This window comes from Allobrachymonas sp. (genome assembly GCF_041912815.1).
GTDB lineage: Bacteria > Pseudomonadota > Gammaproteobacteria > Burkholderiales > Burkholderiaceae_C > Brachymonas.
Genome location: NZ_JAYRLV010000008.1, coordinates 1 through 57671 on the forward strand (window position 1 = coordinate 1; position 57671 = coordinate 57671).

Here is a 57671-nt window from a genome sequence, read left to right on the forward strand (position 1 = left end):
CAGAAAGCCCTGCGGCATGAAACGCCCGTTCAGGCTCTCAAGCGATGGCAGGGGTCACATCCCACGTTGTTTGAAAAGAACGTACGCAATCATCCGGGACCTGACATCTAGGTCATGAGTGCAGCATGAAACCCACCGAATGATACTACTTAGTAAGTAAGTACATATAAGAAATGCACTTTTATTACCAACATGTACCTGGCAATAAAAGAAATTGCTTCTCATTCAATGTCTAAGGCGACGTATGACCGTGCTGCCCGAACTGTGACGGTCTATCCGCCTATGCAGCCTGGATGCGGGATTCCCTGACCTCGACTTGGTGAATAGCCGAACTGCACTCCCCCGCAGCATTTGACATTCCGGTAGCCCTGCCGGAGGCCTTCGCAGGCTCTACACTTGCTGATTCGATCCCTTCGTTTTCCTCTTTCCTGTCCAGACGAGTCTTCCATGCAGTCCACCGGCCTTGTGCGCACCGTGTTTTTCGTGTCCGACAGCACCGGCACCACTGCCGAAACCTTCGGCAATTCCATCCTGGCCCAGTTCGATCTCACGATCAAGCGGGTCCGCAAGCCCTTTGTCAACGACCTGCAGAAGGCCGAGGAGCTGATCGACGAGATCAACCGCATCTCGGCCAATGGGGCAGACCGTCCCATCGTGTTTTCCACGCTGGTCAATCTGGAAATCGGCCGCGTCATCAACGAGAAGGCCCATGCGCTCGTGCTGGACATGATCGCGATGTTCCTCAATCCACTCGAAAAGGAGCTGGGGATCAAGTCACACCACCGGGTGGGCCGCTACTCCGACATCAGCCAGAACAAGGCCTATGCCGACCGGATCGAAGCCATCAACTACAGCCTGTCGCACGACGACGGCCAGACCAACCGCGATCTGGCGCAGTCGGATGTGATCCTGATTGGTGTGAGTCGCAGCGGCAAGACGCCCACCTCGCTGTATCTGGCCATGCAGCATGGGCTCAAGGTATCGAACTACCCGCTCATTCCCGAGGACTTCGAGCGCATGCAGCTGCCTCCGGCTCTGGTGCCCTACAAGCACAAGCTGTTCGGACTCACCATTGATCCCGCCCGCCTGAGCCAGATCCGCAACGAACGCCGGCCGCATTCCCATTACGCCAGCCTGGAGAACTGCCGCAAGGAAGTGGCAGCTGCTGAATCGATGATGCGACGCTCGGACGTGCGCTGGCTCTCAACCACCCACAAGTCCATCGAGGAAATCTCGGCCACGATCCTGCAGGAGATCAAGCCCGAGAAGCTGAACTGACCCCATGTAGTGTCGGCGCCAGCGTCGACCCAGTCAGGCAGATGGTGTCACGGACAGGAGCCCCGACGCCCGGCCGAGCAGCCGGCCTGGCACCGTCTCCTGCAGTGCGTTCCTCCCCGACAGGCTTCAGGCGTTGATCACCATGTCGTCTGCATAGTCCTTGCGCAGATTCACGCTGCTGCGTTCGCCCACGGCTGCAAAGTTGCGCGACAGCCAGCGCTTGGCCTGACGACGGCCATGCTCGAAGAGCTGCTCGATCATGCCTGCATCCGTGGAGACCCGGCTGGCTGCAGACATGTCCTTGAGCATGTCGCCCCCGTCGATGCGGTGCATGCGTACCTGCTTGAAGTCAGGCTCATGCAGCTTGCCCTCTTCGATGAGGCGGTTGATGAGGCCGATCACCTGCATCTGGGACAACAGGTTGGAGTTGAAACCGATCTCGTTGATGCGGTCGCTGATCTCGGACTGTGTCGTGGGCACCCCTTCGCGGACGAGCGGATTGATCTGCACCAGCAGGATATCGGGCGTATCGCACAGGGAAATCAGCGGCGTGAGCGGCGGATTGGCTACATATCCCCCATCCCAGTACGCCTTGCCATGGATCTCGACCGCCTGGAAAATCTGCGGCAGACAGGCCGAAGCCATGACGGCCTGCAGAGTGACCTCCTTGCCGGTGAAGATTTCGGCCTTGCCCGAATTGACGTGCGTGGCTGAAATGAACAGCGGATGCCCCTTGAGCGCAGCGATGGCATCGAAATCGATTTCCCGCTTGAGCATGCTGCGCAGCGGGTTGAGGTCGAGCGGATTGAGGTTGTAGGGCGAGGTCCACTGCCTCAGCACCGTGCTGGCAATGCGCATCGGGTTGGGCAGGAGCGAGTAATACGGCAGCATGCTCGCCAGGTTCTCGTTGAGCGAATTGAGAGTGCCGGCCGCCATCACGCCATGCCAGATCGACGAGAGCTTGTCGCGAGCCAGGGCATAGCCATCACCACCGTCGCGCTGTGCAAGCGCCAGCCCGTGTGCCACGGCCACCGTGTTGACAGCCCCGGCACTGGCACCGCTGATGCCGTTGATGTCGAGTCTTCCGTCTTCGAGAAGCGCGTCGAGCACACCCCAGGTGAAAGCCCCGTGCGAGCCCCCACCCTGCAGGGCCAGATTGACGCGCTTGCGTGACGCAGGAGCAGGCAATGCCGCCTGCGCAGGTGCCGCCGGCATGGTTCCGGACTTGGTATTCTGGCTGTGGTTCATGAACATTGCTCCTGAAGTGCGCCCATGTGGTCATGGGCATTCCATTTATGCTGCAGTGCAGCATCGAGGCCATATGGTAAGCGAATCGACAGGTTGCTGTCCGTGACATGGTGTGACGGGACAGGCAAATTTATACTTCAGGCGTGACGCATTTCCGTTTTGACAGAGGGAATGTGCCGTCTGCCCTGTCGTGTCCGTCCGACAGAAAGAGCCAGATTCTCGAATCCCAATTCCATGATGACAATACGGTCTTCAGACACTCCCACCTCCTCCGATGCACGCATGCGCATTGACAAATGGCTATGGGCCGCGCGCTTTTTCAAGACACGAACCCTGGCCGTCGACGAGATCCAGAAGGGACGCGTGCAGGTCAACGGAATCGACTGCAAGCCTGCCCGCGAGATCCGGGTCGGGGACCGCATTGCCATGCGGCAGGGCCAGATGCCCCGCACGGTGGTGGTGGAAGGTCTGTCACCCCAACGGGGACCGGCACCGGTGGCGCAGCAGCTGTACCGGGAAACCGAAGAAAGCCTGGCGCTGCGCCAGTCGATTGCCGAACGCAACCGCATGGCCCCCGAACCGGCTCAGGCCATTGCGCACGGCCGCCCCACCAAGCGCGACCGCCGCCTGCTCGAACAGGCACGCGAGGACTCCGGCGACTGGGGCTCGCGCTGGAGCGCCAGCCTGCCGGACTGACGCCGAGGGTGCTCCACCATGTCCGCCAAGCCCCTGTCGCCTCCCCTGGCCCGCTCCCTGCAGGACCTGCGCCACCTCAAGCAGGCTCTGGCCCAGGCACGTGCCGACGAACAGGCCCGCCTGCGCGCTGCCCGGGAACTGGCCGAGAAAACCGAAACCGCACGCTATGTGTTTGCACATGCCGTGGGCAAGGTCCGTCCATTGGCCGGGGCCCATCAGTCACGGGTGATGCTGGCGCCTGCCCCGGTGCTGCCTCGCCCCCTGCAGCGCGAGCGCGACCAGGAAGCCGTGCTGCGCGAAGCATTGAGCGACGCGTTCGATTTCAGCACCCTGCTCGAAACAGACGAAAGCCTGAGCTACCGGCAGCCCGGCATCGGGATGGATGTGGTGCGCAAGTTGCGGCAGGGGCACTGGAGCATCCAGCACCAGCTCGATCTGCATGGCCTGCGGCGCGACGATGCACGCGAGGCGCTGGGGTGCTACGTGCGTGAATGCCAGCGCCGTGGTCTGCGCTGCGTGCGGGTCATCACTGGCAAGGGACTGGGCTCGCCAGGCAAGACCCCCATTCTCAAGAACAAGGTGTATGGCTGGCTGATCCAGAAGAAGGAAGTGCTGGCCTTCGTGCAGGCCCGCCCCACCGAAGGCGGTGCGGGTGCCCTCGTGGTGCTGCTCGCACCGGCTTCGCGCGGCCGGCGTGCCTGAGGTGCTCTTTCTGCACCACCGCTGCCCAGGTCCGATTCAGCGGTTGCGCATCCAGTCCGCAGTCTGCATGAAGCTCTGGTTGAGTCGCTCGATCAGAGCGTCTGGCACGCCCTCTTCGGACATCGCCTGGTCCATGCAGGCCACCCACTGGTCCCGCTCCTTGATGCCGATGGAAAAGGGCATGTGGCGCGCCTTGAGCCGAGGATGGCCGAAGCGCTCGACAAAGTGATCGGGCCCCCCTGTCCATCCGCAAAGGAACCAGAACAGATGCTGCCGGGCGCGATCGAGCTCCGGGCCGTGGGCCGCGCGCAATTCGGTGTAGACAGGTTCAAGATCCATCAGATCGTAGAAGCGATCCACCATGCGCTGAATGCCGGGCTCGCCGCCCAGCAGATCGAACACCGTCACCTGCTTGTCCTGCACTTCCTCCTGCCCGGCGGAACCGTGCGGAGCGGTGGTGGACGAGGTGGAACGTTCTGGGGACATGGAATCGGTCATGGCTGCAGCTCTCCTTGCACGCGAGGATACAAAATACAAAATGATAAACTATTCTGCCGTCATCGCGCGCAGGGTCTGAACCACCGGCTGCCGGAGCAGCTCCCGCAAACTCCACCACCCTGCCAGCCAGGCCAGCAGGGCCCCGGCGAACGCCCCTGCCGGGACAATCCACCAGGCAGGAAGCCATGCAAAATCGAAGACCTGCCGTGCCAGCACCCAGGCCAGTCCCAGCGCCACCAGCCCTGCCAGGCTGCCAGCCACGGCCCCCACGAGCAGAAGCTCTGCAGCCTGCATGCGGGCCAGCAGGCCAGAACCGGCTCCCAGTGCCCGCATGAGCGCAAGGTCGCGCGCCCTGCTCTCCCGCGTGGCGTTGAGCGTGGCGAACAGCACGACCAGACCGGCCACCAACCCAAACGAAAACAGCAGCTCCACCGCCCCGATGACCTGATTGAGCACCTGCTGGATCTGCGTGATGGCACTGGTCATGTCGATCTGGGTCACATTGGGAAAGGTCTGCAGCACACGCCGATCGAGACTTGCGCCCCTGCTGTCATTCGGTGGGCTGCGGTAGGCCGTGATCCAGGTGACGCCTACCTCATCGCCGAGGCCGGCCACCGGGTACATGGCAAAGAAATTCACATGCATGGAGCTCCAGTCCACCTTGCGCACCGAGGTGACAGTGCTCTCGCGCAGCACCCCTCCCATGTCGAAGCGCAGGCGATCGCCCACATGCAGGCCCAGCGTCTTCATGATGCCGGCCTCCATGCTGATGGCCCGGGGATCTCCACTGCGCCAGCTGCCCTGCTCGACCGGCGAATACGACGGCGGCTGCACACTGAAGCTCAGGTTGAACTCCCGATCCACCAGACGGCGGGCCTGCTCGTCCTGGTAGCTGTCAGGCTGGATATCCCGACCATTGACGGCCACGAGCCGGCCTCGCACCATGGGATACCAGTCATAGCGCCGCACTCCGGCCTCCTGCAGCAGCGTCTGGAAGGCATGGGCCTGGTCAGGCAGGATGTTGATGACGAACCGGTTGGGCGCGTCGACGGGAGATGCCTGACGCCAGCTCTGCACCAGGTCGGTCCGCAGCAGAAACAGCAGCAGGAGTGCCAGCATGCCCACGGCCAGACTGCCGATCTGCACGGCCGCCACGAGAGGGCGTGCTGTGAGCTGCCGTATCGCCAGCACCAGCCAGCGCGGCCACATTCCGCCCTGTCGTCCCTGGGTGATGGCTCGCAGCAGGGCCAGCATGAGCCGGGCCAGCGCCAGAAACACCACGGTCGCCAGAGCGAAGCCCCCGACAGCGATGCTGCCGAGCCTGAGATCGTGGCTGGCAGCCAGCAGCAGCCCGGCGAATCCCGCCAGCCCCGCCACAATGGTCACGACCGCACCGACCCGCAGGGGCATGGCCTCGCGCCGAATCACCCGCATGGGCGGTGTGCCGGCCAGCTGCAGCACGGGCGGCAGCCCGAAGGTCGCCAGCAGCAGCATGCCCACGCCCAGTCCAAATCCCACGGGCTGCAGGCCCGGCTGGGGCAATCCTCCCTGCACCAGTCCGCCGAGCAGTTCGACGAACCCGTAGTGCGCCCCATAACCCACCGCGAGGCCCACCAGACTGCCCGCGAGCCCCAGAAGCAGGAATTCGATGGCATAGGCCCAGGCGATGGTGCGCTGTCCCATGCCCAGCACGCGCAGCAGGGCGCAGTCATCCAGATGCCGGGAAGCAAATCCACGCGCTGCGAGGGCCACGGCCACGGCACTGAGAAAGGCCGCCAGCAGCGCCACCAGATTCAGGAAGCTCTCTGCCCGACCCAGCGTCTTCTGCATCTGGGGGTTGCCGGCATCCAGGGTGTCGATCGTGAGGCCCCGCACATGCAGTCGCTGCACCTCGGTGCGCGCCCACTGCAGATACCGCTGCACAGCGGCAGGGGTGCCCGTCATGGCCAGCCGGTAATGCACCCGGCTGGCAGGCTGCACCAGACCGGTCGCCGGCAGGTCGGACAGATTCATCAGCACACGGGGGGCAAAGTTGACCAGACTGTTGCCCCGGTCTGGTTCCTGTACCAGCACCTTGGCAATGCGAAAACTCCCATCGCCCAGCAGCAGCGTCTGCCCCACATGCAGCCCAAGGGTATCGAGCAGCGCATTCTCCACCCACACTTCGCCCGGTGCAGGAGGGCCGCGCAGCGACTGTTGCCCCGCCGGATCGATTCCCCCCTGGTCAGCCACCCGCACGAGCCCCCGCAGCGGATAGCCTGCGGCTACAGCCTTGAGCATGACCAGTCTGCCCTCTCCCCCCTGCCCCTGGGCACTGCGAGCCATGGTGGGAAAGGTCTGGGTGCTGGTCGTGGTGAGCCCCAGCGAGGCCGCCCTGACGGTGAATTCGACCGGGGTGGGAAGATCGCTGCTCAGCACGATGTCTCCCCCCAGCAGCTGAGCGGCATCGCGCTCCAGCCCTCCCTGCAGCCGTGCCGAGAAAAAGGCCACTGCCGACAGTGCAGCCACCGCCAGCATCACGGCAAAGCCGAGCAGGCGCAGTTCCCCTGCGCGCACATCGCGCCACAGCATGCGCCATCCGAGTTTCCAGGAAGAAATCACCGCCGCCGTCCCCTGTTGCAAGACCCCTCGCTCATGTCCGGATCATACTGGGTGCCCCCTGCCATCGCTGCCCAGGGGACTCTGGAAACTGCCGTGCACAGGTGCTGCACAGGAGTCCCCTGCAGATCAGGCTTTCCCCGGAAGCGCAACGGACAGGACCTGCCACCCCTGCCAGCATCCCCCGGGAGGCACAGTGATCTCGCCATCGATGTGTGCTGCTTCCACACACACGAACTGCGCATATCCGTTGGGCGGCAGATCGGCCAACGCAGCTCCCAGCACCGGGCCGGGATTCCAGACCACGGACTCCGTCATGGAAGGCGACTGGTGAATGTCGAGCACAGCGGCCGGCTCCTGCAGGCGCCATGCAGCCGGAGCCGGATAGACGCGGTCCACCTCCTGGCCAAAGACGATGTCTCCCTGCTGAACCGGATGCGCCGGGTCTGCTCCGGCCACCGCGTCCCAGTAGCGGACGCCATCGGCGCCCTGCAGACGCAGCGCTGCCAGATCCTGCACGGCCAGATAGCTGTGCAGGGCCGTGGTGAAAGCCCAGGATGCGCTTCCCGTGTTGTGCACGGACAGGGTCACGGATAATGCCCCCGGCTGCAGAACGACATCGAGCTCCAGCCTGAACGGATGGTTCCAGACCACTTCTCCCGCATCGTCGCAGAGCCAGTGCGCAGTCACATCCTCCTGCGTCAGCACCAGCCGGGCTGTGCCAGTGCCCTGGGCAGCTACCCGCCAGCGGCACATGCGCGCAAACCCATGCTTGGCCAGGGGGCCCCGCCGGTTGAACTGTGGCCAGCACACCGGAATGCCTCCGCGAATGGAGGCGCTGCCATCCCACAGGGCTCGGGGACTCAGATACAGCCGCTCGCGTCCATCGGCTGCGTGCCAGGACACCACCTGTCCTCCGAGCAGCGACACAATGGCCTGGCTGCCGTCCTCCGCCTGCAGGTGCACGATCCCCGTCGGAGAGGCTGCTGCAGGAAAAGCCGTCGGCTGCGTCATGCTCGGTCCATCAATCAGTCAGTCAGCCGGCTGGCCCAGCTCGTCGGCCCGCACCTGAGCGGCGGCAAAGTCCAGATCTCCGCTGTAGATGGCACGGCCCGCAATGACGCCGATGACGCCCTCATCCTCCACCTCGCAGAGGTGCTCGATGTCGTCCATGTTGCTCAGCCCCCCGGAGGCAATCACCGGGATGCTGGAAGCCTGTGCCAGCCGCACCGTGGCCTCGATGTTGATGCCGCTGAGCATGCCGTCACGGCCGATGTCGGTGTAGATGATGCTTTCGACGCCCAGATCCTCGTACTTGCGTGCCAGCGTGGTCACCTCATGGCCGGTGAGCTTGCTCCAGCCGTCGGTGGCCACCTTGCCATCCTTGGCGTCGAGCCCCACGATGATGTGCCCCCCGAAGGCGCTGCAGGCATCAGCCAGAAAGCCCGGGTTCTTGACGGCGGCCGTGCCGATGATGACGTAGCGCAGGCCCGCGTCGATGTAACGCTCGATGGTGTCGAGATCACGGATGCCCCCGCCGAGCTGCACCGGAATCTCGCCGTCGATCTCCTGCAGGATCTCCTTGACCACGCCCAGATTGCGGGGCTTGCCCGCAAAGGCGCCGTTGAGATCCACCAGATGCAGGCGGCGTGCACCCTGTTCGAGCCAGTGCAGTGCCTGCTCCACGGGGTCGGTGTTGAACGTGGTGACGCGGTTCATGTCGCCCTGTTGAAGGCGCACGCATTGACCGTCCTTGAGGTCGATGGCTGGAATCAGCAGCATGGCAATGGATCTCGAAAATCAGAGGGAGGGATGGAAAAAGACGGCAGCCCGGAGCATGCAGCAGGAATCAGGGCTTCCACGAAAGGAAATTGCGATACAGCGCCAAACCCCAGTCCGCACTCTTTTCGGGGTGGAACTGCGTGGCGAAGATATTGTCCCGTGCGATGGCAGCCGTGTAACGAGCGCCATAGTCCGCTTCACCGACGCTGTGCGCGGCATCGAGCGGCTGCGCGTAGTAGCTGTGCAGGAAGTAGAACCAGCTCTGGTCCGGAATGCCCGCCCACACCGGATGCGAACGGGTGATGGAAACCTGGTTCCACCCCATCTGCGGCACCTTGAAGCGGCTGCCGTCGGGCTGCAGGCGCCCTTCGAGGTGAAAGCGCCGCACCTGCCCCGGAATGAGGTCGAGCGAGGGGGTATCCCCTTCTTCGCTGCGGGTCAGCAGCATCTGCATGCCCACACACACACCAAACAGCGGCTTGCTGGCAGCGGCTTCCAGCACCGCCTCCATCATGCCGCTGCCGGCAAGGTGGCGCATGCAGTCGCGCATGGCACCCTGTCCGGGCAGCACCACCCGCTCGGCCGAACGGATGGTGTCAGGATCGTGGGCAATGACCACCTCATGCTGGTCGGAGGCCACATGCACGAGCGCCTGCGCCACCGAGCGCAGATTGCCCATTCCGTAATCGACGACGGCCACACGGGATTTGGACATCAGAGGCTGCCTTTCGTGGAGGGAATCATGCCGGCGGCACGGGGATCAAGCTCCAGGGCCATGCGCAGGGCACGGCCAAAGGCCTTGAACACCGTTTCACACTGGTGGTGCGCGTTGACTCCACGCAGATTGTCGATGTGCAGTGTGACGCCCGCATGGTTGACAAAGCCCTGGAAGAACTCATACACCAGCTGTGTGTCGAGGGCTCCGATGGCCCCCGCCGTGAACGGCACCTCGAAGGTGAGCCCCGGCCGGCCGGAAAAATCCACCACCACCCTGCTCAGGGCTTCGTCGAGCGGCACATAGGCATGGCCATAACGGCGGATGCCCTTCTTGTCGCCCACGGCAAGACGCACGGCCTGGCCGAGGGTGATGCCGATGTCTTCGACCGTATGGTGGCCGTCGATGTGCAGATCGCCACGGCACTGGATGTCGAGGTCGATCAGTCCGTGACGGGCAATCTGGTCCAGCATGTGGTCCAGAAAGCCGATGCCGCTGTGCAGGCTGGCCTGGCCGCTGCCGTCCAGGTTGAGAGAGACCGAAATGTCGGTTTCGGCAGTGGTACGCGATACCTCGGCGATGCGGGCAACTATGGTCATGGCTTCGATGGTTCCGATTCAGCCCTTGCGGCATGTCCGCGCGCGGATACCCCGAAGACCGAAAGACTTCCGGCAAGGTCGCGCATGCGGGCTGACAAAGGCGCATTGTAGAAAAATTATCGCATTGCCTCTCCCCATGAACCGACTTGTTCCTGGGATTTTCTGCAGCGCCCCCCATGGAGCCGTTCCGCTGCACGCCCCGGCATGCATCGGAGCGATGCCTGAGGCACAATTGACAGCTCCCGCCCTTTCCTGCCCCATGCCCGGCAGAGGAGTGCTGCCAGCCGATGGAATGCGCCTGCTGCGCGACGCACCCCGGCCTCACGACAGCAGGGAGGCCGCATTTTTCCTGCGATCTGCGCCCCGCAGCCAGATCGACATGCCTTTCCGAAAGCCGCGTCATGAGCAATCGCTACTGGAGTCCCCTGGTCCGCACTCTGAGTCCCTATGTCCCGGGCGAACAGCCCAAGCTGGACAACCTGGTCAAACTCAACACCAACGAGAACCCCTACGGTCCTTCCCCCCTGGCGCTGGCCGCCATTCGCGACGCCGCCGCAGACAGCCTGCGCCTGTATCCCGACCCGAATGCCGACCTGCTCCGCTCGGCGCTGGCACAGCGCTTTGGGCTCACGCCGGCCCAGGTCTTTGTGGGCAACGGCTCGGACGAGGTGCTGGCCCATGTGTTCATGGCCCTGCTGAAGCACGACCTCCCGCTGTGGATGCCCGACATCAGCTACAGCTTCTACCCCACCTACTGTGGCCTGTATGGCATCGCCAGCCGCCTGATTCCGCTGGCCGATGACTTCTCGATCCGCGCCGACGACTATCTGCCCCGCGACGGCGAGCGCGCCGGCGGCATCGTGTTTGCCAACCCCAATGCCCCCACAGGCCGCCCGCTGCCGCTGGCCGAGGTGGAGCGCATCGTGGCCGGCAACCCGGATGCGGTGGTGGTGATCGACGAGGCCTATGTCGATTTCGGGGGCGAGAGCGCCGTCACGCTCATCGACCGCTACCCCAATGTGCTCGTGGTGCACACCTACAGCAAGAGCCGCTCGCTGGCCGGCCTGCGCGTAGGCTATGCGCTGGGGGATGCCGGACTCATCGAGGGCATCGAGCGCATCAAGAACAGCTTCAACTCCTACCCGCTCGACCGGCTGGCCCTGGCCGGTGCCGTGGCATCCCTGCAGGACGAAACCCACTTCCAGAGCTGCTGCCAGCGGATCATCGCCTCCCGCGAGCGTCTTGTGGCCGGACTGAAAGCCCTGGGCTTCGAGGTTCTGCCTTCGGCAGCCAACTTCATCTTCGCCCGCCACGCGGACCATGAAGGTGCCGAGCTGGCCGCCGCGCTGCGCACGCGTGCCATCATCGTGCGTCAATTCCAGAAGCCGCGCATTCATGCGTTCCTGCGCATCTCGATCGGCACCGATGCACAGTGCGAAACGCTGCTGGCCGCCCTGCGCGAGATCATGGACACCCGCCCCTGAACCCATGCCCCATGCCGGCCTTTCCGTATGTGCCCACGGAAAGGCACGGTGTTTACAAAATGAAACATGCATGCTGGGAACCAAGCCCCGATCATCTGAATCTACCGAAACAGATAACGTCGCTTTTCAAGGAGACCTTTCCATGCAAATGAAATTCGCACTTGCCCTTGCTGCCGTGGGCGCCTCTCTGGCTTTCGGCAGTCAGGCTCAGACACCTGCTGCCGCGACGGGAGCTGCTCCCGCCAGCGCTTCTGTACCTCCCTGGGGTCCTGGCATGGGCCGTGGCCCCATGATGGAAGGACGTCGCGGAGGTCCACGCCATGCGCCTCTGACAGCAGAACAGCGCAAGGCCCTGTTTGCCGAGCGCATGCAGCATGAAGCTGAAGCGCTCAAGATCACTCCCGCACAGAAATCCCACTGGATGGCCTATGTGCATGCCCGTGAGCGCATGCAGCAGGATCGTCCCATGATGTCGCCGGAAGACCGTGATGCCCGCTTCAAGCAGATGCAGGCCATGACGCCGGACCAGCGTCTGGAGTTCCATGCGGCCCAGATGCGTGAGCATGCCAAGCAGATGGACAGCGTGGCAGCGGCATCCCGCAAGCTGCGTGCGGCTCTTTCGCCCGAACAGCGCAAGACCTTCGATGCCATGTATGCACGCCACGATGGTGCACGCGGGCCGCAGGGTCGTGGAGAGTGGCGGGGTCGCGGCATGCCGCCCGTACCGCCTGCTTCTGCCGGCATGATGCCGCCTCCCGCAGCGCAGTAAAGCGCATTGCACCGGATCTTCAACAGATCCGGTGAGCAGCGCAGTGCTTTCCGTCGCCTCCCCAGAAGGGGGGAACGCGGCGAAGATGCAAAGGCGCCATTCCTTCAGGGAATGGCGCCTTTGCTTTTGGCATCTGTGCATGCGAACGTGAACCGCCGGCAGGAGTTTGACATGCAGCGAAAGAGGCCCCTCTCCCAGCGACGCCCCGCCGACAGCCCGCAACAAAAAACCGGCTTGGGATGAAGCCGGTTTCCTGTGCATGGTGCGCACGGACAACCCCGTGCGTGCGTATGTTCTGGCTCAGCTCAGATGCTTGCCGATGAGGCCTGCCATTTCGAACATGGTGACCTGCTTCTTGCCGAAGACGGCGGCGAGCTTGGCATCGGCATTGATGTTGCGCTTGTTGTTTTCGTCCTGCAGCTTCTGTGCCTTGATGTAGTCCCACAGCTTCTTGATGACTTCGGTGCGGGGCAAGGGCTTGCTGCCGACCACCGCTGCCAGCTCTGCGCTGGGCGTCAGGGGTTTCATGAAAGCTGCGTTCGGCTCACGCTTCTTGGGAGCGGGGGCGGCTTTGGTCGCGGCAGGTTTTTTTGCAGTTGCCATGGTACTGTCTTTCTTTCGGTGACACACAAAGGCAATTTCCACTACATCGTGGATTGCCACCAGTAAGGTATCCTAAAGGAGATTCCCGGTCGATTGGATGCTTGTGCCTGTGCAGATTGTGAAAATTTGCAGGCTTGCGGGCAGTGCGTGCATCCGGCGGCGTCCAGGTTCCGGCAGGACATTGTGCTCCTGCCTGCCGGGGCTGACTCTCTCCTGCATACCCATGGGGGCAGTATAGTCCTCCGCATGCAGACACGGATTCTGCCCTTCCTAGGGAAAGGATCGTGCCGTCCCCCGTTTCCCATCCCTTTGCGAGTGCTTCCATGTCCACCTTCTCCACCTGCGACCTGTGCGATCCGCACCGTGACACCGTCACGCCCGACTTTGTCGTGCTGCCTCCCGTGTTCCGCGATTTCGGCAGCCCTGCTCCCTTTTGCGGGCAGGTGGTGACCGTTCGCTGCTACGAGGACAATACGTCCGTGCGCGCCGTGCTGGAAACCGAGGGCCACGGCCGTGTGCTGGTGGTGGCCGGAGGCGGATCGCTGCGTACCGCACTGGTAGGAGGCAACATCGGCCAGCTGGCTGCCCGCAACCATTGGGCCGGTGTGGTGGTGGATGGCTGCGTGCGCGATGTGGCCGAGCTTGCCCCCCTGCCGGTAGGCATCCGCGCACTGGGCAGCATGCCCATGCCGCCGCGCAAGAACCACGCTGGTCTGGTGGATGTGCCGGTGCATGTGCAGGGGGTACTGGTCCGCCCCGGCAGCTGGCTGTATGCCGACGCAGACGGCATGGTGGTCAGCGATACGCCTCTGACATAACGGCAGCGCCATCTGGAACCTGCCCCCACACAGGACGCACAGAGTTGCCGTCAGGTGGAGATGTCCCCGTCCTGACGGTCCATCCTGCGTCCGGGCAGGGGCGAAGTGGCGATCAGCACTCCCGCCACAGCCAGCCCCAGGGCAAGCAGCTGCATGCCGGCAAGCCGCTCACCGAGCACGAGCACACCAGTGAGTGCCGTGCCTGCAGGCAGAAACACAGTAAAGACGCCTGCCTGCGAAGCGGGCACCACACGGAGCCCCGTCATCCACAGACTGATCGACCAGACACAGGCAGCCAGGGCATAGAAAACCAGGAGTGCCCAGAGCTGCCACGACACGGCGGCGAACCCGAACCGGCTGGCAGCATACAGTCCGAGCGGCGTGGCCAGCACCAGTCCCCAGAGATTGACGATGCTGGTAATGCGCCGTGCGGAGAGGCTGGATGTGAGGCATTTTCCGATCACCGAGTAGGCCGCTTCGCAGCACACGGCCCCCATGAGGAGCAATTGCCCCAGCCAGGCCTTGTCGGCAGCGGGAATGGCTGCCGCTGCAGCGCCGTGCGGTCGGGACAGGGCCAGCAGCGACACTCCGGCCACGGCACACACGATGGAGGCCAGGATGCGCGGCGTGAGCCGCTCCCCCAGGAACACCCGTCCCAGCAGAGCCACCACGGCCGGAATGCAGGCCATGATGACGCTGGCCGAGACGGCCGAGCTCAGGTGCATGCCCGCCATCACGAGCAGGGTGAACAGAAAGTTGCCGATAAAGGCTTCAAGAAACAGGAGCAGGCGGGTGCGGCCCGTCTGGGGCGGTTCATCAGGCGGCCTGCGCAGCCAGCCCACCATGGCGACGCCACCGATGCCGAAGCGCAGCCAGGCGAGCAGGAATACCGGAAACACCGCCACCAGCGGCTTGGACAGCGCCACATAGCATCCCACCAGCGTCATGCTCAGGGCAAGTGCCCCATAGGCCATGGGGCGGGACGGCAATGCTGCCGCCGTCAGGGAGGAAGAAGACTCGGACATGGCTCACGGACAGGAGACAGGAAGGGAACCGATGGCTCCACGGTCCTGCGCGATGTGCATACAGGGGGGAACCCTGCAGCGGATTGTCATCGATCCGGCGCTTCCCCCTGCTGTGATCGGGAATGTCTGCCCCCTTGCCGAGGGCTGGCAGGAACATATTCCCACAGGGCCCCGGGGACTCTGCGCAGCCCCGGGAGGCTGGCTCGACGCATCAGGCTGGAAGGCGCATCAGCTCCAGCGGGAGATCGGCAGGTTCGATCCCGGCCGGCATGCGCCGTGCGGCCAGGCGCTGCATGACGCGTCGGCCTTCGGGCTCCAGACCGTCCTCGTAGGCCAGCACGCGCCAGTGCTGCGCCTCCCCCGCCAGCATCTGCAAGAGCTCGCCCGGGCGCAGCAGGAACTCAGGACGGGCAGGACGACCGATCCGGCCATGCCCGGCCGCAAAGGTTTCGTACAGCAGCATGCCTCCCGGACGCACCGAGGCCAGCAGATGCGGAAACAGCGGCCGCCACAGGTAATGCGTGACCAGCACTGCATCGTAAACCTGCCCTGTCAGGGGCCATGGGCTGCCGTCTTCGAGATCGGCCTGCACGACGGAGCCATGATGCGCCGCCTGGGCCAGGACTGAAGCATCACGATCCACGCCGGTCACCCGGCAGCCGCGGGCCGCCAGCCAGGCCATGTGCCGCCCCGTCCCGCAGGCCACATCCAGCACCGAAGCCCCGGGTGCGAGAGAGGCGGCAAAGCGGCAGATCCACGATGACGGTGCGTCGCTCCACGAGGGGGACTGCAGGGCCGAAGGCATGGCAGGATCGGGGCTCATCGGACGCGTGCAAGCAGCGCACGAATGCGCGGCAGGGCGTGCTGCATGGCTGCACGGCCGGCGGCGATGGCGCGGGAACGGTTGTTCAGGTCGACACTCGACATGCCCCCGAGGGCAGGACGCAGCACCACATCGGCCTGCTTGAGCTCATAGCGGTTGATGCTCTGCCCCATGATGGTGAAGGTCTGCAGCAGAATGTCGAGCTGGCCATGTGTGGCTGCGGAGCGGGGCGAGCTGCTGATGTCGATGGCCACGACGATGTCGGCCCCCATTTGCCGCGCATAGTTCACGGGCACCGGCGCCACCAGACCGCCGTCCACATAGTCGCGCGAACCGATGCGCACCGGCTCGAACACGCCGGGGACCGAACTCGATGCCCGCACGGCCTGCCCGGTGTTGCCGCTGCGAAACAGGATACCGTCGCCCGTCTGCAAGTCGGTGGCCACGATGCCCAGCGGCAGAGGCATGGACTGGATGGGCCGCTGTCCCACCTTCTGGTTGATGAAGCGCTCCAGCGCACTGCCCCTCAGCAGCCCACGATTGAAGAAGGGGAGCATCCAGTCGGTGATGGCATTCTGGTCGAGCGACTGTGCCGCATCCTCCAGATGCCGCCCACGGATGCCGCTGGCATACAGGGCGGCCACTACACTGCCGGCCGAGGTGCCCACCACCATGTCGGGATGAATGCCAGCCTCGTCGAGCACTTCCAGCGCCCCGACATGGGCAAACCCTCGGGCGGCTCCTCCGCCGAGCGCCACGGCCAGACGCGGATGCATGGATGCAGAGGCACTCCCGTGGCTGACAGCATGGGCTGGTGCATGCAGCGATGGCAAGCCCGGCATGCTGCCACAGCCTGTCAACAGAACGGCCAGGCCCAGCCCCCCTGCCCCGCTCCACCGCCGGAACGGGACACGGTGCAGCAAGGACAGGCAGTATGCAAGACAGAAACGAAGGAACATGACAAGAACAGCAACGAGAACGAGAACGAGAACGACAGCGGAAACGAAGTGGCCGGGTACGGCACCCCGGGACAGGAAGGCCCTCATCGGGACCAGAAGCGCGACGGAGGCATTCTGTCGCGACACCATGTGGCCAGCCGGTGGACAGCCGCATCGGACTGGCAACGACTCCAGCCGCACAGCAGCCCTGCCGCATAGGCCGCATCGGGATGCAGGGGATACAAGGTGGACAGCAGGGTGTCGGCCACGGCGGCATCATTGAGAATCCCCAGCTCTTCCTGCAGCCGCTGCAGGACGGCCCGGTAGGTCGCCACCCTGCGGCGCGGATACAGGGCTGCCAGGAACTCCACCTCGTAGCGCAGGCGCTTGGTACGCTTGCGCAGGGTGTGGCGCGCGGGGACATCGAGTGTGGGCCAGAGACGTGCCAGTCGTGCCACGGCACGGTGCGCCCGGGTCAGGGCACGGTCTCCCACCTTGCGGGCAGCGAGACCAGAGAGCGCCTGGCCCCCATCCAGATGCAGCCAGCGCAGCCCCTGCAGCAGAACCTGGCCTGTGGCCGGCTGTTGCAGCAGCTGCTGCACGTCCAGACGAGCCTGTGTGGCGGCCTGATCGACGGCAGTTCGCAGGGCGGCAATCGATTCGGGAGATGCAGGGCCCTGCAGCACGGGGACGGTGTGCACCGTCTGGGCCAGCACCTGCCAGTCCCGTGCCGCTCCGAGCGCGGTTCCCAGCCGACGCAGCCCATCCAGCCATTCGCGCAGCGGCCCCTGTGCCTGCAGATCGAGCAGAGCCCATGCAGATCGCAGCCGCCGCAGGGCTACCCGGGACTGGTGGAGAAACTCGGGTTGTGCGCCGTCTGCGGCCCACGGCAGATTGGCATGCAGGTGGCGCAGACATTCCCCCACCAGTGCCTGGGCCAACGCATGGCCCGTGGCATCGGGCGGCAGGACAGGAGCCTGTGCCCCGGAAGGCTGAACGGCCTTGTGCACGCACAGCCGATAGCCGCGTTCCGCCTTGCTGCAGGGCTGCGGCAGGAGGGCCACACGCTGTGCCAGCCGCTGCGCCACATCGAACACCAGGGGCAGGGCACCCTGCTTGAGTTCAATTTCGAGCTCATGCACGGGCTCCGTGCATCCCTGTGCCTCGATGACGCCCACATCGAGCGCCAGCTCGACCTGACCGCCCTGCGCGTCGGCCACGTTCCAGAGCGTGCGCGTGATGCGGGTGACGAATACCGGAGCGAGACGGGGTGCCACGTCGCTGCCGCACAGAAAAGCCTGCACCTCGGGATCGTCAATGTGCTGCAGCTCCAGCGTCTGGCCCCGGGTGACGTGTTCGAGCTCGCGGCGCGCGCTGAGGCCGTCATCCGACATCTGGCCGAATTTGACGGTCTGAATCCACTGCTCTCCCGCCCGACGCAGCCGCAACCCCATGCGCCGACGCGCGAGCAGCAGATCGGGCGTGTCGTAATACACGCTCACGAGTTCGCGCGTGCGTGGCGCCACCCCATAGGCCAGAGCCACCTCGTCGACCAGCAGCGGGGCGGCCTCGGGCCACAGGCTCAGACAGAGTTCGATTTCGGTAGCCATGACGTGAGTATCCCTGCAGATGGCGGCTGGAGCGAGGTTTTTTCTGTCTCGACGCCGTTCCGCTGCCGCATCATGCCGGGGGTTGCCCCAGCAGGGCCAGCATGCCGGCTTCGTCCAGAATGGGAACGCCGAGCTTCTGTGCCTTCTCGAACTTGGTGCCCGGTTCGGCCCCGGCCACCACGTAGTGGGTGCGGGCACTGACGCTGCCGGAGACCTTGGCTCCTGCCGCTTCCAGCATGTCCTTGGCAGCATCCCGGCCCAGATGGGGCAGTGTGCCGGTGAGGACGAAGGTCTTGCCGGCCAGCGGGAGTGCCTGAGAGGCGGCGATGCGGCCGGCAGTCTCGGGCCATGTGATGCCGGCAGCCCGCAGGCGGGCGATGACCTCGCGGTTGTGCGGCTCACCCAGAAAGTGCAGGATGCTCTGTGCCACCACCGGCCCGATGTCGGGCACCTGCAGCAGCGCTTCCTCGTCGGCCTGCATCAGGGCGTCGAGGCTGCCGAAATGGCGCGCCAGATCCTTGGCCGTGGTTTCGCCGACATGGCGGATGCCCAGCCCGTAGATGAAGCGTGCGAGCGTGGTATGCCGACTGCTGTCGAGCGCATCGAGCAGATTGCGCGCCGATTTCTCGGCCATGCGGTCGAGGCCTGCAAGCTGGTCCAGGGAGAGGTGGTACAGATCGGGCAGCGAGTGGACCAGGCCCCCATCGACGAGCTGGTCGACGAGCTTTTCACCAAGGCTGTCGATATCGAGCGCCCGGCGCTGGGCAAAGTGCAGAATGGACTGCTTGCGCTGCGCGCTGCAAAAGAGTCCGGCCGTGCAGCGCACGTCGACCTCGCCCTCCTCGCGCTCGACCGCGCTGCCGCAGACGGGACAGTGGGCAGGCATGTGAAACACCCGGGTATGGGCAGGGCGCCGGTCCGGCACTACCCCCACCACCTCGGGGATCACGTCGCCCGCGCGGCGGACGATGACCGTGTCGCCCACCCGCACGTCCTTGCGGTGCACCTCGTCCTCGTTGTGGAGGGTGGCGTTGGTCACGGTGACGCCACTCACAAAGACCGGTGCGAGCTTGGCCACGGGGGTGAGCTTGCCCGTACGCCCCACCTGCACGTCGATGGCCTCGACGGTGGTGAGCTCCTCCTGAGGCGGATACTTGTGCGCCACCGCCCAGCGGGGTTCGCGGCTCACGAAGCCGAGACGCCGCTGGAGTGCCAGCGAATTGACCTTGTAGACGACTCCGTCGATGTCGAACGGCAGGCTGTCGCGCCGGGCAGCGATGCGGCCATGGAAGGCCACCAGCTCCGCCGGGTCGCGCGTGACCTCGCGGTCGGGCGACACCGGAAAGCCCATGCCCGCAAAGGCATCGAGCACCTCGGACTGGGTGGCGGGCATGTCGTCCCAGCCCCGCACCTCGCCCCAGGCATACGCAAAGAAGCTCAGGCGCCGCTCGCGGGCGATGGCAGGATCGAGCTGCCGCAGCGTGCCGGCAGCCGCATTGCGGGGATTGGCAAAGGTGCGCTCGTTCCTGTGACCCTGGGCGATGCGCTGGCGCTGGCGCTCGTTGAGCGCGTCGAACACATCGCGGCGCATGTACACCTCGCCGCGCACTTCCAGTACCTCGGGCGGATGGGGCATGCGCAGCCGCAGGGGAATCTGCCAGATGGTGCGGATGTTCTGGGTCACGTCCTCGCCGATCTCGCCGTCTCCGCGCGTGGCTGCCAGCACGAGCACGCCGTGCTCGTAGCGCAGGTTGATGGCCAAGCCGTCGAACTTGAGTTCTGCCTCGTACTCCACCGCCGGATCCTGGGGCGAGAGCCCGAGCTCGCGGCGCACGCGCGCATCGAAGGCCAGCGCACCGGTGGCCTCGGTGTCGGTCTCGGTGTGAATCGAGAGCATGGGCACCGCATGGTGCACCGTGCCAAAGCCCGGCAGCACCTGCCCCATGACCCGCTGGGTGGGCGAATCGGGTGTGCGCAGGGCGGGGTAGGCGGTTTCGAGCGCATCGAGCTCGTGGAACAGCCGGTCGTATTCGGCGTCGGGAATTTCCGGAGCGTCGAGGGTGTAGTACAGGTAGGCGTGATGCTGCAGCAGCTCGCGCAGCTCCGCCGCACGCTGGACCTGGGCCGTGGTGGGCGCAACGCCCTCCCCTGCGGCCTCGAACAGGTCGGGTGTGGTCATGGCAGCGGAAATCCTCAGGAGAACAGGCGGCGCGCCAGATCGGAACCGGCGGCGAAGTCGTGCTGTTCAAGTGTCTGGTAGAGGCCCTGCAGGTCGCGGTCGATGGTCTCCATGGCATCGGTGCTGATGCGGTAGCCGTTGCCGTCGACGATCTGCCCTTCCATTTCGCTGGCGAGCTGGAGCGCGGTTTCACACATGCGCGCAAAGGGGCGCTCGCTCTGGCGCACATGGGTCACTTCGAGCCCGAGCAGCACCTCGTAGATGGCCGAGTTCTCGATCGTGTCGGCCATGGCTGCACGGCCGTCGAACTCCAGGCTGACCACAGGAGGCACGCCTTCGACCGAGGCGGGCAGCACCATGCGGCCCGGCAGCACACCGGGCACGAAGCCCTGGCGGCCGGCGGCCTGCTGCAGGTAGCCCATGCTCCACGCGGCGCCCCGTGCGCGCAGCACGAAGGTCAGCCGCGCATCATGGGCGCCGGCAAACTGGTCGAGCTCGCGGGCGCGGGCCACCTCGTTGAGCATGTCGGGGAAATGGGGCGTGCCGTTGACGGCATCGGCAAAGGCCTGCGCCTTGAGCGTGAACTCAGAGAAGCCGATCTCGTTGAGCGGGCCGGTGCGGTTGGCAAGCTGTACCCCGGCCTGGAAGGCGTCGTACAGGTGCCCCGGAGTGAGCGGCTCCCATTGCTGGGTGTTGCGGTTGCGGCCTTCGATGAAGAAGGGCTTGTTGTCCACCCGGCGGGTGGCAGGCAGCGCTGCAAGGGCGACTTCGGCCGGAACCACGGCGCCTGCATCGAGCTCGATGGGCGCCATGGCGTCGAGCAGGGCATCCATGAGAAAGCGGCGTTCGGGCACGGGAGCCACAGGCAGGGGCACGCCGTCATCGGCAGCCTCTGCAGCTGGAACGGAGACCGCAGCGGCCACGCCCACGGCACTGTCGGCGGGGACTGCGGTCTGAGCGTCGGGCACGGCCGCCACGCCTTCAGGGTTGCCTGTGGCTGCGTCAGTCAGCCCGGGTTCAAGGGCATGGGCTCCGCCTTCGGGGCCAAGGGAGGGATCGGGCTGGCGGGGCCGGTTCTTGCGCGCCTGCCAGGCGTTGTGCGCCACCAGAGCGGCGAGCAGCACGCCCCCCGTTGCGGCCAGTCCGATTTGCAAGGTAGTACTCATGGATTTTTCTGCATCGATGTGCGCATATCTTAGCCTAGCCGCCCGTGTCTCCGGCGGCAGGACGGGCGGCCGTGCGATTCGGACTCAGGATTCGGCCATGGAAAGGGCCGCCTCCATGTCCACGGCCACGATGCGCGAAACGCCCTGCTCCTGCATGGTGACGCCGATGAGCTGTCTGGCCATTTCCATGGCGATCTTGTTGTGGCTGATGAACAGGAACTGTGTGTCGCGCCCCATGCTCGCCACAAGACGTGCATAGCGCTCGGTGTTGGCGTCGTCGAGCGGTGCATCCACCTCATCGAGCAGACAGAACGGCGCCGGATTGAGCTGGAAGATGGCAAACACCAGGGCAATGGCCGTGAGAGCCTTCTCGCCGCCCGAGAGCAGATGGATGGTCTGGTTCTTCTTGCCCGGCGGCTGGGCCATGACCTGCACCCCGGCATCGAGGATTTCGTCGCCGGTCATGATGAGCCGTGCCTGTCCGCCCCCGAAAAGTTCCGGGAACATGCGCCCGAAATGCCCGTTGACCGTCTCGAAGGTGCTGGAGAGCAGCTCGCGGGTTTCGCCGTCGATCTTGCGGATGGCGGCTTCGAGGGTGTCGATGGCGTCGAGCAGGTCGGCGGACTGCTCGTCGAGGAAGCGCTTGCGCTCGGTGGCTGCATCGAGCTCCTGCATGGCGGCGAGGTTGACTGCGCCCAGAGCTGCGATCTCGCGCTGCAGGCGGTCGATCTCGGACTGGAGCCCCTGCAGGCGTATGCCTTCTTCGGCGATGCTGGCGGCGAGTGCGGCCTCGTCGGTCTGCGCTTCGGCCAGCGATTGGGCGAACTGTTCCACACCGATGCGCACGGCCTGCTCCTTGAGCTGCAGCTCGGTGATGCGCTGGCGCAGCGGTTCGAGCTCGCGCTCCAGCACCAGGCGGCGTTCGTCGCTTGCACGCAGGCGGGCGGTCAGGTCTTCATAGGCGCTGCGGCGCGCGCCCAGCTCCTGCTCGCAGGCCAGCTTGCGCGCCAGCGCCTCCTGCAGTCCATCCTGCGCCGTGGCGGCCGTGAGGGCCTCGACTTCCTGGCGCACCTGGGCCTCTTCGGCCTGCAGGGCCTGCACCTGCGTATCGGCGGTGGCCAGCATGCGCTGCAGCTCGGCGGTGCGTGCCTGGGCCGATCGGCGGCCAAAGGCTGCTTCCTGTGCGGCGCGTTCGAGCGTGCGCTGCTGCTCGCGACCTGCGGCCAGCCGGCGCTCGGCTTCCAGCACCCGGTCTTCGAACTGCGCCTCGCGTTCCTGGGCATCGGCGAGCTGCATGTCCAGCTCCTCGAAGCGGGCCTCGGCCAGCAAGGCCCGCTCCTGCAGCTCTTCCAGCGTCGCATCGACCTCGGCGAGATCGGCGCCGATCTGTTCGCCGCGCTGGCGGCTCTGCTCGCTCTGCTGCGTGAGGCGCAGCACCTCGACCTGCAGGGCGTGGTGCGCGGACTGGGTGTCGGCCAGCTCCCGCCGCAGCGCGGTCAGGGCCTCGCCGGCATGGGTGCAGGTTGCCTCGGCCCGCACCAGGGCATGGCGCGATTCCTCCAGAATCAGCTGCTGTGCCCGCAGTTCCCTGTCCAGATGGGCGATTTCCTGGGCCCGCGCCAGCATGCCTTCCTGGGCACTGCCCTGCGCATGAAAATCGACCGCATGGGCGCTGACCGCATGGCCCGTGGGCACGTACACGGTCTCGCCGGGTCCAAGCCGGTCGCGCAGGGCCAGCGCCTCGCCCAGCGTGGTGGCGGTGTAGCAGCCCTGCAGCCAGGTATCCATGAGCGCGAGCAGACCTGCATCGTGCAGGCGGAGCCGGTCTACCAGCCGCGGCAGTGGCGCTGCGGCGGGGGCCTCCGGCTGCGGCAGCGCATAGAAGCTGAGTCTGGCCGGCGGTGCATCGGCCGCAAAGGCGGCCACAGTGTCGAGTCGCCCCACTTCGAGCGCACCCATGCGCTGCCGCAGGGCGGCCTCCAGCGCCTGCTCCCAGCCTTCCTCGATCTGGAGCCGGGTCCACAGCTGGGGCAATCCGTCGAGTCCCTGGCGTTCGAGCCAAGGGGCAAGGGCGCCTTCGGTGCGCACCTTGTCCTGCAAGGCCCTGAGGGCGTCCATGCGCGCAGCCAGATCGGCCTGCCGGCGCATGTCGTCATTGAGCTGACGCTGGGCCTCGCGGCGCTGGGCCTCGTGCTGTGGCTGCTCGTCCTGCCGCATGGCAAGCTGCTCCTGCAGGCTGTCGAGCCTCTGCTGCAGGGAGACGAGCTGACCCTGCTGTGCCTCCAGCCGGTCCGTCTCTGGCATGGCCAGTGCCTTGCGGTCGGCCAAGAGCCGCTCGCGGCGCTGTTCCTGCTGGCGGCGCTGCTCGCCCACGCTGCGCTGCTCGGCAGCCAGCACCTGGATCTGCTGCTGGACCTGGGTTGCCGCCGCACGGTATTCGGAGGCCTTGTGCTGGGCACGGCGCAGGGCGTCTTCGAGTTCGGGGAGCTGCTGGGCCTGTTCCTCGACCTGCGCTTCGAGCATGGCGGCCTGCTCCTCGGACTCCAGATCACGCGCGGCCAGGGTTTCGGCCTCCTGTTCGGCCTCCTCGCGGCGCGCCTGCCACTGCGCCATCTGCTCGGCGAGTTGAATCTGCCGCCGCGCGGCGCGGTCCCGGTTGTCGATCACGTGGCGAATCTCGGCTTCGAGCCGCCCCACTTCGGCTGTTGCCTCGTACAGCTGTCCCTGCGCCTGGTTGACCTGGTCTCCGGCCGCATAGTGGGCCTGCCGGATGCCCTCGACATCGCCCTCGACCTGGCGCATTTCGGCCATGCGGCCTTCGAGCGCAGCGCGGGCCTGCTCGACATCTGCCTGCACACGCCCCTGGCTGGTGGCAGCCTCCTCCCGCTTGAGAAACCACAGCTGATGCAGCCGCCGGGTGCCAAGCTCCTGGAGCCCCTGGTATCTGCGTGCCACCTCCGCCTGTTTCTCGAGCCGTTCCAGATTGCCGTTGAGCTCTCGCAGGATGTCCTCGACGCGGGTCAGATTCTCGCGGGTATCCTGCAGGCGGTTGCCTGTCTCGCGCCGCCGCTCCTTGTACTTGCTGACTCCGGCCGCCTCCTCAAGGAACAGGCGCAGCTCCTCGGGGCGGCTCTCGATGATGCGGCTGATCGTGCCCTGTCCGATGATGGCGTAGGCGCGTGGCCCCAGACCCGTGCCCAGAAACACGTCCTGCACATCCCGGCGCCGCACGGCCTGGTTGTTGATGAAATAGCTGCTGCCGCCTTCGCGCGTGAGCACCCGCCTGACGGCAATCTCGGCATACTGGTTCCACTGCCCGCCGGCGCGGTGGTCGGCATTGTCGAACACCAGCTCCACACTGGCCCGGCTGGCAGGCTTGCGCGTGGTGGTGCCGTTGAAGATCACGTCCTGCATCGACTCGCCGCGCAGCTCGCTCGCCTTGCTCTCGCCCAGCACCCAGCGCACCGCATCCATGATGTTGGACTTGCCGCATCCATTGGGGCCCACCACGCCCACGAGCTGCCCCGGGAGCTGGAAGAGGGTGGGTTCGGCAAAGGACTTGAAGCCCGAGAGCTTGATGGACTGAAGACGCACGTCGGAAAACCAATCAACGGAGTCCGCCTGCCCTGCGCAGGGACAGACCCATACACTAGAATCGAATGCCTGAGGCGTGCCCGCACGTGCCGGCGTACCGCATGCGACCCGATGCGATGCCGCACCCCGCAGGAGGCGGGTAGCAAGAGCAGCGGGTCAGGCTGTGTGCGATGCCCCTGCAGCGCACGGCAGACATGGAGGCTGCACTCACGCCACACCACGCACGGCATGGCATGGCCCGTCACCGCCCCGGCTCCTCCCAGGCGGCTACATCATACCCGGCAGCCACCCTGGCACGCCCCCCTTTCAAAGCCCTATCAGAGCCATCCGTCCCGGTTTTCACCCATCATGAATCCCCGTCTAGACCTGCTGCAACCGTACCCCTTCGAGCGTCTGCGCGCACTGTTTGCCGACGTCGTCCCCAATCCCGCCCTGCGCCCCATCAGCCTCGGCATCGGCGAGCCCCGGCACGCCACCCCTGCCTTCATCCCCGAAACCCTGGGCCAGGCTGCCATGGGCGTGCCCGGGCTGGCCACCTACCCTGCCACTCCCGGCGAACCGGCCCTGCGCACCAGCTGCGCACAGTGGCTGCAGCGGCGCTATGGAGTGGAGGTCGACCCGCTCCGGCAGGTTCTGAGCGTCAACGGCTCGCGCGAGGCCCTGTTCGCCTTTGCACAGACCGTGATCGATCCCGATGCCGACGCCGTGGTGGTCTGCCCCAATCCGTTCTACCAGATCTACGAAGGAGCCGCCCTGCTGGCCGGAGCCACGCCGTTCTACGCGCCCACCGATCCGGCACGCAACTTCGCCGTGGACTGGGCCAGCGTCCCCGAATCGACCTGGCAGCGCACCCAGCTCGTGTATGTGTGTTCCCCCGGGAACCCCACAGGCGCCGTCATGCCGCTCGACGAATGGCGCATGCTCTTCGCGCTCTCGGACCGTTATGGATTCGTCATCGCCTCCGACGAGTGCTACAGCGAAATCTATTTCCGCGACGAGCCCCCGCTCGGCGGACTGGAAGCCGCCGCGCGCCTTGGTCGTACCGACCTGCGCAACCTGATGATGTTCACCAGCCTGTCCAAGCGCAGCAATGTGCCCGGTCTGCGCAGTGGATTCGTCGCGGGCGATGCCGAACTGATCCGCAGGTTCCTTCTCTACCGCACCTATCACGGCAGTGCCATGAGCCCGGTCGTCCAGTGCGCCAGCATGGCCGCCTGGGGCGACGAGGAACACGTGATCGAGAACCGGCGCCTCTATCGCGAGAAGTTTGCCCAGGTTACTCCGGTGCTCGCCGACGTGCTGGATGTCAGGCTGCCCGACGCAGGCTTCTACCTGTGGGCAGGCATCGGCAACCTGTGCGGCGGCTCCGACACCGCCTTCGCACGTGCCCTGCTGGAACAATACAATGTCACGGTTCTGGCAGGCAGCTATCTGGGACGCGCCGCACACGGACACAATCCCGGCAGTGGCCGGCTGCGCCTCGCACTGGTGGCCGACACCGGCGAATGCCTCGAAGCGGCCCATCGCATCCGCGAATTCGTCCTGCGCCTGCGTGCCTCCACCCCCTGAGGCATCCCATGCGGGCACCCAGGCCCCGTGACGCCCTGCCCTTTTTCAGACTGCGGGCTCCCACCTGCCCACCCCTCGTTTCATCAAGGACTCCCATGACCACCCAACTCCAGACCATCATCGAAAACGCCTGGGACAACCGTGCCGAACTCTCCGCAGCCAGCGCGCCCAAGGAAATCGCCGACGCCGTCGAACACGTCATCGCCGAACTCGACCAGGGCCGCCTGCGCGTGGCCACCCGCGAAGGCGTGGGCCAGTGGACCGTGCACCAGTGGATCAAGAAGGCCGTGCTGCTCTCCTTCCGCCTCAAGGACAACGTGCTCATGCACGCCGGCGACCTCGCCTTCTACGACAAGGTACCCACCAAGTTCGGCACCATGAGCGCCAACGAGCTCCAGTCCAGCGGCGTGCGCGTGGTGCCCCCCGCCGTGGCCCGCCGTGGCAGCTACATCGCCCGCGGTGCCATCCTGATGCCGTCCTACGTCAACATCGGTGCCTACGTCGATGAAGGCACCATGGTCGACACCTGGGCCACCGTCGGCAGCTGCGCACAGGTCGGCAAGCACGTGCACCTTTCCGGCGGCGTGGGTCTGGGCGGCGTGCTCGAACCCCTGCAGGCCGGCCCCACCATCATCGAGGACAACTGCTTCATCGGTGCCCGCAGCGAAATCGTCGAAGGCGTCATCGTCGAGGAAAACTCCGTCATCAGCATGGGCGTCTACATCGGCCAGAGCACCCCCATCTACGACCGCACCACCGGCGAAATCTCCTACGGCCGCATCCCCTCCGGCTCCGTCGTGATCAGCGGCAGCCTGCCCAAGAACGACGGCAAGTACAGCCTCTATGCCGCCATCATCGTCAAGCGCGTCGACGCACAGACCCGCGCCAAGACCAGCCTGAACGATCTGCTGCGCAGCTGATCCGTCTGCACGCAGCTCCCCCTCAAAACCGCCCCCGCCTGTGCGTGGGCGGTTTTTTTGATGCCGTGAAAAAGTATTTTCACCTCATCCCTTTGCATCCCCCGCTGATTGCATGGCCTTCCCCACACGCTCTGCCCTGCATGATCAGGAGCACGCATCCCCTCTCTCGCCCTTCATGCCCGACACAGCAGCGTCCCCCCGGCGTCTACAATGAACCCACACAATCGCACCACGGGCGGGCGGGGCTGTGGCGGGATGTCCCGTCCCAGGGGATCCTGCGGTTCCGCCCCAATGACCAAGGGAATTCCGCATGGGAAACATGGAGCGCATCCTGCGTCTGATGGCTGACAAGAATGCCTCGGACATCTTCATTTCGGCCAATGCCCCGGTCCTCATCAAGATCAACGGCAATGTGCTGCCGGTCAACCCGCAGCAGCTCACGGCCGACATGTGCCTCAACCTGCTGCGCGAGATCCTGCAGGAAGAGCAGCTCGAAGAGCTGCAGCGGCATGGCGAGCTCAACACCTCGTTCGCCATTCCGGGCATCGGCAACTACCGTGTCAACGTGATGCGCCAGCGGGGCACGTATGCGGCGGTCATCCGTTACATTCCTGCTCAGGTGCCGGCACTCGAAGGTCTGGGCCTGCCCACCGACACGCTGACCCGGCTCGTGATGCGTCCGCGCGGGCTGGTGCTGATGGTGGGAGCCACAGGCTCGGGCAAGAGCACCTCGCTGGCAGCCATGCTCGATCTGCGCAATGCCCGGCAGGCGGGGCACATCCTCACCATCGAGGACCCGATCGAGTTCATCTTCACCAACAAGCGCTGCATCATCAACCAGCGCGAGATCGGCACCGATACCGCCAACCGCCAGACCGCACTCAAGAACGCCATGCGGCAGGCGCCCGACGTGATTCTGGTGGGCGAAATCCGCGATCGCGAGACCATGTCCGCAGCGCTGGCCTATGCGCAGTCCGGTCACCTGTGCCTGGCCACCATGCACGCCAGCAACAGCTACCAGGCCCTCAACCGGATCCTGAACTTCTACCCCGAGGAAGTGCGCCCCACGCTGCTGGGCGATCTGTCCTCGGCCATGGCCGCCATCATCGCCCAGCGTCTGCTGCGCACCACCGATGGCCAGCGTGCCCCTGCCTGCGAGATCCTGCTCAACAGCAAGCTGGTGTCCGAGCTCATCGAAAAGGGCGATTTCATGGGAGTCAAGGACGCCCTGGCCCAATCCATGACCGAAGGCTCCCAGTCCTTCGAGGAAGACATTGCCCGTCTCATCCGCAGCCAGCGCGTGTCGCGCGAGGAAGGCCTGCAAGCTGCCGACTCTCCCACCAACCTGCTCTGGCGGCTCCAGAACGAACAGACCGCCACCAAGAAAGCAGCCGAGGAAACCCCGGCGGCCGAGGAGGCCTCCTTCGCCGAGTTCACCATCGACATGGCGAACTGAGAACTGAGCACGTCCTCTCCATACAGCGGCACCGTCCCGTGCCGCGCCAGAGTCAGCCCGCCGCCAAAGCCTCGGGCTGACCTGGGGAGCCGAGTCGCAATGCCGGGACACGGCACCAGCCAAATCAAATCGCGGACAATACGGCCTTTGGACCCTGCCAGTGCCGGGACACCATGACCCCCAGCCCCGCCAGGGGCACCTGTCCTGCGCTCCCGACGTGCCTGAAGGCGCACCTCCATTCAGCCCAGAACGCTGCCATGCCATTGCGCGTGGCAGCTCTCTTTCCCGTAGATTGCCATGTCGATGATTTCCACCCAAACCCTGGCAGAGCAGCTCGTTGCCATCGGCTCGGTCACCCCGCAGGATGCCGGCTGCCTGCCGCTCCTGACCAGCCATCTGGAGCCGCTCGGCTTCCGCTGTGAACGGCTCGATCGCGGTCCCGACGATTTTCACGTCAGCAATCTGTGGGCATTGCGCACAGGCAGCCGGGGGCCGGCCAGCCCCTCGCTCGTGTTCGCGGGGCATACCGATGTGGTGCCCACCGGGCCGGTCGCGCAGTGGCGCTTCCCCCCCTTCACGCCCACCGTCCATGACGGCCATCTCTATGGCCGTGGCACCAGCGACATGAAGACGTCGCTGGCAGCCATGGTGGTGGCCGTGCAGGAGCATGTGACCGAACATCCCGACACTCCGCTGTCGATCGCCTTTCTGCTCACCAGCGACGAGGAAGGCCCCGCCCGCGACGGCACGGTCGCCGTCTGCGACGCCCTGCGCACCCGCGGCACCCGCCTCGATTACTGCGTAGTAGGCGAGCCCACCGCAGTGCACCGCACCGGCGACATGATCAAGAACGGCCGCCGCGGCACCATGAGCGGCCGACTGACCGTCAAGGGCATCCAGGGGCACATCGCCTACCCGCACCTGGCCCGCAACCCCATTCACCAAGTGGCTCCGGCTCTGGCAGAGCTGGTCGGGATCGCATGGGATCAGGGCAATGAGTTCTTCCCGCCCACGAGCTGGCAGATCAGCAACATCCACGGCGGCACCGGCGCGAGCAACATCATCCCCGGCGAAGTGGTGATCGACTTCAATTTCCGCTTCTGCACCGAATCCACTCCCCAAAGTCTGCAGGAGCGGCTTGAATCCGTGCTGCGCCGCCACGGACTCGACTACACCCTCGACTGGACCATCGGCGGTCTGCCCTTTCTCACCCGCCCCGGCAGCCTGGTGCATGCAGCCCAGCAGGCCATTGCCGAGGTGACGGGACTGACCCCCGAACTCTCCACCAGCGGAGGCACGAGCGATGGCCGCTTCATCGCGCAGCTCTGCCCGCAAGTGGTGGAAATCGGCCCGCCCAACAGCAGCATCCACAAGATCGACGAGCGCATCGCGCTGGCCGACATCGAGCCGCTCAAGGACATCTACCGTCGCCTGCTCGACCATCTGGCTGCCGAGGCCGCCTCTGTCTCTGTCTGACGAGAGAATGCACCGCCCATGACTGCTCCCGCTGCTCCCTCAACCCTTCCTTCTGCCCTGCACCGGCTCGTGCAGGCCCAGGCCCAGCGCCTGCAGGATGCCCACGTGAGCTTGGGGCATGGCACGTCCAATGCTTTCGACGAAGCAGCCTGGCTCACCCTGTGGCGCCTGGGCCTGCCGCTCGACACCGACCTGGACGACCCTGCCCTGCCTGCTCCCACGGAGCCCCAGCGCGACGCCGTAGAGTCCCTGATTGCCGAACGCATCCGCACCCGCAAGCCTGCGGCCTACCTCACCCGCGAAGCCTGGCTGCAGGGCGTGTCGTTCTATGTGGACGAACGCGCCATCGTGCCCCGCAGCCTCATTGCCGAACCGCTGGCCGACGGCTCCATCGATGCCTTTCTGCATCCAGCCACCCACCGGGTGCTGGACCTGTGCACGGGCAATGGCAGCCTGGCCGTGCTGGCTGCGCTCGCATGGCCGGACGTGGTCGTGGATGCAGCCGACATCAGCCCCGATGCACTGGCCGTGGCCCGTATCAACGTCGCCCGCCACGATCTGTCCGACCGCATCCGGCTCCTGCACAGCGACGGACTGGCTCAGTGCGAAGGCCCCTATGACCTCGTGCTGTGCAACCCCCCCTACGTCAACAGCGCCAGCATGCAGGCCCTGCCGGCCGAATACCGCGCCGAACCCGAACTCGCCCTGGCCGGTGGCGAGGACGGCATGGACTTCATTCGCCCGCTGCTGGCCCGGCTGCCCGACTTCCTGAGCGAACGCGGCGTACTCGTGCTGGAAATCGGCCACGAGGCCGCCTATTTCGAGACGGCATTCCCGCACCTCAATCCCGTGTGGCTCGACACCAGCGCCGGCGACCGCCAGGTGCTCCTGCTCACCCGCGAAGCCCTGAAAGACACCCCTGCACCATGATCGTCCTGCAAGACGTCACCCTCCAGCGCGGCACCAAGGTCCTGCTCGACCACGCCTCCGTCACCATCAACCCCGGCGAGCACGCTGCCCTCATCGGCCGCAACGGCGCTGGCAAATCCAGCCTGTTCGGCCTGCTCAACGGCACCCTGCACGAAGACGGCGGCGAGGTCCTCTTTCCCGCCAGCTGGCGCCTCGCCCAGGTAGCGCAGGACATGCCGGAAACCACCGCAAGCGCCACGGCCTTCGTGCTCGAAGGCGACTCGCGCCTGCAGGAGGCAGAGGCCGCCCTGCGCGAAGCCGACGCCGCCAACGACGGCATCGCCATTGCCAACGCGCACGCCCTGCTGACCGATGCCGGGGCCCACGACGCCACGGCTCGCGCACAGGCCCTGATCCTGGGCCTCGGCTTCCAGGTCGATGAACTCGACCGGCCGGTCAACAGCTTCTCGGGAGGCTGGCGCATGCGTCTGCAGCTCGCGCGTGCCCTCATGTGCCCCAGCGACCTGCTGCTGCTTGACGAGCCCACCAACCACCTCGACCTCGACGCCCTCGTCTGGCTCGAAGGCTGGCTCCGGCGCTATGCCGGCACCCTGCTCATCATCAGCCATGACCGCGAGTTTCTGGATGCCGTCACCCAGGTCACCATCCAGATCGAGCACGGCAAGCTCACGCGCTACGGTGGCAACTACAGCACCTTCGAGGAACTGCGCGCCCAGCAGCTCACGCTGCAGCAGGCCGCCTACCACCGCCAGCAGGAAAAAATCGCCCACCTCCAGAAATTCATCGACCGCTTCAAGGCCAAGGCCACCAAGGCCCGCCAGGCCCAGAGCCGCGTCAAGGCCCTCGAACGCATGGAGCGGCTCGCCCCCGTCCTGACGAGTGCCGACTTCACCTTCACCTTCGAGGAGCCCCCGCAGCTTCCCAACCCCATGCTGATCATCCGGCAGGCCGCCTTCGGCTACCGGGGCGCGACACCGGCCACGCCCGCCCCGGCCACCCCGCTGCATGAGCCTGCCGACTTCACCACCAGCGATGCACTGCACCAGCATCAGCTGCAGACCGGCGAAGCCCTGCCGCCCATCGGCCCGCAGGACACCGTCATCCTGCATGACGTCAGCCGCTCCGTGCTGGCCGGACAGCGCCTCGGCATCCTGGGCGCCAACGGGCAGGGCAAATCCACCTTCGTGAAGACCATCGCCCATGTCCTGCCCCTGCTGGCCGGCCACCTCACCGAAGGCAAGGGCTTGCGGCTCGGCTACTTCGCGCAGCAGGAGCTCGACATGCTCATGGCCGACGATACCCCCCTCGGCCACATGGTGCGGCTCGCCAAAGCCCACCCGGACATCGCTGCCACCTGCGGCCGCGAGCAGGAACTGCGCAACTTTCTGGGCAGCTTCCAGTTTGCCGGCGACATGGTGCACCAGGCCGTCGGCACCATGAGCGGTGGAGAAAAGGCACGCCTCGCCCTGGCCATGATCGTATGGCAGCGCCCCAACCTGCTGCTGCTCGACGAACCCACCAACCACCTCGACCTGGTCACCCGCGAGGCCCTGGCCATGGCGCTCAACAGCTTCGACGGCACCGTCATGCTCGTGAGCCATGACCGTGCCCTGCTGCGCGCCGTCTGCGACGACTTCTGGCTCGTCGCACACGGCACGGTGGCGCCCTTCGAGGGCGATCTCGACGACTACCAGCGCCACCTCATCGACATGGCCCGCCAGAAGCGCGAAGCCCTGCAGGCGGCACGTGCCTCGGAGTCACCGGCAGCAGACAGCCCCCCACCGGCAGACAGCCCCGCCGCCTCCCCGGCAGCCAGCGGAGCCGAGCTGCGCCGGCAGCAGGCCGCTCTGCGCCAGCAGTTTCTCGAAAAGAAACGCCCCCTGGCCAAGCGGCAGCAACAGCTCGACGCACGCCTCGAAACGCTGGGTGCCCAAAAAACCACGCTGGAGGCCCGGCTGTGCGAACCCATGCCCCCTGCTCAGATCGCAGACACAGGACGGGAGCTCAAGCAGGTGACCGACGCGCTCGAAGAAGCCGAGCTCGAATGGCTCGATGTCTCCGCCGCACTGGAAGCCCTGGTGCAGGAAGCAGGCGCTCACGCACGATAAGTCACACATTCGTCGGTCTCCCCACGGCATTTGCACCTACCATAACAAAGGTTCATTCATCCCTTCGTTCCCAAGGAGCCTGTCCATGTGGTCCATTCTTTCCACCATCATCGTCGGATTCATCGTCGGCCTCATTGCACGTGCCATCAAGCCGGGCAGCGACTCCATGGGCTGGGTCATGACCACGATTCTGGGCATTGTGGGCGCGGCCCTGGCCAATTTCGTGGGAGCCAGCATCGGCTGGTACAAATCCGGTGAAGTGGCTGGCTGGATCGCCTCTGTCATCGGGGCTGTGGCAGTCCTGGCCATCTATGGCATGATTGCCAAGAAATAAGCCTCGCCGTCCCTGCCTCAGCAGGGATACAGGCATGCTGCAAGGGGGCCTTGACGGGCCCCCTTCTTTGTTCCACAGGTCCTTCCCATGAGATATCTGCCCGCCCTGCTGGCCAGCCTGGGCACCACCTGCTGGCTGATGAGCGCCACGGGCTGCCACTCTGCAGCCGACTCCTCGTCCGATGCCAGTGCGGCCATGTCGGCCGCCTCTGCCGTGGCGGCTGCAGATGCAGACGCCCAGAACAGTTCCTCTGCCCCACTGCCCCCCCTGCCTGCCGCACCGGCATCGGGGCCTTCCGTGGCCTATCGCGGACTTTTCGTGTGGGGCCCCGAGGTCGAAACCTTCACCCCCTGCAACTCGGACCGAACCTACTGGCTCGACGGCCCGGACGAACTGCTCGGCCGCCTCGAAGACCTTGCCATCGACAAGGCCGACAAGGCCGGAGAAGCCTACCAGCCCATCTATGTCGAGCTCCATGCCAGTGACGAAGGCAAGGCCACCGACGGCCAGGCCGTGGATTACGACGGCATTTTCATGCTCCGGAGCATCGATCGTACCCAGTCCAGCCTGCCGGCCGACTGTCGCCCCCTTCCTCCGTCCGTCAGCAAGCCAGCCGCTTCGGCCCCCCACAAAACGCACTCCTGAGCGACGATGGTCCAGGCCCTGCATCCGCAAGGGTGTGGCCTGTACCTCCGCGCCGCCTCATCATGGCCGGCCTGTCCACTGGCTCCACTCTGCCGTGCACGGGCAGACCACTCAGGGATGCGTCTCTCCAGCGCTTGCCGACCTCAGTCTCATCTTCCTGCATGCCCGGCACTCCCAAGGCAAAAAAAGAGCCTGAGTCCGGTCGCTGCCGGGCTCAGGCTCCTCATCAGATCAACAGGCTGCAAGCCCTATGGGCCTGGCGCCATGACATGCCTCGGGCACGCCATGGCCGGCCGACAGGAAATTACAGTTCCTGCTTCTTGTTGTCGGGGTAGTGGAACAGCGTGGTGGCTGCGTCCTTGACTTCACCCTTGTCGTCGAAGGTGATCTTGCCCGTCACGCCTTGATAGTCTTCGGCAGCCAGCTTGGGCAGGTAGACCTTGGGATCGACGGAATCGGCCTTCTTCATGGCGTCGATCAGCAGCATGGTGGCGTCGTAGGTGTACGGGCTGTAGACCTGGAACTGGTTGGGGAACTTGGCGTCATAGCTCTTGCGCCACTCGGCTCCGCCCTTCATCTTGGTGAGCGATGCTCCACCCACGCCGCAGATCACGTTGCCCAGCGGCTTGGCACCACCGGAGAGCTTGACCAGCTCGTTCGTGCAGATGCCGTCGCCACCGAAGAACTTGGCCTTGTCCAGACCCAGCTGGGCCATCTGGCGCAGCATCGGGCCGGCTTGTGCATCCATGCCGCCGTAGAAGACCGCATCGGGAGTCTGGGCCTTCACGGCTGTCAGGATGGCCATGAAGTCGGTCGCCTTGTCGTTAGTGAACTGGGTGCTCACCACTTCCATGCCGTTCTTCTTGGCCGTCTGCGTGAAGATCTCGGCGATGCCCTGGCCATAGGCCGTGCGGTCGTCGATCACAGCCACGCGCTTGAGGCCGAGCTTCTTGGCTTCATCGGCCAGCGCAGCGCCGAGCACGTTGTCGTTGGCGATGATCCGGAAGACATTCTTGTACCCGGGCTTGGTCAGCGCAGGGTTGGTGGCAGCACCGGTGACCATGGGCAGGCCACAGTCGTTGTAGATCTTGGATGCGGGGATCGTGGTGCCGGAGTTCAGGTGACCGACGACGCCTGCCACCTTGGCATCACAGAGCTTCTGTGCCACGGCCGTACCCTGCTTGGGGTCGGCAGCATCGTCTTCGAGCACGGCCACAAAGTGCACCTTCTTGCCCCCGATGGTCACGCCCTGCTTGTTGGCTTCATCGACGGCCATCTGCACGCCGTTGGCGTTGTCCTTGCCATAGTGGGCCTGGCTGCCGGACATGGGCGCCACGGAGGCGATCTTCACGACCAGCTCACCGGGAGCAGCCCCAGCGTCACCGGAAGCAGACGAAGAGGCCGTCTGATCCTTCTTGCCGCAGGAAGCCAGCATGGAAGCCAGCACCATGGTAGCGACCACGCTCATACGCAGTTTGAATTGCATGTTTTACTCTCCATCGATAGACAAAAACGGGCTTTGAAACCCACCGCAAGAAACTATGCGTGCTGTTACAAGCACAAACCGGGCCAATTCTTTCAATTCGCCGTACAGACTTCCAGCCACTCGTCGAAATTGAACATTTCGTGGCATGTCGCAGGCCATCGGCGATGCTTTTGCATGGACATATCCTCGTGCAGAAGCCCGAAACATCCGGCCTCTTTTCCGCCAGTCACACCAGACTGGTGCAACCCTGCAATCCCATCGCCATGCCCGACCCCGACACGCACCATCAAAAGGCAATGATACGGAACGAATGCGCCATTCCCCCCATGACCGGACTCGGTAAAAACCCGCATCCGTCCTACACACCCCTCCCCGCATGGGTCTTCTTGCAATGCCCCCTTGCCTGCCATCCCCCGGCAACCGCTTGACAATGCCGTCACTCCCCCCAGCCCCGTCTGAACCTCCATTCATCTGTCCACCGACCGCGCCGAAGCGATAAGTTGCACCTTTGCATGACCCCCATGACCTCACGTCCGCATAGGTTGCACCTACAGACATCAAGGCCCACCCAGACCGCCCTGCGCCATGGCCACGCCCCTCACGCAACGCCATGCACCATAAATGTGCCACCGCCTCCGGCGGAGTGAGGCCCGATAGGCGGCTGTGCAATTGACCGGCATCAAGCACTCCGCCCGGGCAAGTCGCTAGACTGCCTGCCATGACCCAAGACTTCGACATCCTGATCGTGGGCGCCGGCCCTGCCGGCCTGACCCTGGCCCGAGCCCTTTCCGGACAGGGACTTCACATCGGAGTGCTCGAACAGCAGCCGCAGTCGGCCGTGGCGCATCCTGCCTTCGATGGCCGCGAGATTGCCCTCACCCAACGCTCAGCCCACGCCATGCAGAAATGGGGGCTGTGGCAGCGCATCGAGGAACTGGAACCCACCGCCTTTTCGGCTTTGCGCGATGCCCAGGTGCTCAACGGCAGTCACCCCTTTGCAATGGTCATCGGACACGAGCTGTCCTCGCGCAGCGAACTGGGATGGCTGGTCTCCAACCATCTGATCCGGCAGGCTGCCTGGGACACGGTTCAGCTTGCCATCGAGGCCCACCACGACATCGAGCTCTTCTGTGAATGCCGCATCTCGAGGGTACGCTCGAACGATACCCACGCCGAGGTCACCTGCGAGGATGGGCGCGTCCTCCGTTCCCGTCTTCTGATTGCCGCAGACAGCCGCTTCTCCCAGACGCGCCGTGCCATGGGCATTGCCGCCGACATGCACGACTTCGGGCGAACCATGCTGGTGTGCAATATGACACACGAGCGCGCGCACGAGCACGTCGCCTGGGAATGGTTCGACTACGGTCAGACTCTGGCGCTGCTGCCCATGAACGACGATCCCGTCACCGGCATGCACCGGTCCTCGGTGGTGCTGACGCTGCCCAGCCGCGACATGGATGCTGTGCTCGACATGGAGGACAACGTCTTCAACTCCGACATGACACGCCGCTTTGCGGGCCGGCTGGGTGCCATGACTCTCACAAGCACACGCCATGCCTATCCTCTGGTCGGCGTCTATCCACGCCATCTGGTGGCGCAACGCTTTGCCTGCATCGGCGATGCAGCAGTGGGCATGCATCCAGTCACCGCCCATGGATTCAACTTTGGGTTGCTGGGCATCGAAACCCTGAGCCAGGCCCTGATCCAGGCACATGCCCAGGGACGGGACATCGGCCACCCCGCGCTGCTCGCGCGCTACGAACGCACCCACATGCTGTCCACTCGTCCGCTGTATCTGGCCACACAGGCGATCGTGAAGCTCTATACCTTCGAGCACCCCGTGGCCCGGCTGGTGAGAGACGGCATGCTCCGCCTGGGGCAGCGCATCACCCCGTTCCGCCGCGCCATTGCCGCACAGCTCACCGGCCTGCACTGAGGCGCAGTCCTGGGTGGTTCGCCGCTCATCCGTTACACAACCCCTCCTTCCTCTGCCCCTGCCTGTTTTGTCGGCAGATGGGCCGGGAAGGGTATAATTGTCAGCTTGCAGACAAGCGCGACAGCAGTACCTCCGATCCCGGCCATCCGCGAACACCATCTCCGTTCCGGCCACCTTCGCAAGGGCTGTATCCCAAATGTTCGCCCATCCCACTTGTCTCACCGGCCTGCAGGCCCTGCAGGTCATCGGCATGGACAGCCTGATGTGCCCCTTCCGGCCTCTCCTGTCCGCTCCTCCAATTTTTCTCCATCTGGAAATCGGCGCCCACGCCCCCATGTGGCAAGGCACGTACACGGGCATCTGCCCCGTTCCGAACTGATGTGTGGAAGGGATAGTCATGGCAACCTCCAAAAAAGACAGCACCGCGGATTCATCCGTTTCTTCTCCGTCTGTTGAAGCCAAGGTCAAAAAGACCCGCAAATCTCCCGCCGCTGAGCCAGGAACTCCGGTCGTGAAGACCCGCAGCAGAAAAGCCGCAGGCGACAAGATCGCCGATGCCTCGCCCGAGAGCGTGACGACTCCTCCCGAAGACTCCCCCACCGCTGCCAAGACAGCGCGTGGCAGCAAAACAAAAACCATGTCCTCGACGACCAGCTCCTCCACTCCCGCACCCCGCATCTTCCGCGTCAAGGCTGCCAAGGCCAGCCCGGAAACCGAAGATCAGCCTGCCAAGGCCACCACCGCCCGCAAGTCCCGCACGACCGCAGCCAAGGTAGCCACCGAAACCGAGGCGGCTGCAGCCACACCCGATACCGACACGCCGGCCAAGGCTACCAAGACGCGGACCACCAAGACCGCCGCCAAGGCTCCACGCAAGGCCGCAGCCTCCAAGACCACGGCCAAGAAGGGCCGCAAGGCAGCCTCCGAAGAGGACGAGGACTTTTCCGACCTCGACGCCGACCTGTCCGACGACCATGCGGAAGAGGAAGAGGCTCCCGCTGCCGCGCCGACAGCTGCGGCCGTGCCCGAAAAGGTCAAGCCGCTGCGCATGAAGCTGTCCAAGGCCAAGGAACGCGCTCTCATGAAGGAGTTCGGCCTTGACGAGACCATCCTGTCCGAAGAGGAAGTCTCCACCCGCCGCCAGCGCCTCAAGGAGCTCATCAAGCTCGGCAAGACCCGCGGCTACCTCACCAATGCGGAAATCTCCGACCACCTGCCCGACAAGCTCGTCGACAGCGAAACGCTCGAAGTGGTCGTCTCGATGCTGGGTGACATGGGCGTGGCCGTCTACGAACAGACCCCCGATGCCGAGACCCTGCTGCTCGCCAATACCAGCGGGTCGGCCACGACCGAGGAAGAAGCCGAGGAAGAAGCCGAGGCCGCTCTGTCGAACGTCGACAACGAATTTGGCCGCACCACCGACCCGGTGCGCATGTACATGCGCGAAATGGGCACGGTAGAGCTGCTGACCCGCGAGGGTGAGATCGAGATTGCCAAGCGCATCGAAGGCGGTCTCATGGACATGATGGAGGCCATCTCCGGCTCTCCCGCAACCATCGAGGAAATCCTGGCCATGGCCGAGGAAATCCGCGAGGGCAAGGCCGTCATCTCCACCATCGTCGACGGCTTTGCAGACAACAACGAAGCCGACGACTACGTGGCCGAGGAAGACTTCGACGAATACGACGACGATGACGACGACGGTGGCACCAAGGCGCTCACCAAGAAGATGGAAGAGCTCAAGAACGAGGCCCTGCGTCGCTTCGACCTGCTGCGCAAGCACTTCGACACCATGCGCAAGTCCTTCGACAAGGAAGGCTATGGCACGCCGACCTACATGAAGGCGCAGCAAAAGCTCAGCCAGGAGCTCATGACCATCCGCTTCACGGCCAAGACCATCGAGAAGCTGTGCGACACCGTGCGCGGACAGGTCGAACAGATCCGCCAGAACGAACGCAAGCTGCGCCAGATCATCGTCGACAAGTGCCGCATGCCCCAGGAAACCTTCATTGCCCAGTTTCCGCCCAACCTGCTCAACCTGCAATGGGTCGAGGAGCAGGCCGCAGCCGGCAAGCCGTGGAGCAGCACCATGGCGCGCAACATCCCGCCCATCCAGGAACTGCAGCAGAACCTGATCAACCTCCAGACCCAGGTCTATGTGCCGCTGGAAGAGCTCAAGGCCATCAACAAGCGCATGAACGACGGCGAACGCCGCTCGCGCAATGCCAAGAAGGAAATGATCGAGGCCAACCTGCGTCTCGTGATCTCCATCGCCAAGAAGTACACCAACCGCGGCCTGCAGTTCCTCGACCTGATCCAGGAAGGCAACATCGGCCTCATGAAGGCCGTCGACAAGTTCGAATACCGTCGTGGCTACAAGTTCTCGACCTACGCCACGTGGTGGATTCGCCAGGCCATCACGCGTTCCATCGCCGACCAGGCCCGCACCATCCGCATCCCGGTGCACATGATCGAGACCATCAACAAGATGAACCGCATCTCGCGCCAGCACCTGCAGGAATTCGGCTTCGAGCCGGACGCCTCCATCCTGGCCGAGAAGATGGACATCCCCGAGGACAAGATCCGCAAGATCATGAAGATCGCCAAGGAGCCGATCAGCATGGAAACTCCCATCGGGGACGACGATGATTCGCACCTGGGCGACTTCATCGAGGACAGTGTCAACACCGCTCCGGTGGAAGCCGCCATGCAGGCCGGCCTGCGCGACGTGGTCAAGGACATCCTCGACGGCCTCACCCCCCGCGAAGCCAAGGTGCTGCGCATGCGCTTCGGCATCGAAATGGACAACGACCACACCCTGGAGGAAGTCGGCAAGCAGTTCGACGTGACCCGCGAGCGCATCCGCCAGATCGAGCACAAGGCCCTGCGCAAGCTCAAGCACCCGAGCCGCAGCGACAAGCTGCGCACCTTCCTGGGAGGTGGCGACTGATTCTGCCGGCCGGATCCTGTCCAGCCTGCTCCTTCAGCATCCTCTCTCTATTACCCATCCGCTGTCTCAGCCTGCAGCCCGCAGGCGGAGACAGGCTTGTTCTCCCCTTACCCGCATTCTTCCCATGAGCACATCTTCTTCCGTCACGACGGCCAGCGGCCTGCAGTACATCGACACCGAAATCGGCACCGGCGCCGAAGCCCAGCCTGGCCAGCAGGTCATGGTGCACTACACCGGCTGGCTCTATGACAATGGCGCACAGGGCGCCAAGTTCGACTCCAGCAAGGATCGCGGTCAGCCCTTCGTATTCGGTCTGGGCCAGCGCATGGTGATCGCAGGCTGGGACGAAGGCGTTGCCGGCATGAAGGTCGGTGGCCGTCGCACGCTCATCATTCCCCCCCAGCTCGGCTACGGCGCACGTGGCGCAGGCGGTGTCATTCCTCCCAATGCCACCCTGAAATTCGACGTCGAACTGCTCGATCTGCGCTGATCCGACCCGCGCATTCCTTCGGGATCGCCAGAAACGGCAGGGCACTCCTGCCCCTTCCAGGCACATCCGGCCACTCTGCCGCATGTGCCTTTTCTATGGCTGGAGGACAAAATCCCCCTCAATGGAAGGGTTTTGTCCCATTCCCTCTTGAAAACCCCGGCACGGACTTCAGATACCTGTCAGACATCCATGCATGGCATGGAAGGAGCAGAAGATGCCGATTCAAGCAGAGGTATCTCTTCATCGGTTTTCTGCATCCGCAGCCCGTTTTCATTCACTGATTCTCGGATAGTCCATGAACCCTACTTCATCCGCACCCCAGACCCCCGCAGAAGAGTCCGCCCCGGCTGCTGCCTCCGCCGCGTCTGAACCCACGGCCGCATCCACCGATCTGCAGGCACAGCTCGCAGCTCTGCAGGCCAAGTACGACGAACTCAACGACCACTATCTGCGCTCCCAGGCAGAAGTGCAGAACGCACGTCGCCGGGCCGATGAGGAAGTGCAAAAGGCCCGCAAGTTCGGTATCGAAAGCTTTGCGGAAAGTCTTCTGCCTGCTCTCGACAGCCTCGAAGCCGGCCTGGCCCACACCAACGGATCAGCAGAACAGATCCGCGAAGGCACCGAAGCCACGCTGCGCCAGCTGCAAAGCGCCCTGGAGCGCAACAAGGTCAAGGTAGTCGACCCCGCTCCCGGCACACCCTTCGATCCGCACCAGCACCAGGCCATCAGCATGGTCCCTGCCCCCGAAGGCAGCACCCAGGCACCCAACACCGTGGTGACCGTGCTCCAGAAGGGCTACACCATTGCCGATCGCGTGCTGCGCCCTGCACTGGTGACGGTCTGCGCAGGCGCATGACCCTCAAAAAGGTGCTTGCCGGCGCTTGAAAAGCTTTTCGGGACACCTCACCTATTCAGCAAGGGATCGTTCGATGCATGCATGCGCATCACCGGGCGCTCCACCCCCTCATTGACATCACGGATTACAGAAACAGGAGTTCCTACAAATGGGAAAAATCATCGGCATCGACCTCGGCACCACCAACTCGTGCGTGGCCATCATGGAAGGCAACAATACCCGCGTGATCGAGAACAGCGAAGGTACGCGCACCACGCCGTCGATCGTGGCCTATCAGGAAGATGGTGAAGTGCTGGTTGGCGCTCCCGCCAAGCGCCAAGCCGTCACCAACCCCAAGAACACGCTCTTTGCCATCAAGCGCCTGATCGGCCGCAAGTTCGAGGACAAGGAAGTGCAGAAGGACATCAACCTGATGCCCTTCCAGATCATCAAGGCCGACAACGGCGATGCCTGGGTGCAGGTGCGCGACAAAAAGCTCGCCCCCCCGCAGATCAGCGCAGAAGTGCTGCGCAAGATGAAGAAGACCGCCGAAGACTATCTCGGCGAAGCCGTGACCGAAGCGGTCATCACCGTGCCGGCCTACTTCAACGACGCCCAGCGCCAGGCCACCAAGGACGCAGGCCGCATTGCGGGCCTGGAAGTCAAGCGCATCATCAACGAACCGACGGCCGCCGCACTGGCCTTCGGCCTGGACAAGCAGGACCGCAACGACCGCAAGATCGTGGTGTATGACCTCGGCGGCGGCACGTTCGACGTCTCCGTGATCGAGATCGCCGACGTCGATGGCGAAAAGCAGTTCGAGGTGCTGTCCACCAACGGCGACACCTTCCTGGGTGGCGAGGATTTCGACCAGCGCATCATCGACTACATCATCACCGAGTTCAAGAAGGAACAGGGTGTGGATCTGAGCAAGGACGTGCTCGCCCTGCAGCGTCTCAAGGAAGCTGCCGAAAAGGCCAAGATCGAGCTCTCCAACAGCAGCCAGACCGACATCAATCTGCCCTACATCACGGCCGATGCCTCGGGGCCCAAGCACCTGAACGTCAAGCTCACCCGTGCCAAGCTCGAAGCCTTGGTCGAAGACCTGATCGAACGCACCATTGCTCCCTGCAAGACCGCCATCAAGGATGCCGGCATCAGCGTGGGTGAAGTGAGCGACGTCATCCTGGTTGGCGGCATGACCCGCATGCCCAAGGTGCAGGAAAAGGTGCGCGAGTTCTTTGGCAAGGAACCCCGCAAGGACGTGAACCCGGACGAAGCCGTGGCTGTCGGTGCCGCCATCCAGGGCCAGGTGCTCTCCGGCGACCGCAAGGATGTGCTGCTGCTCGACGTCACCCCGCTGTCCCTGGGCATTGAGACCATGGGCAACGTGATGACCAAGATGATCCAGAAGAACACCACGATCCCGACCAAGTTCTCGCAGACCTTCTCCACGGCAGAGGACAACCAGCCGGCCGTGACCATCAAGGTGTTCCAGGGCGAGCGTGAGGTCACCAGCGGCAACAAGCTGCTCGGCGAGTTCAACCTCGAAGGCATCGCTCCGGCTCCGCGTGGCCTGCCCCAGATCGAAGTGACCTTCGACATCGACGCCAACGGCATCCTGCACGTCAGCGCCAAGGACAAGGGCACTGGCAAGGAAAACAAGATCACCATCAAGGCCAACTCCGGTCTGTCCGAGGATGAAATCCAGAAGATGGTGAAGGACGCCGAGCTCAACGCAGCCGAAGACCACAAGAAGGTCGAGCTGGTCAATGCCCGCAACCAGGCTGATGCCCTGGCCCACAGCGTCCGCAAATCCATGACCGAACTCGGCGACAAGCTCGAAGCCGACGAAAAGGCCAAGATCGAAGCTGCCCTCAAGGAAGTGGACGAAGCTCTGAAGGGCGACGACAAGGAAGCCATCGAAGCCAAGTCCAACGCCCTGATGGAAGCCAGCCAGAAGCTCGGCGAAAAGGTCTACGCCCAGCAGGCTGCCGCCGCTGGGGGTGCCGGTCAGGCAGAAGCCGGCGCCGCTGCGGGTGCAGCACCGGCCGATGACGATGTCGTGGACGCCGAAGTCAAGGAAGTCAAGAAGGACTGACGCCCACGCCGACCGGATGGCGCTTTTTCCCTCAGGGAGGACCGTCCGGTCGGGGATTGCCCATATTCCTTGTTTTTCCGCCGCGTGCAGCTCTGAAAAGGCCCACGCGGCGTTTCGCATGTTTTTCCTGGCGCTTTCGCGGAAAGAACGCATCGGGACCATGCTCCATTTTTGACCGCAGCATCGCTCGGATTTGTCCATGTCAAAACGCGATTACTACGAAGTACTGGGTGTCAATCGCAACGCCAGTGACGACGAAATCAAGAAGGCCTATCGCAAACTCGCGATGAAATACCACCCTGACCGCAATCAGGGAGACAAGGCCGCCGAGGCCGAGGCCAAGTTCAAGGAGGCCAAGGAAGCATACGAAATGCTCTGCGACCATGAAAAGCGCTCTGCCTATGACCAGTATGGCCACGCTGGAGTGGACCCCAACATGGGTGGGGGAGGTTTTGGGGGCGGCTTCGGCGGCTTCGAGAGCTTCAGCGACATCTTCGGAGACCTCTTTGGGCAGGCACGCGGTGGTGCGCGCGGCGGCCGTCAGGTGCATCGCGGCAATGACCTGAACTACGCCATGGACATCACGCTGGAGGAAGCTGCCTCCGGCAAGGATGCCCAGATCCGCATCCCCGGCTGGGATGAGTGCGACACCTGCCACGGCTCCGGAGCCAAGCCCGGCACGAGTGCCAAGACCTGTCCGACCTGCCATGGCAGCGGCGTCGTCCAGATCCGCCAGGGATTCTTCAGCGTACAGCAGACCTGCCCGCACTGCCACGGCACCGGAAAGATCATTCCCGAACCCTGCCCCAGCTGTCATGGCGAAGGGCGCATCCAGCGTCAGAAGACTCTGGAAGTGCACATTCCCGCCGGCATCGACGACGGCATGCGCATCCGCAGCGCAGGCAACGGAGAAGCCAGCCCCAACGGCGGCCCGCCTGGGGATCTCTACATCGAGATCCGGCTGCGCAAGCACGAGATCTTCGAGCGCGATGGCGATGATCTGCACTGCGTGGTGCCGATCAGCTTTACCAAGGCGGCGCTGGGCGGAGAAATCGATGTTCCCACGCTGCTCGACGGCAAAGCAGTCATCGACATTCCCGAAGGAACCCAGCACGGCAAGCAGTTCCGGCTGCGCGGCAAGGGCATCAAGGGGGTACGCTCCTCCACGCCCGGAGACCTGTACTGCCACATCACGGTCGAGACCCCGGTCAAGCTCACGGAGCACCAGCGCAAGCTGCTGCGCCAGCTCGACGAGTCTCTGGTCAAAGGTGGAGGCAAGCACAGCCCCAGCGAAAAGAGCTGGTTCGACAAGGCCAAGGCCTTCTTCTCCTGAAGCCTTCGGGCTTTGCCATCAAAAAAGGATGCCTCGAGGCATCCTTTTTTTCGTCTCATGGCATCTCGTCTCGCCTCGTTGCGTATCACCTGGCTCCCATGCGGTGCAAGGCCCTGATGCCCGTGCCGCATGGCGTCAGGAGCGTCCCCCCCGCCTCTCCCTCTCACGCTGCACAGAGCACGCAAGAAAGAAGAGAGGCATGCCTGAAGGCACTCGCGTTCGGGCTTTGCAAGATTACAGAGAGCGGACCAGAAGACGTGCCTCCTGCAGGAGGGCTGCATGATAGGCACTCCCCTCCTCTTCCCGCAGCAGCGTCTTGGTCGCCTGCAGGGCACCGGGCGGAAGGCGGTTGTAGGTCGCCGCCACACGGAGCGTGGCCTCCATGCGCTGCTCCTGCTCGACGGGTCGCCCACACAGGCCCCACTGAAACAGCATGGCAGCTTCGATGGCGTCTCCTGCCAGCACGCGCAGCACGGCAGGCGCAGGCAGCATGCGCGACAGATGCCAGCTCAGGGCCCCCATGGGCGTGCGCCCCATCGCAATGTGCCGCAGCCGGATGCGCGTGTGTCCTGTCACCACCCAGCCGTCGCAATTGCAGGCTGTCGCCAGGCCCAGCTCACCCAGATCACCGCAGAGGCTGGCCACCACGGGCTTGGGAAAGGTCATGAGGGTTTCCAGAAAGGCATGGAACTGCTCCAGCCACCGATCCAGCCGCTGCTGGGTGGATCGTTCGCCGACCGGCAAGGGCTGTGAACCGAAATAGCCTTCGTCGCTGAGCACCAGACTCAGGGTGTCGGGGTCCCGCTCGGCTTCATTGAGAATCTCGATGGCGCTCACGAAGAGGGCTTCATCCAGCGTTCCCGGGCTGCCCATGTGCAGAAAGAGGGTCTGGTCACGAAAGGTGGTGCGAATTTCAGCCATGGGGAAAATGACGGGCTGCCTCTGACAGCCATGCAGGCAAGAGAAGAATGTGAAAGGCCGCGCTCCCATGGAGCCCGCAGACTCCGGAATGCACGGCCCAGTCGCGCGTCACGGCGCTGTGGAAGAAGAAGCTGCCTGTGCGGCCGCCTGTGCTGCCTTGTGCTGAAGACGCAGCTGGGTATCGATGTCCTTGAGGGCACGTTCCTGCCGGTTCAGTTCGATGTCTTGCAGCTGGTAGACATGGTCGCGCTGCGTGAACGCATCCTGATGCTGGCGCAGGCAGCGGTTGACCAGAAAACGGGCATAGCACGCTGCCTTGTCCTGCGCGAGCTCCTGTCGCAGGGTGGCCCTGGAAGCAACCACCTCTGCGCGACGGGTGCTGATCTGCTCCTGGGTCATCTGCTGGCCCAGAAACGGCACCTCCTGCACGGTGGGACGGCTGTCCGGCAAGGTGGGGAAGCTGCATGCAGCCAGCAGCAGGGGCATGCACAGCCCCGGCAGCCGGCACAGACGCCCTGCTGTGCACACGATGCGGACGACACCGGTCGAGTCGAGGTTCAGGTTCAATGGCATGCCCGCTCCTTTAGGTGATGCTGATGTCGACATGGCGGTGCTCCAGCGCCAGATATTCGGCGGACTGCATCTCGTCGAGGCGGGAAACGGTCCGCACGAACTCATGTGCCAGCATGCCCCGTGTATAGAGCTCTTCGGGCGGCACGGCGGCCGACACGACCAGCTTGACACGGCGGTCATACAGCACGTCGACCAGCAGGGTGAAGCGACGCGCCACCGACGCCATGGTTTCGGGCATTTGCGGCACGTGCGACACCATCACGGTATGGAAGGTGGTGGCGATTTCGAGATAGTCGTTCTGCGAACGGGGCTCGATGCACAGCTCCCGGAAATCGAACCAGATCACGCCTCCGGCCCGTCGGATGGCCGGGATCTGTCGTGAGGTGAGCGCAATGACCGGATCCGCCTCGTCTCCGTCGGCCAGGTTGTCGAAGTCGGCCTGCATCTCTGCATCGGTCTGCGCGTCGAGCGGCGTCAGATACAGCCGCAGCTTCTCCAGCTCGCGCTGGCGGTAGTCGGTGCCGTTGTCGACATTGATGACTTCAAGCCGCTCATTGAGCAGGGCAATGGCCGGCAGAATGCGGTCACGGTGCAGCCCGTTGGGGTACAGGTCATCAGGCCGGAAGTTGGAAGTGGTGACGAAACCCACCCCGTTGTCGAACAGGGACTCCAGCAGGCGGTGCAGGATCATGGCGTCTGTCACGTCGGCCACATGGAACTCATCGAAGCAGATCAGCTTGAAGCGCTTGGCCATCTGAACCCCCAGCGCCTGCAGGGGATTCTGGGTGCCCTGCAGCCGGGCCAGCTCGCGGTGCACTTCACGCATGAATTCGTGGAAGTGCAGCCGCGTCTTGCGCTTGATGGGCACTGCCTCGAAGAAACAGTCCATGAGAAAGCTCTTGCCTCGCCCCACGCCGCCGTACATGTACACGCCGCGCGGAATGGGAGGACGGTTGATGAGCTTCTTGAGCTTGCTCGAACGCTGGCTCTTGTACTGGGACCAGTCCTGCGCGCAGCGTTCAAGCGCAGCGATGGCGCGCAGCTGCGCCGGATCGCTGCGGAAGCCGCGCGCCGCGAGCTCACGCTCGTAGATGCGCGCGACCGGCCCAGAGGGAACTGCCGTCGTGGCCATCAGAAGTTGAGCGCACGCTTTTCGACGGCGAGCGCAGCTTCCTTGGTCGCCTCGGACAGCGTCGGATGCGCATGGCAGGTCCGTGCGATGTCCTCGCTGCTGGCACGGAACTCCATGGCCAGAACAGCTTCGGAGATCAGCTCGGAAGCCATCGGCCCGACGATGTGCACACCAAGAACCTCATCGGTCTTGGCGTCGGCCAGAATCTTGACCATGCCGGTGGTATCCCCCAGCGCACGGGCACGCCCGTTGGCCATGAAGGGGAAGGAACCCGCCTTGTAGGCCACGCCTTCGGCCTTCAGTGCCTGTTCGGTACGGCCCACCCAGGCGATTTCCGGGCTGGTATAGATAACCCAGGGAATGGTGTTGAAGTTGACATGCCCATGCTGCCCCGCGATACGCTCGGCCACGGCCACGCCCTCTTCCTCCGCCTTGTGCGCCAGCATCGGGCCACGCACCACGTCACCCACTGCCCACACATTGGGCAGGCTGGTGCGGCAGTCTGCGTCCACCACGATGGCGCCACGCTCGTCGAGCGGCAGGCCCACGGCTTCGGGGTTCAGGCCCTGGGTATTGGGCACCCGGCCGATGGAGACGATGAGCTTGTCGGCATCGATCTTCTGTTCGGCACCCTTGGCATCGGTGTAGGCCACGGACACGCCCTTCTTGCCCTTCTTGATCTCGCCGACCTTGACGCCCAGCTCGATGCGCAGGCCCTGTTTGTCGAAGGCCTTCTTGGCTTCCTTGGCGATCTGCTCATCCACGGCACCGAGGAAAGTCGGCAGACCTTCCAGAATCGTGACCTCGGCACCCAGACGATGCCATACGGACCCCATTTCGAGACCGATCACGCCGGACCCGATGAGCACGAGCTTCTTGGGCACGGAACCGATGCGCAGGGCGCCATCGTTGGAGAGAATGGTCTCCTCGTCGAACGGAGCCTGAGGCAGTGCACGTGCAGTCGATCCCGTGGCCACGATGACATGCTGTCCTACCAGGGTTTCGGGCTTGTCCCCGGTGACCTGGATTTCATAGCCGCCATCGACCGCCTTGACGAACGAACCGCGGCCATGGAAGAAGCTGACCTTGTTCTTCTTGAACAGGTACAGGATGCCGTCGTTGTTCTGCTTGACCACCTCATCCTTGCGGGCCACCATCTGGCCCACGTCCATCTTGAGGTTGGAGAGGCTGATGCCGTGCTCGCCAAAGTGATTCTGCGCCTGCTCGAAGTGCTCCGAGCTCTGCAGCAGCGCCTTGGAGGGAATGCAGCCCACGTTGGTGCAGGTGCCACCGGGGGCAGCGCCGCCCTTGGCATTCTTCCATTCGTCGATGCAGGCCACCTTCTTGCCGAGCTGGGCTGCACGGATCGCGGCGATGTAGCCGCCAGGACCGGCACCGATCACGATGACGTCGAATTGTTGGGACATGATGTAAAAATCCTTTTTCTGAAAAAACGGGCGGCCCAAGCCACCCGTCCAATGGCCAGAGCCTGGTTTAGATGTCGAACAGCAGGCGAGCCGGATCTTCCAGCGCTTCCTTCATGGCCACCAGGGCCAGCACGGCTTCACGGCCATCGATGATGCGGTGGTCATAGCTCATGGCGAGGTAGTTCATGGGACGCACCACCACCTGGCCGTTTTCGACCACGGCACGGTCCTTGGTGGCGTGCACGCCCAGAATGGCAGACTGGGGCGGGTTGATGATGGGGGTGGACATCATCGAACCGAACACGCCGCCATTGCTGATGGAGAAAGTGCCGCCGCTCAGGTCCTCGATGCTCAGCTTGCCGTCCTTGGCCTTCTTGCCGAACTCGGCGATCTTCTTCTCGATGTCGGCGAAGCTCAGCTGATCGGCGTTGCGCAGGATCGGCACGACCAGGCCACGCGAACTGCCCACGGCAATGCCGATGTCGAAGTAGCCGTGATAGATGATGTCGGTGCCATCGACACTGGCATTGACGACGGGGTACTTCTTGAGGGCGTGCACGGCAGCCTTGACGAAGAAGCTCATGAAGCCCAGACGGACGCCATGTTCCTTCTCGAACTTTTCCTGGAAGCGCTTGCGCATTTCCATGACGGGAGCCATGTTGACCTCGTTGAAGGTCGTGAGGATGGCATTGGTGGACTGGGACTGCAGCAGGCGTTCGGCCACGCGGGCACGCAGACGGGTCATGGGCACGCGCTGCTCGGGACGATCCCCCAGCGGAATGTCGGCCACAGGTGCGGGAGCGGCTGCAGCGGCAGGCTTGGCGCCTCCTTCGACGGCGGCAAGCACATCGCCCTTGGTCACGCGGCCATCCTTGCCGGTACCGGCCACGGAGCCGGCAGGCAGGCTGTTGTCAGCCATGAGCTTGGCGGCAGCGGGCATGGGCACGCCGGCCATGGTGGAGCTTGCCGGAGCAGCGGCTGCGGGTGCGGCGGCAGCAGGAGCTGCTGCAGGTGCGGGAGCCGCAGCGGCAGCAGGGGCAGCCTGAGCCTCGGTGTCGATCTTGGCGATGACCTGATCGGCCACCACGGTGGCGCCATCGGCCTCGATGATCTCGGCGAGCACGCCGGCAGCGGGAGCCGGCACTTCGAGCACGACCTTGTCGGTCTCGATCTCGATCAGGATTTCATCGATGGCGACGGCCTCGCCGGGTTTTTTCTTCCACTGCAGCAGAGTGGCCTCTGCAACGGATTCGGAGAGCTGGGGAACTTTGACATCTACGATAGCCATGGTGATGTTCTTTCAGAGTGAAGAGGAGTCAACGGGAGAAATGAACGGTGCGCCCCGCGCGGCGGCGGAACGCACCCGGGGAACGGTCAGCGCGTGAGCAAGAAGCCCTTGAGGCGCCCGAAGGCTCCTTCGACCAGTGCCTTCTGCTGCTCCTGGTGCAGGTGGGCGTATCCCACTGCAGGAGAAGCCGAGGCGGCACGGCCCGAATAGCCGAGCTTCTGGCCCGGCGTCATGTTCTCGTAGATGGAATGCTGGACGAAGAACCAGGCACCCTGGTTCTGCGGCTCGTCCTGGCACCACACCACTTCCTGCAGGTTGGGGAACTTCTTGAGTTCGTTGGCCAGAGCCTTGTGCGGGAAGGGATACAGCTGCTCGACGCGGGCAATGGCCACCGTGTCGTCCTGCAACTCCTCGCGCTTCTTGGCCAGGTCGTAGTAGACCTTGCCAGAGCACAGCAGCAGACGCCTGACCTTGTCGGCCGCCTTGAGCACGGATTCCTTGTGCTCGGGGATGATCGTCTGGAAGCTGCCCTTGGTGAATTCGGACAGCGGAGAAGTGGCGTCCTTGTTGCGCAGCAGCGATTTGGGCGTGAAGATGATCAGCGGCTTGCGCAGATCGCGCACCATCTGGCGGCGCAGCACATGGAAGATCTGGCTGGCCGTGGTCGGCTGCACGATCTGCATGTTGGCATCGGCAGCGAGCTGCATGAAGCGTTCGATGCGCGCGGAGCTGTGCTCCGGCCCCTGGCCTTCGTAGCCGTGGGGCAGCATGAGCGTGATGCCGTTGACACGGCCCCACTTCACTTCACCCGAGGCAATGAACTGGTCGATCACTACCTGGGCCCCGTTGGCGAAGTCGCCGAACTGGGCTTCCCAGATCACCAGGGTGTGGGGATCGTTGGAGGCATAGCCGTACTCGAAACCCAGCACGGCTTCTTCGGACAGGATCGAGTCGATCACGGTGAAGGGTGCCTGCGCCTCGGCCACATGCTCAAGCGGCACATAGATGCCTTCGTCGGACTTCTCGCGCTTCTGATCATGCAACACGGCATGGCGGTGCGTGAAAGTGCCACGACCGCAATCCTCACCGGAGAGGCGCACCGGGAAACCTGCAGCCACCAGGGAGGCGAAGGCCATGTGCTCGCCCATGCCCCAGTCCACCGGAATGTCACCCCGGCCCATGGCGGCTCGGTCGTCGAGCACCTTCTTGACGAGCGAGTGCACCGCGAAATTCTCGGGCACGGTCGTGACGCGCTCGGACAGGCGCTTCCACTCGGTCATGGAAATGGAGGTGTCGCCTGCATCGGTCCACTTCTTGCCCAGGTAGGGGCTCCAGTCGACGGCGTACTTGCTCTTGAAGTTGTTGAGCACCGGATCGATGGTGTGACGGCCTTCGTCCATGGCAGCGCGGTAGGCCTTGACCATGTCGTCACCCAGCGTGGCACCAAAGCCCTGCGCTGCCAGCTTGTCGGCGTAGAGCTTGCGCGTACCCGGATGCTTGGCGATCTTCTTGTACATCAGCGGCTGGGTGAGCATGGGGGTGTCCTGCTCGTTGTGGCCCAGCTTGCGGTAGCAGATGATGTCGACCACCACGTCCTTGTGGAACTCGGCACGGTAGTCGATGGCCCATTGGGTGCACAGGGCCACGGCTTCGGGATCGTCACCGTTGACGTGCAGCACGGGAGCTTCCATCATCTTGACCACGTCGGTGCAGTACAGCGTGGAGCGGCTGTCGCGCGGATCGGAGGTGGTGAAGCCGATCTGGTTGTTGATGACGATGTGCAGCGTGCCGCCGGTGTGGTAGCCACGGGTTTCGGCAAGTGCCAGCGTTTCCATGACCACGCCCTGCCCGGCAAAGGCGGCATCGCCGTGCACCAGCACGGGCAGCACCTGACGGCCTTCGGCGTCGTGGCGGCGATCCATGCGCGAACGCACGGACCCTTCCACCACGGGGTTGACGATTTCGAGGTGGGACGGGTTGAAGGCCAGGCTCAGGTGAACCGGCCTGCCGTCGGAGGACACGTCGGAGCTGAAGCCCTTGTGGTACTTCACGTCCCCGCTGGGCAGGTCTTCGGGCGCAGTGTGATCGAATTCGGCGAACAGGTCGCGCGGGAGCTTGCCCAGCGTGTTCACGAGCACGTTCAGACGGCCGCGGTGGGCCATGCCGATCACGATTTCCTCGACGCCCTTGTCGCCCCCCTGACGGATGATTTCATCCATGGCCACGATGAAGCTCTCGCCTCCTTCGAGCGAGAAGCGCTTCTGCCCCACATACTTGGTGTGCAGGAAGCGTTCGAGCCCTTCGGCGGCCGTCAGGCGCTCCAGGATGCGCTGCTTGCGGTTGCCCTCGAAATGGGGTTTGGCCAGCGAGGATTCGAGCTTCTGCTGCCACCAGCGCTTCTCGTTGAAGTCGCTGGTATGCATGAATTCGGCACCGATGGTGCCGCTGTAGGTTTCACGCAGAGCATTCAGCAACTCGCGCAGAGACATGCGCTCCTTGCCGAAGAAGGTGTTGCTGGTGTTGAAGACGGTTTCGAGATCGGCGTCAGAGAATCCGTAGAAGGACAGGTCGAGCTCGGGAATCTCGGGACGCGGATTGCGCTGGAGCGGGTCGAGATTGGCCCAGCGGGCACCGGAATTGCGGTAGGCGGCGATGAGCTGCTGAGCGGCAGTGCGCTTGCGGCCGATGTCGACGTCGGCGTTGGCGAACACGACCTGGGTGCCGCCCTGCTTGGCACGCTCTGCAAAGGCGTTGACCACGGGGAGGTGCGGGACGTCCCGGTTCTGGGTGCCGTTGCCAGCCGGCAGATGCTGCAGGTTGTCAAAATAGACCCGCCAGTCGTCAGGGACGCTGCCTGGGTTGGCCAGGTAGTTCTCGTACATCTCCTCGACGTACGGAGCATCCCCACCGAAAAGGTAGGTATTGGATTGGTAGGTTTTGAAAACCTGCGATGAATCGCTCATCTTGCGCTTACCTCCGCGTTCCTTGAGAACGCATTAGCTGGTTGGTAGAAACCTTCCGCGACACGGCTGAACCGGTTGGCGGATGCGACTGTGACTTGGAAGGAAATTCGGGCGTTATCCCGCTGGTACTAGGCTGAACTGCAAATAGCACGCCCTTAAGTCAGGCTCGCTATTCTGCCACTGTTTGAGAAACTGCATGGCTCCGTCATGTCCTTCTGACAAAAGGGAAAATCCCTCCGGGCATGGAACATATGGGAATTGTCGGTCCATGCGCACTGGCATGGTGCATGGGGTGGCATTGAACTTCTGATGCGATCGAACCCGCCTCCTCTGTGGCTATGGACAGCATGCAGCCCGGGATGGTGGCCGGATCGATGGCGCATGCACCGATCCGGCGAACGCTCGGTGTACCGGGAATGCACAACAATTGCGCACGGTGTTTCAGTTCTTTTGTGGCGCATGGATGCCACAGATTATGGAAAGCGCTGTCTTGCGCAGGACTGACGCACTCCCTCGGGAAAGTCCCCTACTCTGCAGATTCACACATTGCGGACAACTCGGTGCAGCCTCTTGAAGGGAAGGGACTGCACCGAAGCTGGACTCGTGAAATTCGGCAAATATCAGCGGATCAGAGGGAGCACTTCCTTGAAATGGGGGTCAGCCGCACTGCGCAGCCACTCGAAGGCCACCATTTCCACAGTCACCAGTTCGGCACCGGCTCCAGCCAGTCGGTCGAAGGCAGCATCACGGTCGCGCTCCCGGCGGGAACCACAGGCATCCGTGACCACGCAGACATCGAATTCCTCGTCAAGCAGATCCAGAGCCGTCTGGAGCAGGCAGACATGGGTCTCGCACCCCGCCACCAGGATGGTGTTGCGCTCCTGACGGGCCGGCTGCGGCTTCTGCAGGTGCTTGGGAAGACTCCGCGCATTGCCGGCCGGGCGGGCAGGCGCGGGCGGACGCAGCAGGGACAGCAGCTCATCGTCGACACCGCTGAAACTCATCTTGGGAAGGGTACGGCTGCACAGCGCGCGCAGTGCCTCGTCGTTGGAACCGAGGCGGTCGGGATTCTGCTCGGTCGCCCAGACCGGCACCTGCAGCAGCGAGGCGATGCGTGCCAGCGTGGTGGCACGCTGCAGCACGTCGGTGCCCTCATGGATGGCGGGCATGAGCCGGGCCTGGTAATCGATCAGCAGAAGCTGGGATTCGAGTTTCTCGATCAGCATGGTGATATGTCTTTCGCGGGGAGGGAGAAAACAGAGGCAGGGGAAAATGTAACGGCGCCCGTCGAAGCACAGCACTTTGCGCGGATTCGTACCTGACTGTCACGGGAATGAAAAGGGTTTTCTGACGAAGTTGTCAGCCATTCTTCAGTTTTTAGGGGCTTTTTGAAACAAAAAAGTGAAAGATCACCCCCAGAAAAGGGTAAGCGCGTGTTTGTGCGCTCTTACATGTCGTTTACACTCGAACCCCATGAAGAAGTTGATCGCCTTAGTCCTCGCCTGCGTGGCTGTCGCAGCACAGGCAGCGCCACAATCCGATGATCTGGACCGCTTCATCAGCGGACAGAAGATTGTCTCCCAGATTCAGCACGTGGGCCGCAACGTGCGCGACACGGCCACCGATCTCGTCAGCACTGCGATGGGCTTCATCGGCGTGCCGTACCGGTATGGCGGCAATTCCGCCGATACGGGGTTTGACTGCAGCGGCTTTGTGCGCGCCACGTTCGAGAAGACGCTCGGCCGGGTTCTGCCCCGCCGCGCTGTCGACCAGGCCGCAGCCACCCAGACGATCAGCCGCTCCGAGTTGCGCCCGGGTGATCTGGTGTTCTTCAACACCATGCGCAGTGCCTTCAGCCATGTGGGCATCTATGTGGGCGAGGGCAAATTCATTCATGCCCCGCGCACGGGTGCCCAGGTTCGCATCGAGAACATGGACGTACAGTACTGGAACAGCCGCTTCGATGGGGCCCGCAGGGTGCTCGACAGCAACGGCGCTCCCATGCGCATGAGTGCCAAGAGCCTCATGAACAGCCTGAACAGCGGCGAAGAATAAGCGGTTTTCTGCACCCTTCCCTTCTGCTTTCGGCAGTCCCTTGCGGAACTGCCGGGGCGAAGGGTTACAGGTACCTGCCAAGCAAAGGCCCTCTGCATGCAGAGGGCCTTGTGTTTTTCTGTGCACCGGAGCCCCCGAACTGGCCACTGGCATGGCCATGGTTCGGTCCGAGGGTGCTCCGGGCAGATCAGCGGCGTCGCGTGGGCGGCAGGTCGGTGCAGCTGCCTTCGGCAACCTCGGCGGCCATGCCGATGCTTTCCCCCAGCGTGGGATGGGGGTGCACGGTCGCCCCGATGTCGACGGCATCGGCTCCCATTTCGATGGCCAGGGCGATCTCTCCGATCATGTCCCCTGCATGGGTTCCGACGATGCCCCCCCCGACGATGCGGTGTGTCTCGGCATCGAACAGCAGCTTGGTGAAGCCTTCGTCACGGCCGTTGGCGATGGCACGTCCAGAGGCTGTCCACGGGAACAGTCCCTTGGTGATGGCAATGCCCTGAGCGCGTGCCTGTTCCTCGGTCAGGCCCACCCAGGCCACCTCGGGATCGGTATAGGCCACGCTGGGGATGACCCGGGCATCCATGACCCGGGTGGCCAGCTCACGCTTGCCCTGCAGCTCGCCCGCAATGACTTCTGCGGCCACATGCCCTTCATGCACGGCCTTGTGCGCCAGCATGGGCTGGCCCACGATGTCGCCGATGGCGAAGATGTGCGACATGTTGGTGCGCAGCTGCTGGTCGACGGGAATGAACCCGCGCTCGCCCACCTGCACTCCGGCCCTGTCGGCACCGATCTTGTTGCCGTTCGGCGTGCGCCCGACGGCCTGGAGCACGAGGTCGTAGGTCTGGGGCTCCGGAGCATCCTGGCCCTCGAAGGTGACCTCGATGCCGGCGTCCGTCGCACGCGCGGCGACGGTACGGGTCTTGAGCATGATGCGGTCGAAGCGGGGGGCATTCATCTTCTGCCACACCTTGACCAGATCGCGGTCGGCCCCCTGCATGAGTCCGTCCAGCATTTCGACCACATCCAGGCGTGCGCCCAGGGTGCTGTAGACGGTCCCCATTTCAAGACCGATGATGCCGCCCCCCAGAATCAGCATGCGCCGGGGCACTTCACGCAGGGACAGGGCCCCGGTGCTGTCGACAATGCGCGGATCGTCGGGCAGGAAGGGCAAGTGCACCGCCTGGCTGCCGGCCGCGATGATGCAGGTGCGGAAGGCGAGCACGTGCGTGGCACCGGTCTTGTCCTGGCCTGTGCCGGTGGTTTCCTCGACGCGCACATGATGGGCATCGACAAAGCTGCCATAGCCTCGCACGAGCGTCACCTTGCGCATCTTGGCCATGGCCCCGAGTCCGCCCGTGAGCTTGTCCACGACCTTCTGCTTGTGGGCGCGCAGGCCATCGAGCTGCACCTCGGGCTCGCCGAAGGCGATGCCTGCCGCTGCAAGATGGCGTGCCTCGTCCATGACGGCCGTCACATGCAGCAAGGCCTTGGAAGGAATGCAGCCGACATTGAGACAGACTCCTCCCAGGGTGGCATAGCGCTCGACGAGCACCACCCGCAGGCCCAGGTCAGCGGCACGGAAGGCGGCGCTGTATCCACCAGGCCCTCCGCCCAG

General features: G+C 64.3%; 45 protein-coding genes and 1 pseudogene (1 of these 46 running past the window's edge). 22 read left to right on the forward strand and 24 right to left on the reverse strand.

Features of this window, described 5'->3' with window-relative positions; translation table 11 throughout:
- Nucleotides 1-111, forward strand: a pseudogene (locus ACE3P9_RS07570) (IS481 family transposase); the annotation flags it as partial.
- Between the two features lie 336 nt (nt 112-447).
- Nucleotides 448-1278 carry a pyruvate, water dikinase regulatory protein gene (locus ACE3P9_RS07575; protein WP_374492990.1) on the forward strand — a complete coding sequence of 277 codons (831 nt, stop codon included), beginning with the start codon at nt 448-450 and terminating at the stop codon, nt 1276-1278.
- Nucleotides 1279-1404: 126 nt separating this feature from the next.
- On the opposite strand, the gene ACE3P9_RS07580 is transcribed toward ACE3P9_RS07575, so the two are convergent.
- Nucleotides 1405-2526, reverse strand: coding sequence for a patatin-like phospholipase family protein (locus ACE3P9_RS07580; RefSeq protein ID WP_374492991.1), 1122 nt, complete (start codon nt 2524-2526; stop codon nt 1405-1407).
- A 282-nt stretch (nt 2527-2808) separates the two neighbouring features.
- Here ACE3P9_RS07580 and ACE3P9_RS07585 point away from each other — a divergent pair, with 282 nt between their 5' ends.
- Complete coding sequence (locus tag ACE3P9_RS07585) at nt 2809-3222, forward strand: RNA-binding S4 domain-containing protein (RefSeq protein ID WP_374492993.1); 414 nt, start codon at nt 2809-2811, stop codon at nt 3220-3222.
- Between the two features lie 18 nt (nt 3223-3240).
- Nucleotides 3241-3924: a Smr/MutS family protein gene (locus ACE3P9_RS07590; RefSeq protein WP_374492995.1), complete on the forward strand. Its 684-nt coding sequence runs from the start codon at nt 3241-3243 to the stop codon at nt 3922-3924.
- A gap of 36 nt (nt 3925-3960) precedes the next feature.
- Here the strand turns inward: ACE3P9_RS07590 and ACE3P9_RS07595 are convergent, their stop codons facing one another.
- The 6 genes from ACE3P9_RS07595 to hisB all read right to left on the reverse strand — a co-directional run bounded on the left by ACE3P9_RS07595 (nt 3961) and on the right by hisB (nt 10116).
- Nucleotides 3961-4422, reverse strand: a complete 462-nt coding sequence (locus ACE3P9_RS07595) for a group II truncated hemoglobin (protein ID WP_374492997.1) — start codon at nt 4420-4422, stop codon at nt 3961-3963.
- A gap of 48 nt (nt 4423-4470) precedes the next feature.
- Entirely contained in the window at nt 4471-6993 is a 2523-nt protein-coding gene (locus ACE3P9_RS07600; protein WP_374492999.1) for an ABC transporter permease, read from the reverse strand.
- A gap of 156 nt (nt 6994-7149) precedes the next feature.
- Nucleotides 7150-8034, reverse strand: coding sequence for a D-hexose-6-phosphate mutarotase (locus tag ACE3P9_RS07605; RefSeq protein WP_374493001.1), 885 nt, complete (start codon nt 8032-8034; stop codon nt 7150-7152).
- Between the two features lie 18 nt (nt 8035-8052).
- Nucleotides 8053-8802, reverse strand: coding sequence for a 1-(5-phosphoribosyl)-5-[(5-phosphoribosylamino)methylideneamino]imidazole-4-carboxamide isomerase (hisA, locus tag ACE3P9_RS07610; RefSeq protein ID WP_374493003.1), 750 nt, complete (start codon nt 8800-8802; stop codon nt 8053-8055).
- A gap of 67 nt (nt 8803-8869) precedes the next feature.
- The gene (gene hisH / locus ACE3P9_RS07615) at nt 8870-9517 is read right to left on the reverse strand and encodes an imidazole glycerol phosphate synthase subunit HisH (protein ID WP_374493004.1); all 648 of its coding nucleotides are present in this window, start codon (nt 9515-9517) and stop codon (nt 8870-8872) included.
- Nucleotides 9517-10116 (reverse strand): imidazoleglycerol-phosphate dehydratase HisB, encoded by a 600-nt coding sequence (gene hisB, locus ACE3P9_RS07620; protein ID WP_374493005.1) that lies wholly within the window; start codon nt 10114-10116, stop codon nt 9517-9519. The genes hisH and hisB overlap by 1 nt, the downstream gene beginning before the upstream one ends.
- 401 nt (nt 10117-10517) lie before the next feature.
- Between hisB and hisC the strand changes: the two genes are divergently transcribed.
- Together hisC and ACE3P9_RS07630 are read left to right on the forward strand one after the other, a co-directional pair.
- Entirely contained in the window at nt 10518-11600 is a 1083-nt protein-coding gene (hisC, locus tag ACE3P9_RS07625; protein ID WP_374493007.1) for a histidinol-phosphate transaminase, read from the forward strand.
- A gap of 142 nt (nt 11601-11742) precedes the next feature.
- A complete protein-coding gene (locus tag ACE3P9_RS07630; protein WP_374493009.1) occupies nt 11743-12369 on the forward strand; it encodes a Spy/CpxP family protein refolding chaperone in 627 nt (208 codons plus the stop codon).
- A gap of 300 nt (nt 12370-12669) precedes the next feature.
- Here ACE3P9_RS07630 and ACE3P9_RS07635 read toward each other — a convergent pair whose 3' ends face one another.
- The gene (locus ACE3P9_RS07635; protein ID WP_374493011.1) at nt 12670-12972 is read right to left on the reverse strand and encodes an SWIB/MDM2 domain-containing protein; all 303 of its coding nucleotides are present in this window, start codon (nt 12970-12972) and stop codon (nt 12670-12672) included.
- Between the two features lie 323 nt (nt 12973-13295).
- Between ACE3P9_RS07635 and rraA the strand changes: the two genes are divergently transcribed.
- The gene (gene rraA / locus ACE3P9_RS07640) at nt 13296-13790 is read left to right on the forward strand and encodes a ribonuclease E activity regulator RraA (RefSeq protein WP_374493013.1); all 495 of its coding nucleotides are present in this window, start codon (nt 13296-13298) and stop codon (nt 13788-13790) included.
- A gap of 50 nt (nt 13791-13840) precedes the next feature.
- On the opposite strand, the gene ACE3P9_RS07645 is transcribed toward rraA, so the two are convergent.
- The 7 genes from ACE3P9_RS07645 to smc all read right to left on the reverse strand — a co-directional run bounded on the left by ACE3P9_RS07645 (nt 13841) and on the right by smc (nt 25125).
- Complete coding sequence (locus tag ACE3P9_RS07645; protein ID WP_374493015.1) at nt 13841-14815, reverse strand: DMT family transporter; 975 nt, start codon at nt 14813-14815, stop codon at nt 13841-13843.
- Between the two features lie 211 nt (nt 14816-15026).
- On the reverse strand, nt 15027-15638 hold the full coding sequence (locus ACE3P9_RS07650; RefSeq protein WP_374493016.1) for a class I SAM-dependent methyltransferase: 612 nt from the start codon (nt 15636-15638) through the stop codon (nt 15027-15029).
- Nucleotides 15635-16414: a patatin-like phospholipase family protein gene (locus ACE3P9_RS07655; RefSeq protein WP_374493018.1), complete on the reverse strand. Its 780-nt coding sequence runs from the start codon at nt 16412-16414 to the stop codon at nt 15635-15637. Before ACE3P9_RS07655 ends, ACE3P9_RS07650 begins: the two co-directional genes overlap by 4 nt.
- A 266-nt stretch (nt 16415-16680) precedes the next feature.
- On the reverse strand, nt 16681-18186 hold the full coding sequence (locus tag ACE3P9_RS07660; protein ID WP_374493020.1) for a CHAD domain-containing protein: 1506 nt from the start codon (nt 18184-18186) through the stop codon (nt 16681-16683).
- Nucleotides 18187-18256: 70 nt separating this feature from the next.
- Nucleotides 18257-20365 (reverse strand): NAD-dependent DNA ligase LigA, encoded by a 2109-nt coding sequence (ligA, locus tag ACE3P9_RS07665; RefSeq protein ID WP_374493021.1) that lies wholly within the window; start codon nt 20363-20365, stop codon nt 18257-18259.
- Nucleotides 20366-20379: 14 nt separating this feature from the next.
- The gene (locus tag ACE3P9_RS07670) at nt 20380-21531 is read right to left on the reverse strand and encodes a cell division protein ZipA C-terminal FtsZ-binding domain-containing protein (protein ID WP_374493023.1); all 1152 of its coding nucleotides are present in this window, start codon (nt 21529-21531) and stop codon (nt 20380-20382) included.
- A gap of 84 nt (nt 21532-21615) precedes the next feature.
- Nucleotides 21616-25125, reverse strand: a complete 3510-nt coding sequence (smc, locus tag ACE3P9_RS07675; protein ID WP_374493025.1) for a chromosome segregation protein SMC — start codon at nt 25123-25125, stop codon at nt 21616-21618.
- A gap of 348 nt (nt 25126-25473) precedes the next feature.
- On the opposite strand from smc, the gene dapC reads away from it, so the two are divergent.
- The 8 genes from dapC (at nt 25474) to ACE3P9_RS07715 (ending at nt 34563) form a co-directional block, all read left to right on the forward strand.
- Nucleotides 25474-26694 (forward strand): succinyldiaminopimelate transaminase, encoded by a 1221-nt coding sequence (dapC, locus tag ACE3P9_RS07680; RefSeq protein WP_374493027.1) that lies wholly within the window; start codon nt 25474-25476, stop codon nt 26692-26694.
- 95 nt (nt 26695-26789) lie between these two features.
- On the forward strand, nt 26790-27614 hold the full coding sequence (gene dapD / locus ACE3P9_RS07685) for a 2,3,4,5-tetrahydropyridine-2,6-dicarboxylate N-succinyltransferase (RefSeq protein ID WP_374493028.1): 825 nt from the start codon (nt 26790-26792) through the stop codon (nt 27612-27614).
- Nucleotides 27615-27924: 310 nt separating this feature from the next.
- Nucleotides 27925-29070 (forward strand): PilT/PilU family type 4a pilus ATPase, encoded by a 1146-nt coding sequence (locus tag ACE3P9_RS07690; RefSeq protein WP_374493030.1) that lies wholly within the window; start codon nt 27925-27927, stop codon nt 29068-29070.
- A gap of 303 nt (nt 29071-29373) precedes the next feature.
- On the forward strand, nt 29374-30546 hold the full coding sequence (gene dapE, locus ACE3P9_RS07695; protein ID WP_374493183.1) for a succinyl-diaminopimelate desuccinylase: 1173 nt from the start codon (nt 29374-29376) through the stop codon (nt 30544-30546).
- A gap of 18 nt (nt 30547-30564) precedes the next feature.
- Nucleotides 30565-31476 carry a 50S ribosomal protein L3 N(5)-glutamine methyltransferase gene (gene prmB, locus ACE3P9_RS07700; RefSeq protein WP_374493031.1) on the forward strand — a complete coding sequence of 304 codons (912 nt, stop codon included), beginning with the start codon at nt 30565-30567 and terminating at the stop codon, nt 31474-31476.
- On the forward strand, nt 31473-33584 hold the full coding sequence (locus ACE3P9_RS07705; RefSeq protein WP_374493033.1) for an ABC-F family ATP-binding cassette domain-containing protein: 2112 nt from the start codon (nt 31473-31475) through the stop codon (nt 33582-33584). The genes prmB and ACE3P9_RS07705 overlap by 4 nt, the downstream gene beginning before the upstream one ends.
- An 85-nt stretch (nt 33585-33669) precedes the next feature.
- Nucleotides 33670-33918, forward strand: coding sequence for a GlsB/YeaQ/YmgE family stress response membrane protein (locus tag ACE3P9_RS07710; protein WP_374493035.1), 249 nt, complete (start codon nt 33670-33672; stop codon nt 33916-33918).
- 87 nt (nt 33919-34005) lie between these two features.
- Entirely contained in the window at nt 34006-34563 is a 558-nt protein-coding gene (locus ACE3P9_RS07715; protein WP_374493037.1) for a hypothetical protein, read from the forward strand.
- A gap of 304 nt (nt 34564-34867) precedes the next feature.
- Here ACE3P9_RS07715 and ACE3P9_RS07720 read toward each other — a convergent pair whose 3' ends face one another.
- The gene (locus ACE3P9_RS07720; RefSeq protein WP_374493039.1) at nt 34868-36049 is read right to left on the reverse strand and encodes a branched-chain amino acid ABC transporter substrate-binding protein; all 1182 of its coding nucleotides are present in this window, start codon (nt 36047-36049) and stop codon (nt 34868-34870) included.
- Nucleotides 36050-36767: 718 nt separating this feature from the next.
- Between ACE3P9_RS07720 and ubiM the strand changes: the two genes are divergently transcribed.
- The 6 genes from ubiM to dnaJ all read left to right on the forward strand — a co-directional run bounded on the left by ubiM (nt 36768) and on the right by dnaJ (nt 45694).
- Nucleotides 36768-37985 (forward strand): 5-demethoxyubiquinol-8 5-hydroxylase UbiM, encoded by a 1218-nt coding sequence (ubiM, locus tag ACE3P9_RS07725; RefSeq protein WP_374493042.1) that lies wholly within the window; start codon nt 36768-36770, stop codon nt 37983-37985.
- Between the two features lie 397 nt (nt 37986-38382).
- On the forward strand, nt 38383-40935 hold the full coding sequence (gene rpoD, locus ACE3P9_RS07730; protein WP_374493043.1) for an RNA polymerase sigma factor RpoD: 2553 nt from the start codon (nt 38383-38385) through the stop codon (nt 40933-40935).
- A gap of 124 nt (nt 40936-41059) precedes the next feature.
- Complete coding sequence (locus ACE3P9_RS07735) at nt 41060-41425, forward strand: FKBP-type peptidyl-prolyl cis-trans isomerase (protein WP_374493044.1); 366 nt, start codon at nt 41060-41062, stop codon at nt 41423-41425.
- Between the two features lie 295 nt (nt 41426-41720).
- A complete protein-coding gene (gene grpE / locus ACE3P9_RS07740) occupies nt 41721-42281 on the forward strand; it encodes a nucleotide exchange factor GrpE (RefSeq protein WP_374493046.1) in 561 nt (186 codons plus the stop codon).
- A gap of 148 nt (nt 42282-42429) precedes the next feature.
- Entirely contained in the window at nt 42430-44361 is a 1932-nt protein-coding gene (gene dnaK / locus ACE3P9_RS07745) for a molecular chaperone DnaK (RefSeq protein WP_374493048.1), read from the forward strand.
- A 199-nt stretch (nt 44362-44560) separates the two neighbouring features.
- Nucleotides 44561-45694 carry a molecular chaperone DnaJ gene (dnaJ, locus tag ACE3P9_RS07750; protein WP_374493050.1) on the forward strand — a complete coding sequence of 378 codons (1134 nt, stop codon included), beginning with the start codon at nt 44561-44563 and terminating at the stop codon, nt 45692-45694.
- Nucleotides 45695-45928: 234 nt separating this feature from the next.
- Here the strand turns inward: dnaJ and ACE3P9_RS07755 are convergent, their stop codons facing one another.
- The 7 genes from ACE3P9_RS07755 to ACE3P9_RS07785 form a co-directional block, all read right to left on the reverse strand.
- A complete protein-coding gene (locus ACE3P9_RS07755; RefSeq protein ID WP_374493051.1) occupies nt 45929-46615 on the reverse strand; it encodes an enoyl-CoA hydratase-related protein in 687 nt (228 codons plus the stop codon).
- Between the two features lie 108 nt (nt 46616-46723).
- On the reverse strand, nt 46724-47188 hold the full coding sequence (locus ACE3P9_RS07760) for a hypothetical protein (RefSeq protein ID WP_374493052.1): 465 nt from the start codon (nt 47186-47188) through the stop codon (nt 46724-46726).
- Between the two features lie 10 nt (nt 47189-47198).
- Nucleotides 47199-48320, reverse strand: coding sequence for a cell division protein ZapE (zapE, locus tag ACE3P9_RS07765; RefSeq protein ID WP_374493054.1), 1122 nt, complete (start codon nt 48318-48320; stop codon nt 47199-47201).
- A complete protein-coding gene (gene lpdA / locus ACE3P9_RS07770; RefSeq protein WP_374493056.1) occupies nt 48320-49747 on the reverse strand; it encodes a dihydrolipoyl dehydrogenase in 1428 nt (475 codons plus the stop codon). The genes zapE and lpdA (ACE3P9_RS07770) overlap by 1 nt, the downstream gene beginning before the upstream one ends.
- Nucleotides 49748-49814: 67 nt before the next feature.
- On the reverse strand, nt 49815-51035 hold the full coding sequence (gene odhB, locus ACE3P9_RS07775; protein ID WP_374493058.1) for a 2-oxoglutarate dehydrogenase complex dihydrolipoyllysine-residue succinyltransferase: 1221 nt from the start codon (nt 51033-51035) through the stop codon (nt 49815-49817).
- An 86-nt stretch (nt 51036-51121) separates the two neighbouring features.
- On the reverse strand, nt 51122-53998 hold the full coding sequence (locus ACE3P9_RS07780; protein ID WP_374493060.1) for a 2-oxoglutarate dehydrogenase E1 component: 2877 nt from the start codon (nt 53996-53998) through the stop codon (nt 51122-51124).
- Nucleotides 53999-54618: 620 nt separating this feature from the next.
- Entirely contained in the window at nt 54619-55224 is a 606-nt protein-coding gene (locus tag ACE3P9_RS07785) for an isochorismatase family protein (RefSeq protein WP_374493062.1), read from the reverse strand.
- A gap of 247 nt (nt 55225-55471) precedes the next feature.
- Between ACE3P9_RS07785 and ACE3P9_RS07790 the strand changes: the two genes are divergently transcribed.
- Entirely contained in the window at nt 55472-56053 is a 582-nt protein-coding gene (locus ACE3P9_RS07790; RefSeq protein ID WP_374493064.1) for a C40 family peptidase, read from the forward strand.
- A 187-nt stretch (nt 56054-56240) separates the two neighbouring features.
- On the opposite strand, the gene lpdA (ACE3P9_RS07795) is transcribed toward ACE3P9_RS07790, so the two are convergent.
- Nucleotides 56241-57671, reverse strand: the 3' portion of a protein-coding gene (lpdA, locus tag ACE3P9_RS07795; RefSeq protein WP_374493065.1) for a dihydrolipoyl dehydrogenase. 402 nt of this gene lie beyond the right edge of the window; only the last 1431 of its 1833 coding nucleotides appear in the window; its start codon lies beyond the right edge, outside the window — the gene reads right to left on this strand; its stop codon occupies nt 56241-56243.

Coding starts and splice junctions, on each gene's coding strand:
- ACE3P9_RS07575 (WP_374492990.1), top strand. CDS start 448: ATGCAGTCCACCGGCCTTGTGCGCACCGTGTTTTTCGTGTCCGACAGC.
- ACE3P9_RS07580 (WP_374492991.1), bottom strand. CDS start 2,526: ATGAACCACAGCCAGAATACCAAGTCCGGAACCATGCCGGCGGCACCT.
- ACE3P9_RS07585 (WP_374492993.1), top strand. CDS start 2,809: ATGCGCATTGACAAATGGCTATGGGCCGCGCGCTTTTTCAAGACACGA.
- ACE3P9_RS07590 (WP_374492995.1), top strand. CDS start 3,241: ATGTCCGCCAAGCCCCTGTCGCCTCCCCTGGCCCGCTCCCTGCAGGAC.
- ACE3P9_RS07595 (WP_374492997.1), bottom strand. CDS start 4,422: ATGACCGATTCCATGTCCCCAGAACGTTCCACCTCGTCCACCACCGCT.
- ACE3P9_RS07600 (WP_374492999.1), bottom strand. CDS start 6,993: ATGCTGTGGCGCGATGTGCGCGCAGGGGAACTGCGCCTGCTCGGCTTT.
- ACE3P9_RS07605 (WP_374493001.1), bottom strand. CDS start 8,034: ATGACGCAGCCGACGGCTTTTCCTGCAGCAGCCTCTCCGACGGGGATC.
- hisA (WP_374493003.1), bottom strand. CDS start 8,802: ATGCTGCTGATTCCAGCCATCGACCTCAAGGACGGTCAATGCGTGCGC.
- hisH (WP_374493004.1), bottom strand. CDS start 9,517: ATGTCCAAATCCCGTGTGGCCGTCGTCGATTACGGAATGGGCAATCTG.
- hisB (WP_374493005.1), bottom strand. CDS start 10,116: ATGACCATAGTTGCCCGCATCGCCGAGGTATCGCGTACCACTGCCGAA.
- hisC (WP_374493007.1), top strand. CDS start 10,518: ATGAGCAATCGCTACTGGAGTCCCCTGGTCCGCACTCTGAGTCCCTAT.
- ACE3P9_RS07630 (WP_374493009.1), top strand. CDS start 11,743: ATGCAAATGAAATTCGCACTTGCCCTTGCTGCCGTGGGCGCCTCTCTG.
- ACE3P9_RS07635 (WP_374493011.1), bottom strand. CDS start 12,972: ATGGCAACTGCAAAAAAACCTGCCGCGACCAAAGCCGCCCCCGCTCCC.
- rraA (WP_374493013.1), top strand. CDS start 13,296: ATGTCCACCTTCTCCACCTGCGACCTGTGCGATCCGCACCGTGACACC.
- ACE3P9_RS07645 (WP_374493015.1), bottom strand. CDS start 14,815: ATGTCCGAGTCTTCTTCCTCCCTGACGGCGGCAGCATTGCCGTCCCGC.
- ACE3P9_RS07650 (WP_374493016.1), bottom strand. CDS start 15,638: ATGAGCCCCGATCCTGCCATGCCTTCGGCCCTGCAGTCCCCCTCGTGG.
- ACE3P9_RS07655 (WP_374493018.1), bottom strand. CDS start 16,414: ATGCATCCGCGTCTGGCCGTGGCGCTCGGCGGAGGAGCCGCCCGAGGG.
- ACE3P9_RS07660 (WP_374493020.1), bottom strand. CDS start 18,186: ATGGCTACCGAAATCGAACTCTGTCTGAGCCTGTGGCCCGAGGCCGCC.
- ligA (WP_374493021.1), bottom strand. CDS start 20,365: ATGACCACACCCGACCTGTTCGAGGCCGCAGGGGAGGGCGTTGCGCCC.
- ACE3P9_RS07670 (WP_374493023.1), bottom strand. CDS start 21,531: ATGAGTACTACCTTGCAAATCGGACTGGCCGCAACGGGGGGCGTGCTG.
- dapC (WP_374493027.1), top strand. CDS start 25,474: ATGAATCCCCGTCTAGACCTGCTGCAACCGTACCCCTTCGAGCGTCTG.
- dapD (WP_374493028.1), top strand. CDS start 26,790: ATGACCACCCAACTCCAGACCATCATCGAAAACGCCTGGGACAACCGT.
- ACE3P9_RS07690 (WP_374493030.1), top strand. CDS start 27,925: ATGGGAAACATGGAGCGCATCCTGCGTCTGATGGCTGACAAGAATGCC.
- dapE (WP_374493183.1), top strand. CDS start 29,374: ATGATTTCCACCCAAACCCTGGCAGAGCAGCTCGTTGCCATCGGCTCG.
- prmB (WP_374493031.1), top strand. CDS start 30,565: ATGACTGCTCCCGCTGCTCCCTCAACCCTTCCTTCTGCCCTGCACCGG.
- ACE3P9_RS07705 (WP_374493033.1), top strand. CDS start 31,473: ATGATCGTCCTGCAAGACGTCACCCTCCAGCGCGGCACCAAGGTCCTG.
- ACE3P9_RS07710 (WP_374493035.1), top strand. CDS start 33,670: ATGTGGTCCATTCTTTCCACCATCATCGTCGGATTCATCGTCGGCCTC.
- ACE3P9_RS07715 (WP_374493037.1), top strand. CDS start 34,006: ATGAGATATCTGCCCGCCCTGCTGGCCAGCCTGGGCACCACCTGCTGG.
- ACE3P9_RS07720 (WP_374493039.1), bottom strand. CDS start 36,049: ATGCAATTCAAACTGCGTATGAGCGTGGTCGCTACCATGGTGCTGGCT.
- ubiM (WP_374493042.1), top strand. CDS start 36,768: ATGACCCAAGACTTCGACATCCTGATCGTGGGCGCCGGCCCTGCCGGC.
- rpoD (WP_374493043.1), top strand. CDS start 38,383: ATGGCAACCTCCAAAAAAGACAGCACCGCGGATTCATCCGTTTCTTCT.
- ACE3P9_RS07735 (WP_374493044.1), top strand. CDS start 41,060: ATGAGCACATCTTCTTCCGTCACGACGGCCAGCGGCCTGCAGTACATC.
- grpE (WP_374493046.1), top strand. CDS start 41,721: ATGAACCCTACTTCATCCGCACCCCAGACCCCCGCAGAAGAGTCCGCC.
- dnaK (WP_374493048.1), top strand. CDS start 42,430: ATGGGAAAAATCATCGGCATCGACCTCGGCACCACCAACTCGTGCGTG.
- dnaJ (WP_374493050.1), top strand. CDS start 44,561: ATGTCAAAACGCGATTACTACGAAGTACTGGGTGTCAATCGCAACGCC.
- ACE3P9_RS07755 (WP_374493051.1), bottom strand. CDS start 46,615: ATGGCTGAAATTCGCACCACCTTTCGTGACCAGACCCTCTTTCTGCAC.
- ACE3P9_RS07760 (WP_374493052.1), bottom strand. CDS start 47,188: ATGCCATTGAACCTGAACCTCGACTCGACCGGTGTCGTCCGCATCGTG.
- zapE (WP_374493054.1), bottom strand. CDS start 48,320: ATGGCCACGACGGCAGTTCCCTCTGGGCCGGTCGCGCGCATCTACGAG.
- lpdA (WP_374493056.1), bottom strand. CDS start 49,747: ATGTCCCAACAATTCGACGTCATCGTGATCGGTGCCGGTCCTGGCGGC.
- odhB (WP_374493058.1), bottom strand. CDS start 51,035: ATGGCTATCGTAGATGTCAAAGTTCCCCAGCTCTCCGAATCCGTTGCA.
- ACE3P9_RS07780 (WP_374493060.1), bottom strand. CDS start 53,998: ATGAGCGATTCATCGCAGGTTTTCAAAACCTACCAATCCAATACCTAC.
- ACE3P9_RS07785 (WP_374493062.1), bottom strand. CDS start 55,224: ATGCTGATCGAGAAACTCGAATCCCAGCTTCTGCTGATCGATTACCAG.
- ACE3P9_RS07790 (WP_374493064.1), top strand. CDS start 55,472: ATGAAGAAGTTGATCGCCTTAGTCCTCGCCTGCGTGGCTGTCGCAGCA.